Here is a 57,671-nt window from a genome sequence, read left to right on the forward strand (position 1 = left end):
TACTATTTATCCGAATCATATGAATAGACACGACACTCTATTTGGTGGACAGACATTGTATTGGTTAGATGATGTTCAAGGACTAGTTATCAGACGTTATACTCATCTACCATTCTTTACAGCTAGTATTGATACTTATCAATTTTTAGATGTTGTTCATCGTCACGAAGCACTAATCATTAATAGCTACATCTCCCGTGTTGGTACTCGCAGTGTCGAGATTTTCGCAGAACTTAGTGCATTTAACCACGAAACTAGAAAAACACGCCTAGTTGGAATATGTTTTTCTACCTTTGCCATTAATCGTGATACAGTTTTAGAAAATCCACTACCAAAAGTAGAGTATACAGATGAAATTTCTAAATTTGTTAGTGGTAGTTACCAAGATCGCCAAAGCGGAAAACTAACAGCTCGCAAGTTTTGTAAAGAGTATCTTAAATACTATAATAAATAAAGTAAAATATTATAATCTTAACAAAGAATAGATACGAAACATGAATAAATTAATCGTGTCTATTTGTTGTTGAATAAACTTTTCTCTATTTGAGTGTAATTTGAAATCAATTAATTTTTTATAAAATTTACGAAACTCCAACCTTTATTTTCATTCCTTAAGGAAAAACACTTACTAGTAGTACCCTTCAAACTTCCTTTTCCTAATAATTCTAAATGATATCAAAATTTAGAGTTTTAAAGAAGCAATGCTTAACTTTTATAAAAAATTAAGTAAGAAAATATTATGTCATCAACATTTAATTACAGTATTTTTTAGATGATATTTCCCCTTTGTAAACAAAATCACTAAGTTCCTGTAACTAAAAAATACAACTCTTAATAAAAAACATTATATAATATGAAAATATATATTATTCTGTTCCCGTTAAAAATCTCTTCTAAACTATCATTCCTGTTCAAATATATTATTCATTTAATTAGTAATTTCACCCCTTTTGGATAAACATTATTTTATGTTGTTATGTTTTATAAAATAAATCTAAAGATATTTATGATTTTTGAATATTAACACTTGCATATATCTCAAACTGAGTATTACAGCTTATCGTTAGCTTGTGATTTTGTAGAAATTAAAATTTATATATACCTTATCCAAACTATCTTTTATAAATTTCCTCTAGTCAATTGAATAAAGTAACTCTAATACCTTTTCCTCAAATTTAACCAATTTCTCTTCTGCTATTTTTCTATTAGTATCTTTTACATAAATATATAATTTAATTTTTGGTTCTGTTCCACTTGGACGCAATGTATACCATGATTCATCCGAATAACTAAATTTAACAGCATTTGTTTTTTCAATTTCAATATCTTTTTCTTCACCAGTTTTAACTGTCTTTTCTTTTTGAGTTAAATAATCAGTCACCGCTATTATTTCACTACCAGCAATTTCACGAGAAAAAATTTCACGATATTCCTTCATCATGCGACCAATACGTTTAGCTCCACTCGCACCTTCAAGAACAATAGAAATTGTTTTGTCTAGATAGTAACCATATTTATCGTAAAATCCATCCAATACATCAACCAATGATTTTCCTTGTTTTTTGTAAAAAGCTGCTGCTTCGACTAGTAACATTGCTATGGTAACACCATCTTTATCACGTAAAAATGTTCCTACATTATATCCTATGCTTTCTTCATATCCCATAACATAATTTTTCTCATGAGTTTTGTCCCATTCATTAGGCAATGCACAAATATTTTTAAATCCTGTTAAAACATCAACAACTTCTACCCCGTATTCTTTACACAACGGCTCCACCATTTTAGAAGTAACAATTGATTTTACTAAGACTGGATTTTCAGGAAGTTTATTTTGTTTTGCCAAATTTTCAATTACATATTGAACCAAAATTGCTCCAGTTTGATTACCATTGAATGGAACGATTTCTCCTTTATGAACCACTTCTACAGCTAATCGATCACAGTCTGGATCAGTTGCAATAAGTATATCTGCATTAACATCTTTTGCTAAACGTTCACTATACTCAAATGCTGCAGTATCTTCTGGATTCGGATATTCAATAGTTGGAAATGTTCCATCTGGATCTTTTTGTTCTTCTACTACATGAACATTCTCAAAACCACGACGTGCTAACACAGTCGTTACTGCCTTGTATCCAGCACCATTTAGTGGAGTATAAACCACTGAAATACTTTTGTCTATATTTTCATCATTAATAGCACAATTCAAAGATTCTTCATAGAATTTTTCATCTATTTCTTCTCCTATATATACTAAAAGTCCTTTTTCTATTGCTTCTTCTTCACTAATAGTAACATAGTTATCAAAAATATCCATTGAATTAATATATTCAAGAACTTTATCACTTATATCAGACTTAATCTGCGAACCTTCTTGCCAATATACTTTATAGCCATTGTACTCTTTTGGATTGTGACTTGCAGTAATATTAATTCCACTTGCAGTTTCTAAATAACGAATAGCAAATGATAATTCTGGTGTAGGACGAAGATCTTCAAAAAGATACGCCTTCACACCACTACTAGCCATTACCAATGCAGCTAATTTTGCAAATTCCTTAGAGAATAATCGCGGATCATGTGCAATTGCAATTCCTTTATCTTGCAATCCGTTATCTATAATTGTTCTTGCTAATGCTTTAGTAGCACGTGCAATAATAAAACGATTCATTCTGTTAGAACCCATTCCTACTTTTCCACGAAGTCCAGCAGTCCCAAACTCTAATTCTTTATAGAATCTATCCTCTTTTTCTTCCTCATTACCAGCAACATTTTTCAACTGAAGTTTTTCTTCTTCAGTAAGTGCTGAGCTATCTAACCATTTTTCATATAATTCTTGATAATTACTCAATATATATCACCTCTTTTACTAAAAATTAAGCTAAGTTTAATGCTATTTCCATCATTTTTGTAAATGCTGTTTGTCTTTCTTCGGGAGTAGTTTCTTCTCCTGTTACTAATGAATCACTAACAGTAAGAATTGTTAAAGCATTTACTCCAGCAGCTGTTGCATTTGCGTACAAGGCTGTACTTTCCATTTCAACTGCTAAAACTCCCATTTTTATCCAATTTTCCATAGCTTTTTCATCTGCATTATAAAAAATTTCACTACATAAAATATTCCCAACATGAACGGGTTGATTCATCTCACAAGCTTTATTATACGCTTTTAATAATAATTCAAATGAAGCTGTTAAACTATAATTTCCTGGGATATTATATTGATGCATGTAGTTTGAATTAGTTGAAGATCCCATCCCCAAAATTACATCATATAATTTAACATCTGGCTGTAATGCCCCACAAGTTCCAATTCTAATTAAATTTTTAACTCCAAAAGTATGAATTAATTCATATGAATAAATTCCAATACTAGCAGGTCCCATTCCAGTACCCATTACTGAAATTTTTTTCCCATTATATGTTCCAGTATATCCAAGCATTCCACGCACTTCATTAAAACAAACCGCATCCTCTAAAAAAGTTTCTGCAATAAATTTTGCTCTTAGCGGATCACCTGGTAGTAAAACTGTTTCTGCTATTTCTACTCCATTAGGTTTAATATGTGGTGTTTGTTTATTTGACATCGGTTAGTCCCCCTGTAAATATTTTAATAATAACATTATTATACCTTTTTTTTGTTTCCTTAACAAGAGATATTAAAAAAATAATTATCTTTACCTTATTTATACATTTAAAGTTTTTTTCTCTAAATTATTAAATTTTTATTCAGTCAAAATTTAATTTTTTTGTAAAAATTTTTTAGAGAAAAACTTCTACTATTATGTTTTTTATTTCTAAAAAATTAGCATTAACATTAAAGTATAAAATTATATTTTTTCTTTCTAATTTATATTTTATTATGAGCTTATGAGAAAATTAACTACAATTTTAATAGTATTTTCATAAGTTTTATTATATAATTAAACTTATGATTTAAAATTTATTAGAAAGAGGTTTTTTTATGTTACAATTAGCTGTCTTTTTCCCAGTAATTGCAATGTTTTTTGTTCCACTTCTTAGAAAGAATTTTAGAAATATTCACACTGGAAAGTTTGTTATAATTGTACCACTACTTTTATTTATATATTTTTTATCTAATCTAAAAAATATATATTCTGGCGGTATTATTTATAAATCATTTGCATTTGCATCTAATGTGGGACTTGATATAAATCTAAAACTTGATGGATTATCCCTACTTTTTGCTTTGCTTATAACCGGAATTGGTACTCTTGTAATTTTATATTCATGTTATTACATGAATATAAAGGATGAAAAATTACATAAATTCTATATATTCTTACTTATATTTATGTCAGCAATGTTGGGAGTTGTTCTCTCTGATAATCTATTAAGTATGTATATGTTTTGGGAAATGACTTCCGTTTCTTCATTTCTACTTATTAGCTATTGGCATGAGAATGATGCTTCAAGAAAAGGGGCATTAAAATCACTTATTATTACAGTATTTGGTGGAGTGCTTATGCTCTCTGGTATTTTTATTTTAAATAATATAACTGGAAGTTTTAATGTAAGTGAAATTATTTCCTATAGTCAAAATAATAATTATACTTCTAAATATTTAGTTGCTATGGTTTTGATTCTTTTTGGAGCATTCACAAAATCTGCACAATTTCCATTTCATATTTGGTTACCAGATGCAATGGCTGCTCCTACACCTATTAGTAGCTATCTGCATTCTGCGACAATGGTAAAAGCTGGAATTTATTTACTACTTAGAATAGGAGTAATCTTCTCTGCATTTACTTCATCTTTTGGAAACATACTTATTATTTTTGGAACTTTGACTATGCTTATAGGTTCTATTTCCGCCATTTTCCTAAAAGATTTAAAAGGAATTTTAGCATATTCTACTATAAGTCAACTTGGGATGATGACACTTATGATTGGTATTGCAAATTTAGGTTTATATAATAACAATAATTTTATATATACCTTTGCTTTTTATGCTGTTTGTTTCCACATCATAAATCATGCTGTATTCAAAGCAAGTTTATTTATGATTACAGGAATCATTGATCATACATTCCATACTCGTGATATTAATAAACTACGTGGTATTCAAAAATTCATGCCTCTAAGTTTTATTCTTAGTGTAATTGCTGCATTTTCTATGGCTGGAGTCCCTCCTCTTAGTGGATTTTACTCTAAAGAATATTTTTTAACGGCAGTATATAGTTTAACTAATTCTAGTTTCTTCTATGTTGTTGTGATTATACTTGTTATAATTGCTGCAATTGGTACTGCTATTTATTCATTTATTTTAGCATTCAAACCTTTCTTAGGAACGTTTGATAGCAAAATACTTGAAGACAAAAAAATTCACTTAGCCAATAATAAAATTTTTATTGCACCTACAATTCTAGTAGTTTTTGTAATAATAAATACTTTTATAAAAGATTACATTGTTATTCCAGCACAAATGTCAGCACTTGCCACCAATATTACTAACAGGCAAGTTATATCACACATCCAACATGACGGATTTATTTCAAGTGAATTAATAACTTCTATCTTTGTTATTGTTATTGCAGCTGTTATTTATAAATTATATGCTAACAAAAATATCATTTATAAATACAATCCTAGTTTAATTTCTGTTCATGGTATTTATAATAAATTAGGTAGTTCTTTGCATAAAGGAGCAGGTCTTTTACATGATACCTTCATAACTAATGAACTTAGAAGAAATATGAGCTATATTTTCCTAACTTTATCAGCTACTATTATTGGTGGTTATTTAGCAATTGGAAAACCACTTATTATAAATACATTTTCTAGGATCCATATTATGAACATTGCTATTGGATTTTGTATTGTGATATGTTGTATTGCTCTAGCTCATACATATAATCGTTTAGTTCTTATTATTCTATCATCAGGAATAGGATTTATGATGACTGCATTGTATGTAACATTTAGAGCACCCGATTTAGCAATGACTCAATTTGTTATAGAATCAATATCTACTATTATTTTCTTAATAGCATTTATTCTATTAACAAATAAAACAAAACATATTGAAAAACAAAAATTCAAGTTAACAAATGCAATGATTGCATTTTTAACTGGATTTAGTTTTATTGTTATTGGATTAGTTTCTTATGCTTATAAACATCCATCAGAAATTAGTAAATTTTACTTTGACAATGTCGTTGCTTCGGGTGGCGGTAATATCGTTAATGTTATCATTGTTGATTTTAGAGGATTTGATACATTATTTGAAATTACAGTTATGACTATGGTAGCACTAATTATTTATGCTATGTTTAAAATTATAAAGCGAGGAGGTACAAAAAATGAAAACTAATGATGTTATTTTAAAAACATTATCACTTATTATATCTAGCTGTATATTTTTATTATCTCTTAGTTTATATTTTGGAGGACATTTTCTTCCAGGTGGTGGCTTTGTAGGAGGATTACTTTGTACTATGGCATTGGCACTTTCTATGTTTACCTATGGAATTGATAAAGTAACTAGGCTGCTTCCTATAAATTATGTTTATGTTACTGCTATCGGACTTCTATTTTCTATAGGTACTGCTTTTAGTGGAGTAATTGTTGGAAAAAATTTCTTTAAACATCATTTTACTCATGTCCATATCCCAATAATGGGTGAAATGGAGCTTCATACTGCTGCTATTTTTGATTTAGGAGTTTACTTAGTAGTTGTTGGTGTCTTAATGTCAGTTATTTTGGCTTTTGGAAAGGATGGTAAATAATGGAACTTTTTATGATTATCTTATGCGGTATTCTCGTTGGATCTGGAGTTTACCTTATGCTTTCTAAGAGTATGATGCGTATAATTATTGGTGTTGGACTTTTTAGTCATGCTGCGAATTTAATTATACTTATTGCTGGCGGTTTAGAAGATGGAGACATTCCTATTATTTCTGAACTTGGAAAAAATTATATAGATCCTGTTCCAGCAGCATTAATTCTTACAGCTATTGTTATTGGTTTTGCAGTTACATGTTTGCTTATTTCCATTTACATAGCAAACTTTAAATTAAAAGGTAGTGATAATGTAATTGAATTAGAAGATGTCGAAAATATGAAGGAGGAAAAATAGATGCACAGTAATTTACCAGTTATACCAATTTTTATACCTCTTTTATTCGCTGCAATTACGATATTATTTAGAAAAAGAGTTGCTTTCCAACGCTTATTAACATTGATTGCTACTAGCCTTACACTAGGATTTTCTATTTATAACATTTTTATGGTAAATAAACATAAAATTCTAATTTTAGAAATGGGAAATTGGATTAGTCCTTTTGGTATAACCTTGACCTTAGATGGATTAAACAGCATCCTAGTAACAACTTCTGGTGTAGTTTTCTTAGCAACTTTGTTTTATTCGTTTAAAACTATTGATAAGATTAGAGAACTTAGTTTTTTCTATCCAGGATTTTTACTTATAATGGTAGGAATTAATGGAGCATTCACCACTGGAGATATATTTAATCTTTTTGTATTCTATGAAATTTTACTTATGTCTTCTTACTTACTTCTTTTGGTAGGTATTAATAAAGAGCAACTTAAATCATCTATTAGCTATGTTTTAATGAATGTTTTTGCTGGAAGTTTGTTTGTTATTAGTATTGGTTATCTATACACTATCGTTGGTAGTTTAAATATGGCTTATATTTCACAAACTATTTCAAATATGTCTGACAGACGAGGTTTATATCTTGTTGGTGCAGTAATGATCTTTGTTTTCTGCATGAAAGGTGCACTATTCCCGCTATTTACATGGATGAATAGATCTTATGCAGCACCACCAATTTCAGTTTCAGTTATTTTTGGGGCATTACTTACAAAAGTTGGACTATACTCAATAATTAGAACTTATGGTTTATTTTACTATGAATCTAGTTTTATAAAATCTTATCTTCTGATACTCGGCTTAGTTTCAATAATTGCTGGATGTATTGGAGCAATTTATCAAAAAAATCTAAAGCAAATAGTAATTTTTAACATAGTAATTTCACTCGGAGTTATGGTTTGTGGTACTGCTACCTTAAATTCATTTGGCCTAAAAGGTGCATTATTCTATGCAGTAAATGATATACTTTTAAAAGCAGCTCTATTTATTGTGGTTGGATTGATAATATATGTCAGTGGTGTCAAATATTTGAAAAAATGTGGTTTGATTAATCAATACCCTGCACTTCCATGGATATATTTTATTATCGTTTTATCATTAGCTGGCGTCCCTCCTTTTAGTGGATTTTACGGTAAGGCACTCATTATTAAAGGATTGGTTTTAGATAATAATATTTTTATAGCAAGTATTGTTGCATTATCAGGATTGGTAGTATTTTATTCATTAATAAAAATATTCCTTAATATTTTTTATGACAATATAAATAAAAATTTAATCTTAAGACCTCTTCCGAAAAATATCCTTATCCCTCTTATTTCATTGGTCGTTATCGCTTTAATTATTGGAATAAGCTCTAACATATTAGATGATCTCTTTAATAAAAGTATCCAAATGATATTAAATCCAAAAGAATATATTGATTTAATTTTGAGGAAAGGAGCGTAATTATGGCGCTACAATTTTTGATAAATATTTTTGTTGGTACACTGTGGATGTTCTTTGTAGGAAATTATAACTTAGAATATTTTTCTGTAGGATTTTTCTGGGGAATGATTCTTCTATTTATTTTTAGAAAAGTTTTTTCAAAAACTTTCTTAGGAAAACAACTTTATTACATTTATATTTACAAATGGATAAAACTTATCCTAATATTCTTATTAGAACTTTTAAAGGCAGATATAAATGTATTGAAAATGATGTTTAAAAAAGATTTAGACGTTAATCCTGTCATTTTTGAGTACGATCTTGATGTTAAAAAAAATTGGCAAATTACACTACTTTCAAATATGATTACTCTTACTCCAGGTACACTTACAGTCAATATTGGACATGATAATAAAAAGTTATATATTCATTGTCTTGATACTAATGACATTTCTTCTGAAATAGATGGAATTAAGAATAGCTTTGAAAAAGCAATATTGGAGGTAGATATAAATGGATAAAATATTAAACCTTGTTATCTTACTAGGAATTTTTGCTTGTATAACAATGATATTTTTCCTTTTAATATATATTGTTAAAAAACCTAGTATCTTTGATAAACTAATAGCAAGTGATTTACTTGCCATGCCATTAATTTCTCTAATTGTTTTAATAAGTATGTATTACAAAACATTTTCTTATATATCACTTATTTTAATTATTACAGTTATATGTTTGGTAGGTACAATAGTTACGGCTAAATTCTTAGCGAAAAAGGAGGTATTCAGTGATGATTCTAAATAGTATACTAGATATTATAATTATACTTCTTATACTCCTTGCTATTATTTCTATGTTAGCAACAGTACTTGGTTTTATCAGATTACCTGATGAATTAACTAAAATACACGCTGCTGGTGTTACTGGATCATTTGCAGTAGAACTTATTTTAATTTCTGGATTTATCTATTTCTACAGATATCTTCATGTATTCGAATTTAAATTCTTACTAGCAATTTTATTTTTATTTTTAGTATCACCTGTATCAGCTCACATGATTTCAATTAGTACCATTATATTTAACAAAAAAGTTTATTCTAAAAATAATAAAAATGAAGCTAAAAAAGTTCTTGACGATATAGAGAAATTAAATAAGTAAATTTTTAAAACTTGATAAAATTAATTTTAAAAAATTTTATCAAGTTTTTTATTATTTCATAATTATTCTTGAATCCAATCAAAATATATATATACTTTACGATTAAATTATATCTAAAACCCTAGAAACCTTGACTTATTTTATTTTATATAGTAATATTCATATAGATTACAAAATAAGGAGTTATTTTTATGAGGAAATATTTTGGGACAGACGGTATAAGAGGTATCGCTGGTGAATCTCTTACCGCTGATTTAAGTTTTAAGGTAGGTAAAGCCCTTGGAAAATTACTTACTGATAAAAAAGATCGTCCAAAAGTAATAATTGGTAGAGATACAAGAATATCTTGCGATATGATTGAATATTCACTTACTGCTGGATTAACTAGTATTGGAGTTGATGTAATGACTGTTGGTACAATTCCTACTCCAGCTATTGCCTACCTTACAAAAACAATAGAATCAGATGGAGGAATCATGATTTCTGCATCACACAATCCATATCAAGATAATGGAATAAAAATATTCGGACCGGATGGATTCAAACTTACTGACGAACAAGAATTAGAAATTGAATGTTTTATTGATGAAAATGAGAAAGTAAAAGAAGTTAGCCATGAAAATATTGGTAAAATATACTCAGGTAACGAACTTAGTCAAAAATATATTCAACATATAAAACAATCAATTACAGGTGACCTTTCAGGAATTAATATAGCACTAGATTGTGCTAATGGCGCTACTGCACAAGTTGCTCCATTTTTATTTGGTGATTTAGAAGCTGATATCGAAACTATTGGTTGTACACCAAATGGAATTAATATAAATGATAATGTAGGATCTACAAAAATTAATACTTTAGCTAATTTTGTTAAAGAAAATAATGTTGATGTTGGTTTCGCATTTGATGGTGATGGTGATAGAGTATTAGCCATTGATGAAAAAGGTAATATTGTTGATGGTGATAAAATTATGTTTATTTTAGCAAAATACCTTAAAGAAAATGGTGAATTAAAAGATAATATGGTAGTTTCTACGGTAATGAGTAATATTGGCTTTTACAAAGCGATTGAGCAAAATGGGCTTCGATCTGTTAAAACATCTGTAGGTGACAGGTATGTTGTAGAAGAAATGAGAAAAAATGATTACTCATTAGGTGGCGAACAATCAGGACATATTATTTTGATGAATTATGCTACCACAGGTGATGGGATTTTAACTGCTGTAAAATTAGCAAGTATACTTAAAAATTCTGGAAAATCCTTAGGAGAACTAGCAAACAAAGTTGATATCTATCCTCAAAAATTAGTTAATATTAGTGTTAGTGATAAAAAGTCAGCTATGGAAGATAAAGAAATTCTTGAAGAATGTTCTAAAGTAGAAAAAGAATTAAAAGGAAACGGACGAATACTCCTTCGTGCTTCAGGAACTGAAAATTTGATTCGTGTTATGGTTGAAGCAAGTAGTGATGAACTTACAGATAAGTACTGCAAACAAGTAGCTGATATTGTGAGAGAAAAATACGAAATAAAATAAATAATAATAACAAAACTGATAAAATTTTCCTATTACTCATGTTGAATTTTTTATTCAACTTTTAAATTTAGTAAAGATTATCAGTTTTTTTTATGTTTATAAATTAAAAAATTCAAGAAAAACTATTTGTTTTATAATTTTTCATCTGTTACTTTTACTAAAAAAATTTTTATTAATATATTATTAATAAGTTAGGTTGTATTATTATATGAATCTGTATTTCGAATATTTTAATTTTAAAAATTTTTATACATTATATACATTTTTTTGTATATTTTTTTTCTTAATATTATCTTAATAAATTTTTAATATATAATAATTTGTTTATTAAAAATTTATTTTTTCAAAGTTACTTTATATTTTTATTGTAAAAACTTTACTTTATTTTATTTACTGAAATAAAGGCATTTTTTATATTTAAAATACAAAAAAATAAAATTTATTCTCTAAATATTAATTTTTTTATCTAAAAAAACTTCTATTAATATTTTTCCAAAAAAAATTTAATATTTTTTAAAAAAAAATTTATTTTTCTCTTGTTTTTTGTATATACTTCTGTTATAATTACATATGAAGTAATTATTATATTACTTCATATGTTCTTTTATTATAAGTCTCCCTAGCTTATAATAAAGACTTTTCATATTTACTCCCTTATTTCTACCTTACAATATTTTTTGTAAGGTAGGTTTTTTTATAAGTTACTTTAATTCAAAATCTTTTTTTTTAAAATTTCATTATTTTTACATAATATTTCATAATTATTTTCTTTATTTCATTTTTTTCTCTAATGATAGATAAATTTTACTTGACTTATATTCTTTCCTAAGGTAAACTTTTATGTAGGTAGAAAAATGAAAGGATGTTTTAGAATGATCAATATAGAAAATTTAGTGGTTAGTTATAAAGATACAATCGCTATTGATAATATTACTTTAACTATGGAAGGTCCTAGCATATTAGGTATTATTGGCCCTAATGGTGCTGGAAAATCTACATTATTAAAAGCTATTTTAGGTATCATTCCTTCAAGCGGAAAAACATATATTGATGATAAAAGTTCTATAGATTCTTTGAATAATATTGCATATGTGGAACAAAAAATTAATATAGACTACCATTTCCCCATCAAGGTAAAAGAATGTGTATCTCTAGGATTATTCCCTAAGATAAAATTATTTCATAAACTAAAGAAAGAACATTGGGAAAAGGTGGATAATGCACTAAAAATTGTTGGATTAGAAGAATTTTCAAATCGTCAAATCAGTGAACTATCTGGTGGACAATTTCAACGTGTTTTAATTGCACGATGTTTAGTTCAGGAAGCAGAATATATCTTCCTTGATGAACCTTTTATAGGAATTGATTCTGTTAGCGAAGAAATTATTATGAATACACTTAGAGAATTGAAAGCTAAAGGACATACCATTCTTATAGTTCATCACGATTTAAGAAAGGTTTCATACTACTTCGATAAAGTTCTTCTTTTAAATAAAAAAGTTATCGCTTATGGTGATACTAAAAATACCTTTACAAAAGAGAATCTCACAAAAGCCTATGGTACAGATCTTTTAGTTACTGGAGGTGAAAAGAATGATTAAAGAATTCATAGATGGACTTTATGATTTTCATTTTTTACAAAATGCACTTATCACTGCTATCATTATTGGAATAGTTGCTGGTGCTGTAGGATGTTTTATCATTCTTAGAGGAATGTCCTTAATGGGAGATGCAATATCACATGCTGTCTTGCCAGGAGTAGCCATATCATATATTTTAGGAATTAATTTCTTTATTGGAGCTATAGTTTTTGGATTATTTGCCTCTGTTATTATTACGTACATTAGAGGAAATTCCATTATCAAGGGAGATACGGCTATTGGGATAACATTCAGTTCATTTCTTGCATTAGGAGTTATTCTTATTGGTGTTGCCAATAGTTCAACTGATCTTTTCCACATATTGTTTGGTAATATACTTGCTGTTCAAGATATAGATATGTACATTACCATTGGTGTTGGTGTATTCGTTCTTGTGATTATTAAATTGTTCTTTAAGGAACTATTGATTACTTCATTTGATCCACTGTTAGCAAAAGCCATGGGAATGAAAGTTAATTTTTATCATTATCTACTTATGATTCTTTTAACTTTAGTTTCTGTTACTGCTATGCAAAGCGTGGGGACTATTCTTATCGTTGCTATGCTTATTACTCCAGCAGCTACTGCATATTTATATGCAAATAGTCTTAAAACAATGATATTTTTATCTTCTACCATAGGGGCAACTTGTTCAGTATTGGGATTATTTATAGGATATTCGTTTAATATTGCTGCAGGTTCTAGCATAGTTTTAACTTCAGCTATTGTTTTTGCTATTAGTTTTTTTGTAGCACCAAAGCAAGGATTTGTTAAAACTAAACATAAATAAATTTAACTAAATATTACTAACCTATTTCATTTTTGAGTGTTAGTATAAAATTTAAAAATATTATTAAATAAAGGAGGACCTATATAATATGAAAAAATTAGGTTTTATATCACTTATACTTATGTTAGTTGTTGGGTTATTCGCCTGCTCTAATCAAAAGTCAAATACGTCAAATACAAATACAAACGAAGGAACTAAATTAAAAGTCGTTGCTACCAATTCTATTATCGCTGACATTACAAAAAATATTGCTGGTGATAAAGTTGATCTTCATAGTATTGTTCCTATTGGAAAAGATCCTCATGAATATGAGCCACTTCCTGATGATGTTAAAAAAACATCAGAAGCTAATTTAATTTTCTACAATGGAATTAATCTTGAAAATGGTGGTAATGCATGGTTCACTAAGTTGATAAAAAATGCTAAAAAAGAAGAAAATAAAGACTACTTTGCTGTAAGTGATGGTGTTGATGTAATTTATCTTGAAGGAAAAAATGAGAAAGGTAAAGAAGATCCACACGCTTGGCTTAATCTTGAAAATGGTATGATTTATGCCAAAAATATTGCTAAACAATTAATTGAAAAAGATCCTAAAAATAAAGATTTCTATGAAAAAAATCTTAAATCGTATTTAGAAAAATTAACTAAACTTGATAAAGAAGCTAAAGAAAAATTCAATAACATACCTGCTGAGAAAAAAATGATTGTTACTAGTGAAGGATGTTTTAAATATTTCTCTAAAGCATACAATGTACCTTCTGCATATATTTGGGAAATAAATACTGAAGAAGAAGGAACACCAGAACAAATTAAAACTTTAGTTGAAAAACTTCGTAAAACAAAAGTACCTTCACTTTTCGTTGAAAGTAGTGTAGATGAACGCCCAATGCAAACTGTATCTAAAGATACTAAAATTCCTATTCACTCTAAAATCTTTACAGACTCTGTTGCTGAAAAAGGTCAAGATGGTGATAGTTACTATAACATGATGAAATGGAATTTAGATAAGATTGCTGAAGGACTTTCTAAATAATTATATTTTAAGTAAAAAATTGTATACCTCTTTCTATATTTAAAGAGGTATATTTTTGTTATATGTAATATAATTACTTTTTATAGATGATTTACTATTTTTTAAATTGAATTATCAATCATATTGAAATTTTTTTTATTATCATATAAAATAGCTATAAGATTAAAAAATAAGGAGCTTATATGAATTTAATTAAAAATATTCCTACTCCTATAGCTGGACTTGCTCTTGGATCCGTTGCTTTGGGAAATTTACTACAAATATACAGTTCTGTACTTCAAATAATTTTTAGTATTTTTTCGCTAGTTATTATTGTATTACTCACCTTGAAATTTATTTCATCTCCTAATAAGTTAAAAATAGAATTAAAAAATCCTATTATTACAACAGTTTTAGCAACTTATCCTATGAGCATAATGCTACTTAGTGTTTTTCTTAAAAAGCACTTTAATTATTGGGGAAGTCTTCTACTTTGGTTAATCGGTATGTTGCTTGATATTTTTGTTGTCTGCTTTGTTACTGTTAATTTTATTTTAAAAAAACACCATATCAAGTATATTTACCCTACTTGGTTTATTTCATTTGTTGGGCCAGCAGTTATAACAGTAACAGCAGTTTCTTATAATCTGGAAATACTTGGGAAAATTTTTTTCTTCTTCTCATTTATTAATTATATAGTTCTTATTCCTTTGGTACTATACCGAGTTTATATTTATGGAAGATTAACACCAGGTGATTTACCTACATTAACTGTATTCGCTGCACCAGGTGGACTACTTTTAGCAAGTTATATGATTGGAATAACTGACAAAAGCATTTTAATTATAAATATTCTGTTGATATTAGCTTGTATATTTTATATTTTTGTCTTAATTCAGCTACCGTTTTTGCTTAATAGAAGATTTTATCCTAGCTTCTCTGCATTCACCTTTCCTTTGGTCATATGTGCTATAGCATTTCAAAAAGTAAGCATTTTCTATCAATTAGATACCTTTCCTATCTTAAAAATAAGTATTTATCTTAACGAAAGTCTCGCTGTTATTATTGTTATTTATATTTATTTTTGCTATCTAAAAGATATAATAATAAAAGCAAGAGCTTAAAATATAGCTCTTGCTTTTATTACATTAAGTGCAGTAGAATTTGCATGTAGAATGGGAACTTCAAATAAATAGGTTATGTTTTGTGGGAATTAAAATTCACATAAAATCTTTATTTTATATATGCTTTACTCCACGAAAGTTTAAAGCTAATTTATATTATCAAAGTTTTCTATGATATCTTTTAATTCCAATTCTAAGACATAACTTATTCCTTTTTCCTGCATCGTAATACCGTAAAGCGTGTCCATAGCTTCCATAGTTCCTCTACGGTGTGTTATGACTAAAAACTGATTATCTTTTGAATAAACTCTTAAAAATTTAGAAAATCTATTTACATTTTCTTCATCAAGTGCAGCTTCCACCTCGTCAAGTACAACAAATGGTGGTTTTTTTACTTTCAATATTGCAAATAACAAACTGATTGCTGTTAAAGATTTTTCTCCACCTGATAACAAAGTTAAGTTTTGAAGTTTCTTCCCTGGTGGTGAGGCTTCGATAATAATTCCTGTATTCAAAATGTCATTTGGAGATTCCAAAGTCATATCTGCATATCCACCCTTAAATAATTGTTTAAATATTTGATTGAAGTTTTCAGCCACCTGAACAAAAGTTTCTAAAAATCTTTCTTTAACTTCTTTATCTATCTCTGAAATAGTTTGTTCTAACTTCACTTTAGCTTCTATTAAATCTGTAATTTGTTCGTTATAAAAATTATATCTCTCTTCTGTTTCTAAAAACTCTTCAACAGCATTTAAATTTACATTCCCTAGATCTAATATTTGTTTACGCAAAGCTACCACTTCAGTTTTATAGCGAGAAATATTTTTTCTTTCTTCCTCTGTTAATTTATGCTCTACACTTTCGTATGTTACACTATAATCAGTAATTAAATTCTCTAAATACTCATCAATCTTAACTTCAACTTTTGTTTGAGAAATTGCTAATTTTTCAAAATCAGAAATTTTTTGTCGTAAATTCTCATTATTACTTTGCTGTTCTTTTGTTATTTCCTTTTCTTTTTTAAATAAACCTGTTTTTTCAAAATCTAAATCTGACAGTAAAGTTTTTAATGTTTGTAATCTTTTACTGTGTTCTGCTATTAGTTTAATATTATTTGTAAGAATTTGTTTTTCATCTTCTCCACTTAATTCTTCCATATTTTTGGATGTTTGTAATTTCTCTAATTGAATATTCACGTCATTCAAATCTGTTTCTAGGTTAGAAATAGTTTCTTCTGTATGTTTTATTATCTCTTCTAATTTTGATTTTTCTATTTTTAAATCTGCAATTTTTTCTAAAAATATTTCCTCTTTTGACTGTGCAGTTTGTTTTTTATTACTTTCCTCTTTTATTTGCTTATCTAAATCACTCAATTCTGCACGAACTTTTTCTAAATTATTAACTAGTTTATCAATATCCTCAAAATTATTATCTACATTTTGATATTCTTCTAATCTTTTTTCATTTTGCGATATATTCAATTTTAAATTTTCTAACTCTGTATTTTGATGTGTTTCTTCTAATTCCAACTCTTTAATTCGTAATGACAAATTCTCTTTACTTAGTTTTTCGTCTTCTACTTGTTCAACAATTTCTTTATTTTGATAATTTATTTTTTCTTGTTCATCTAGTAAAGTATTTATTTTATCATTTACTTTTTCCAAATTAATAATTAATTCATCTAGTTCTGCTTTATGTTTTATAGAAGAATTATTATTTTTGTTAATAGCTCCACCAGTAATAGAACCACCACTATTAATAACTTGTCCATCTAATGTTATAATACGATTTCTAAAATTAATATTTTTGGCAATGCGATTAGCATTATCCACATTATCAACAACAATAATTAATCCTAAGAGATGAGAAACAATATTTCTATAGGCATCGTCCACTTTTACCAAATTTTCTGCAATATTAATAAATCCTTTTTCTTTCATTAATATATTGTAAATATCACTTGCAATTACCCTAGGTTTTATATTATTTAATGGTAAAAACGTCACTCGGCCTTTATTAGTTTTCTTTAAATGCTCAATACAATTTTTAGCAACTTTTTCATTTTCTACAATAATATTTTGTTGTGCTTGACCAAGTGCAATATCTAAAGAAACAGCATATTCATTACTAAACGAAATAATGTTAGCAACACTGTTGTGAACTCCTACTAATGTTTGTTTATTCGCCAAAATTTCCTTTACACCTACATTATAAAAACTAAGATTGTTTATTTGATCGTCTAAAAATTTTTTTCGGTTTTCTAAATTATTTTGAAAATTATATCCTGTTCTAAGCTGTTCTTCTATATTTTTTTCTTGTGATATCAATGTAATATTTTTTTCTAATAACTTAGAAATTTTTTCTTCACTAGTACTTAAATACGTTATTAAATCTTTTTTTTCTTTATCTAATTTCCCTAAATCAGATTTTCTATTATTAAATAGATTTTTTTGTTTTTCAATACTTTCTAACAACTGTTTGTAATTATTATCTGCATTTTTAAAATTCTTTCGTGCAAATTCAATACTATTTTCTAGCTTTGTTTCTTCATTTATTAGATTATAGTATTTATCTTTTAAATCTTCTATGTTTTCTTCTATTATTTCAAGATTATAAGATTCATCTTTTTCTAACAAATTTATTTCTTTTATTATATTTTGAATCTTTTCTTTTTGTTCTCTAAAAGATTTTTCTCTCTCTTTTATTTTTTCTAATAAATTATTTTTTCTTATGAGTTGATATTCTGTATCTTCTTGTAATTTTTCACTACGAAGTGTTCTGTTATTCTTTCTTTCTTCTATTACATTTAACTCAGATTGCAACCCTTCTTTTTTCTGAACTAATTCTAATTCTTCGTCATGATATTTTAAATATGTTCTATCTAAAGCTATTAAATTATTTTTTATAATTTCTAATTCTTTTATTAATCCTTCTTGTTTTAGTTCAAGATTCTCCTTTTCTTGTTGTTTTATTTTTTTTTCAGCTAGTAGAACTTCCAAATTCTTTTGATATTCAGAAATGTTATAAACACTGATTAAAATATCCTTTTCTTCAAGTTCTTTAGTATAATCAAGATATTTTAACGTCTTATTTTTTTGCTCTTCCAAAGCTTCATATCTTGCAGAAATTTCTGAAAATATATCATTTAGACGAGTTAGATTGTCATTAGTTTTTTCTAATTTTGCATTAGTTTCTTTCTTTTTATTTTTATATTTTAAAACACCTGATGCTTCTTCAATAATTGCTCGTCTATCCACAGGTTTTGAAGAAATTATATCTTCAACTTTCCCTTGTGTAATAATACTGTAGCTTTCTTTGTTGATGCCAAAATCCAAATATAAATTTGTTATATCTTTCAACTTTGCTCTTTTATTATCTATAAAATATTCACTATCTCCATTTCTATAAAGACGACGTTTTACTTCGCAATTTTCTTCTCCACTAGTAAAAGTAACTGCCACCTCAGCAAAATTTTTCTTCTTTGCATCTTCAGTCCCTGAAAAGATAACATCTTTCATGCTACTACCACGCAGATTTTTGGCAGACTGTTCCCCTAATACCCACCTAATAGCATCAATTATATTACTTTTTCCCGAACCATTTGGTCCTACTACACCTATTAAATTATTCTTAAACTCGAAAGTGGTCTTTTTTTGAAAAGATTTAAAACCCGTAACTTCAACTTTTGATAATTTCATTATGATGCTCCTTTCTGAAATTTATTTTTAATCTTTCCTAATACTTTCTATAAAATATTCATACATACTTATAAATAATTATTAATCTTTATATCCTAGCTTCTCCAGTGCTTCTTTAGCTGAAAGTTGTTCTGATTCTTTTTTGGTAGTGGCACTACCGCTTCCGTATAGTTTACCATCAATTACGACTCCACTAGTAAAAGTTTTTAAGTGTGACGGACCTGTCGAATCTAAAACTTGATATTCAATATTCCCGAGCTTTATTTTTGAAACAAATTCTTGAAGTATAGTTTTATAATCCACAAAAGTGTGATATTCTAAATCTTTTACTTCTGTAAATAGTGTATTATTTAAAAATATTTTCACAGTTTCTAGATTTGTTTCTAGGTACAGTGCTCCTGTAAATGATTCAAAAATATCCGCAAGAAGTGCTGCACGACTTCGTCCTCCCATTTTCTCCTCACCTTTTCCTAAGAAAATACATTTATCCAACTTTAGCAGCAAAGCATATTTCACTAGAGTTTTTTCACAAACTATAGAAGCACGAAGTTTAGTAAGTTCTCCTTCTGATAATTCAGAAAATTTTTTAAATAAAAACTCACTTGTAGTAAGTTCGACTACAGCATCTCCTAAAAATTCTAGACGTTCATAATTCAAATGTTTCGCTATCCTTTTTTCATTTGCATATGAAGAATGACAAAAAGCCATTTTAAAATTATCACTATATTTTAAATTAAAGCCAAAATCATTATTTAATTTATTTAATAATTTCTCAATATTTTTCTTTTCCATAGCTGTCTCCTCCTTTCATAATCACATATATTGTCTTCCTAGATTTATCAAATATCTACTTTCAATTTTTTTAAAATTAAACTTATATTTTTAAATATAAATAGAAAAGAGAGAACTATTTTTTCAGATAGTACTCTCCGACTACATCGTATCAACAAATTAAGTCATCTATCTTAATAAAAATATTTTTCAAACTAGTCTAATAAAAATTCTGAAAAGACCTCATTTCCATAAAATAATCCTTTTTTAGTTAATCGTAGTTTATTATCTACTATTTCCAAATAACCTTCTTCTAGGTTTTTAGCCATAACAGCACTAAAAATTTCTTCAATTTTTCTTCCATATTTCTTTTCAAACTCTATTAAATCAATTCCCTCTAATAGACGTAACCCTAAAAACATTTCTTCTTCAATTTGCTCTTTTTCAGTAACTTTATTTTTTTCTCTCACAGCATGCCCATGTTCTATCATACTATCTATATAAAATTTTAATGCACCCTGATTAGCATAGCGAATTCCCTCTACATAACCATGTGCTCCAGCTCCGAGTCCATAATATTCCATATTTCGCCAATAATTACTATTATGTATGCTTTCATGTCCTATTTTTGAAAAATTACTAATCTCATATTGATTATAACCATTTTTTGTTAAATATGTGATAACCTGATTGTACATTTTCTCTTCCATTTCATTAGAAGGTAAAATAACTTTTTTATCACGAACCTGATTGTATAGCTTTGTTTTCTGTTCTAAGATTAAAGAATAACACGATACATGACTTATATCATAATTGATTATTTTTTTCATACTATCGTAAAGATCTTCCATGGTTTGTTTTGGTAGAGAAAACATTAAATCTACATTTATATTTTCAATTCCAAATCTCTTACAATTATTAATTGCCATATCAACATCATCTGCCACATGACCTCGTCCTAATATCTTTAGTAGTTCATTGTTAAAAGTTTGAACTCCCATACTGACTCGGTCAACACCATATTGTTTAATCAAAGCAACCCGAGAAGGAGTAAGATCTTCTGGGTTTGCTTCAAAAGTAAATTCATTCAATTTATGCGGAATCTTTTTTCTAAGTGCGGTAAGTAGTCTATGCAGTTGTTCATCATTTAATGCACTTGGTGTCCCTCCACCTATGTAAATAGTTTCTATATTTTTTACATTCGGCATATTATTAATTTCACAAGTTAAGCAATCAATATATTTATCAACTGGCTGTCTTTGAATAAAAAATTTATTGAAATCACAATATGAACATATATACTTACAGAATGGAATATGAATATATACTCCTTTAGGTGATGGACTCATTATTCTTCATCCATTTTCAAAACAGCCATAAAGGCATCTTGAGGTACTTCTACACTTCCGACTGCTTTCATTCTTTCTTTACCTTTTTTCTGTTTCTCTAAAAGTTTACGTTTTCTACTAATGTCTCCACCATAACATTTAGCAAGTACATTTTTTCTCATGGCTTTAATAGTTTCCCTAGAAATGATTTTATTTCCAATCGCTGCTTGAATAGGAATTTCGAATTGCTGTTTTGGTATAAGTTTTTTTAATTTTTCAACGATAACTTTTCCGCGTTGATAAGCAAATTCTCTATGGACAATAAAACTTAATGCATCTACCTGTTCTCCATTAAGAAGAATATCCATTTTAACAAGATTACTATCTTTATAACCTGTTAATTCGTAGTCAAATGATGCATAACCTTTTGTATTAGATTTAAGTTGATCAAAGAAATCAAATACTATTTCTGATAATGGGATATCGTAAGTAATGTTTACCCTTGTATCATCAATATATTCCATATTTAAAAATATTCCTCGTTTTTTTTGGCAAAGATCCATCACTGCACCAACATAATCATTTGGCACCATAATACTAGCCTTAACAAATGGTTCCGTAATTTTATTAATTTTTTGTGGATCTGGCATTTCTGATGGATTTGAGACGTCTATCATTATACCATCTGTTTTTTCTACTTTATAGATAACTGATGGTGCTGTTGCAATAATGTCAATATTAAATTCACGCTCAATGCGCTCTTGAATAATCTCCATATGCAACATCCCTAAAAATCCACATCTAAATCCAAAACCTAGTGCTTGAGAAGTTTCAGCTTCATATTGGAGTGCTGAATCATTTAGTTCTAATTTTTCTAATGCTTCTCTCAAGTCATTGTACTTAGATGAATCAATTGGATATAATCCACAAAATACCATTGGATTTAATTTTCTATAACCTGGTAATGCTTCCTTAGCAGGATTATTTGCTAATGTTATCGTATCCCCTACACGAGTTTCGCTTACATTTTTAATGGATGCACAAATAAATCCTACATCTCCAGCAGTAAGTTCATCAACTATCTTCTCTTTTGGATTATGAATACCAACTTCCGTAACTTCAAATACTCCACCAGTCGCCATCATTTTAATTTTATCCCCAGCTTTTACTGTACCATTTTTAATACGTACAGAAACGATAACTCCTCGATATGCATCATATAGCGAGTCAAAGATTAGTGCTTGTAACGGTTCATTAGCATCTCCTTTGGGAGCAGGAATATATTCGACTATTTGTTCAAGAATTTCATCAATTCCAATTCCCGCTTTTGCTGATGCTAAAACTATATCGTCAGTAGGTAGTCCAATAACTTCTTCAATTTCAGTCTTCACTTTTTCAGGATCTGCAGCTGGCAAATCTATCTTATTTATAATTGGTATAATTTCCAAATTGTTGTCTAGCGCTAAATATACATTAGCCAAGGTTTGTGCTTCTATACCTTGAGCAGCATCAACTACTAAAATAGCCCCTTCACATGCTGCAAGAGAACGTGATACCTCATAAGTAAAATCTACGTGTCCCGGTGTATCTATCAAATGAAAAATATACTCTTCTCCATTTTTTGCTGTGTATTGAAGTTGTACAGCATTAAGTTTTATCGTAATACCTCTTTCTCTTTCTATATCCATTGAATCAAGAAGCTGTGCTTTCATTTCACGCTGTTCTAGTGCTTTTGTTTTCTCCAAAATTCTATCTGCAAGAGTTGACTTCCCATGATCAATATGTGCGATTATAGAAAAGTTTCTGATTTTCTTTTGCCTTTCGTTTCTTTTATCCATTTTATTCTTCCTTTACAAATCTTGTGTTTCTAAAAAATCTTTTATAGTATAATAAGAAAAACCATCTCTAACTAGTTTTTCTATAATTTTTTGTCTAAGTGTATAACCTTCGTATCTTCTACTATAATTTCGATAAGCTTTATTAAAATATTCTTCTAAAATATCATCTTCACTTTCTTCTTCATAGTTCTCAAAAAATACGTCAAACACTTTTCTTATTATATCAGAAGAAAAGCCATTTGTATAAAGTTTTTGTGTGATTTTTTGAACTTTTTTATTTTTTGACTCACGTCTTACAGAAAATTCACGTTCTATTATTTTATAAAGCATTTCTATCATCTTTTCTTCTGTACATATCTTAGTAATATTTTCTTCAATAAGCTTTTTATCTAAATCTTTTTCTAACAATTTTCTTTTTATCCAATATGGACCTTTTTGATTAAGATTAAAATAGTCGATAACTGCCGCTTCTATATAGTGTTCATCATTTAAATATCCTATCTGAGTTAACTTTTCTATTACTTCGTTTATAATAGCAGATACAATTTCTTTTTTTTCAAGATAATCTCTTATATCTTGCTTTGTTCTAAGTCCATACTGCAAATAATGAACAGCTTTATTATATGCACTTTCAATACTTTCATGAGAAATTATTTCTTTAAGTTGTTCATTGCTTAATTCAATTTTTTTTATAAGTCCATATTTTAAGATCGTATCTTCTGATACATAAAAATGTTTCCCATTATCTAGCTCAATTTTATATTTTACTTTTAATTTTGTAATGTTTGTAACTTGCACACAATCACCCACTTTCATAATAAAACTACTTGTTTAATAATAATTCATCTATAATTATTTTCACCATGACATTCATCCAAATTCTTTTCTAATTTTAGCAAAAAATAAGCAAAAAGTGAATACTTAAGAGAAAACAAAACAAAAATTCCAAGCCTCTTGCTTAGAATTTTTATTTTGTTTGATGGTTTATTAAAATTTTTATACTCAATTATTTAAATAATAATTAAGGAAACTCTACTAAACCCACAACTTCGATTCAGCATATAATACAACTTTTCCACCTAAAATAATTCTATCTTCTTTTACCTTACAATAAAGTACTCCACCACGTTCTGATGCTTGATAAGCGATAATTTCTTTTTTTTCATTTCTCTTTGCCCAATAGGGTGCGATATGACAGTGACCTGAACCACAAACTGGATCCTCTGGAACATTTAACTTTGGAGCAAAAGTTCTTGATACACAATCATATTCTTTACTCTTTGCTGTTATGTGAAGAAGAAGCCCTTCTAATTTTTTTACTTTATCAAGATCAGGAGTTATCTTCCATATATCCTCTTCATTATCAAACACACAAACAAGATCTCTTCCTAAAAGTGCATAAGCAGGTTCAATTCCAATTGCTTCTATCATTTCGTTGGTAACTTTAACTTCTTTAAGTTCGTACATTGGAAAATTCATTTCATATAAGTTATCTTTTTTTACTACAACGAGTTCTCCGCTCATTGTTTTAAATTTTACTTTTGTTAATTTTGGTTCATAATAATTCATAATTACATATGCTGCCCCGAGTGTTGCATGACCACAAAGATCTATTTCTCCACCTGGAGTAAACCACCTTAAATCATATTTTTCTTCACCAATCTTTACTGCAAAAGCAGTTTCCGATAAATTGTTTTCTCTTGTAATTTTCATCATAAGATCTTCCGAAATATCTTCATCCAAAACGCAAACCGCTGCCGGATTACCTGAAAATATCTTATCTGCAAAAGCATCAACAATATATTGCCTCATAAATATCAATCACCCTCCTATATTTTTTTAATCATGAAAAATTATATACATTAAAACCATTATGTAAATAGTAATTGGGCTGACCAATAAATTTTCATTTAGGTTTGTATCTTACTGCATGGTATACCCTTTCATATGCTGTGCGTAATGATTCTAATAACCTACACTCTTCTTTGCAAGTTAACCTACAATGCAAGTGATTTATTGATTACAAAATTCTTTTTACTAAATCTTTCTTGATATCTGGTAAACTATATAGGGAAGATCTACAAAAGTGATAGGTAATAAAAACTAAGATTTTTTTCTCATGATATTCGTTAAAAATTAAGTTTTTATTGAATACGCTATCCGTAACTTTTCTCTTCAGTATAACTATTATCAACAATTTATGATTTTTGAATCGCTCCCAAAACCACTATGATTTAATAATACTATCCCCTAAATTCTTTTTTATATCATTTTCTACTTTACTTAAAAAATTTTCATCTTGCACATCATACCAAACTCCATTCATTTTATTTCTAAACCATGTTAATTGACGTTTAGCATATCTCCTTGAATTTTGTGATATTTTTTCTATTGTACTCTTCTTTGTTACTTCACCTGTTAAATATGGTAACATTTCTTTATATCCTATTGCACCTAAGGCTTGAAGATTGGTTCCGTATTCAGAAATTATATTCCTTACCTCCCCTTCAAGACCTTGTTCAAACATAAGTTTTACTCGTTTATTAATCCGACTATATAAAACTTCTCTATCTGTATTTAATACAATTAAATATGGATTATATTTTTCCAATATTTTATCTCCGTTATTATTTTCCATAATTGATTTTTTCTCATTAATTACATAATTATATGCATTAATAACTCGGCGACGATTTTCTAAATCAATATTATTATATGTATCTAAATAATTTTCTCTTAAATAATTTTTTGCCATATCTACATCTACATCATAAATTTTTTCTTCTAAGTCGCTAAATTTATAATTGTTCAAGACCGCATTCATATAAAATCCAGTTCCTCCTATTAACAAAGGAATTTTCCCTCTAGAATAAATATCCTCTATTTTGTTACGTGCCATTTTCTGAAAATCATAAACTGAACAATTATCATCAGGTTCTAATTCATCAATCAAATGATGAACTACTCCACCCATTTCTTCTTTTTTTATTTTTGCTGAACCTACGTCAAATTTTTTGTAAATTTGAACACTATCTATTGAAATAATTTCACAATTAAATTTTTTAGCAAGTTCTATGCTTAAATTTGTTTTTCCAACTGCAGTTGGTCCTACTATTACTATTAGAGGAATTTTTTTCATATACCACACCTATACAATTCTCTTAAACATTTTTTCTAGATCTTTTTTATCCATCTTTGTTATAATTGGGCGTCCATGTGGACAAGTAAATGGATTTTCACATTTATATAAATCGCTAATCACTTTATTCATCTCTACTTCATTTAAAATTTGATTAGCTTTTATTGACATTTTACAACTAGCCATAGCTATTGCATCATTACGAAGTTCGACAAGAGTTATCTTTTTATTATCTAAAACTTTGTTAACAATAGTTTTTATTATCTCCTCACTATCATCACTCGCCCAAAGAGGAAATTCTCGAACTACATACGAATTACCTCCAAATTCTTCAAACACAATTCCTAATTCTAAAAATTTTTCTAAATTATTTTTTATTTCTGCCGCTTCCTCTACTGAAAAGTCAAACATTAATGGTACAAGAAGTTGCTGTTTATAATTAACTTTTTCATTAAATTCTCTTTTAAGTTTTTCATAATTATATCGCTCTGCTGCTGCATGTTGATCTATTAGAAATAGTTTATTATCTGCCTCTGAGAGTATGTATGTTTTAAATACTTGTGCAAGAACTTTCAAATCTGGTAATATTTTTACTTTTGTGCTATCTTCAAAATTTTTTATACTATTTTCCAATTCTATACCTAAACCATCTTCTATGTGAATTGCATCTTCTCTTTTAGAAAAATTCATAAAATTTTCAATCTCTCGCTTATTTATTTTTTCTCCATAAGCAAACTTATTTCGCATCTCTTTTGGATTAGTAGAAAATTTTAAATTCGGTAAATCACTTTTTGAAGTATTTAAATTATTGTTTATAAATTTTGAAGTTTCACCTTGATTACCATCATAGTCTTGTATTTTTTTCTCATCTGAAAAATATGATTTTTCAGCTTTTTGCAAAGTGTTTTTTAATATTGAATCTGTTCTATAATTATTTTCTACAACACTTCTCTTATTATCTCCAAATACAAAATCGTCTTCTCTAATTACAAATTTACTATCCAAATCATCTAAGAAGTTTAGTTTTTCTACTCTTTCTTTTTCTTTTTTAGTAAGAACATTATTCATTCCTTGCGGAATATAAGTGTAATTTGTCAAACGTTCAGTTATAACCTTTTTTATCAATGAAACTAACTCTGCTTCCTTAGATAACCTTACCTCTTGTTTTGTCGGATGAACATTAACATCAAGAAGTATTGGATTCATTTCTATATTAATAATACAAAGTGGATATCGATTTTTCATTAAAAATGTTCCATACGCATCAACTACCGAATTTTGAATAATATAGTTTTTAATGTAGCGGCCGTTAATAAAAATATTTATGTAATTTTTGCTAGCACGAGTTTCTTCTGGAACAGACATATAGCCACGAATATTATAGTCATCATTACTACCAGAAAATTCTATCATATTTTTAGCAACACCCATATTATATATTTTAGAGATTATTTTATGCACATCTCCATCACCATATGTTTTTAAAACTATTTTTCCATCAACGTGAACTTCAAACGCTACAAACGGATAAGACAAAGCAAATTTATTAATCACATTCATTATATTTGCTTGCTCTGTATGTGGATTTCTCAAATATTTCAACCTAGCAGGGGTATTATAAAATAAATTCTCTACACTTATATCTGTTCCTTTTATTGGTGCATAGAACTCATCTTTTATCACTTTTCCAGCTTCTAATGTTAACATTTTCCCTTGTTTTTCTCCGCTGCAACTTTTTATTATAACTCGACTAACAGAAGAAATACTCGCCAAAGCCTCACCTCTAAAGCCGAGTGTTTCTATATGAAATAAATCATAATCTGTATTAATTTTACTAGTTGCATGTCTCAAAAATGCCTTTTCTAAATCATCATTAGATATGCCACTTCCATTATCTATTATTCTAATTTGTTTAATACCAAATTCTTTAATTATAATTTTTATATTTGTACTTCCAGCATCAATAGAATTTTCCAACAATTCTTTTACAACAGAAGATGGTCTTTCGACAACCTCTCCTGCTGCTATCTTATTTGATAATTCAGCAGATAGTATATTTATTTTTCCCATATTTCTACTCCCCCTCCTCATTTAATTTTTTCTGAAGTTCGTATAGAAGATTAAATGCTTCAAAAGGTGTTGTTTCCAAAAAGTTTATATTCTCTAACTTTTCTTTTATGTACTTAAATTTTTCATTATTTCCTTCTAAATCTAATTGAAGTTTTGCATATACCTTTTTACTATCTTGTAATTTCTCTGTAATTGTATTGTTAGTTTTCTTTTCTTCAATATTTTTTAGTTTTGTTTTTTCTGTTGCATTGTTATTTATTTTCTGAATATTAACTTTATTACTATCTTTAAGATTTAATTGTTTTTCTTTAATTCTAATTAAGTCTTCTTTTCCTATGATACCATTTTCTAATTCCTTTAATATATCGCTAGCACCTGTTATCACTTCTTCAGGAAGATGAGCAAGTTTAGCAACATGTATACCATAACTTTTTTCTATAGGGCCTTCATTAATTTTATAAAGAAAAATTAATTCTCCATGATCTTCTTTTGCAGAAACATGGATATTTTTTATACCTTGAGTCTTATTTTCTAATTTTGTTAACTCATGATAATGCGTTGAAAATAAAGTTTTACATTTAATTGTATTATTTATGTACTCAAGTATTGATTGAGCAAGAGCGATTCCATCATAAGTTGACGTACCACGACCTATTTCATCAAAAATTAAAAGAGAGTTTGAGGTAGATTCAACCAACGCATTTTTCGCCTCTATCATCTCAACCATAAATGTTGATTTTCCACCAGCAAGATCATCACTAGCACCTATTCGAGTGAAAATTTTATCAAATATTGGAAGATTAGCAGATGTTGCTGGTACAAATGATCCGATTTGTGCCAAAATTACTATCAATGCAAGTTGTCTCATATAGGTTGATTTTCCCGACATATTCGGTCCTGTTATTAACAAAATATTATCTTTACTTTCTACTTTGCAATCATTACTTATATAACTATCGGCACTAACATTCCTTTCTACTATAGGATGCCTTCCTTCTATTATGTTTATAATATTATTATCATTAAACTCAGGTTTTACATATCCATACTCTTCTGCCACATCTGAAAGTGAAACAAAGACATCAATATCACTTAGTGTGCTTGCAACTTTTTGAAGTCGTGGAATAAAATTATAAATTTTTGCTTTTACATCTTGGAATAATTTTAGTTCTAATTCTTCTATTTTTGCCTTTGAATTAACTATATGCTCTTCTACTTCTTTCAACTCTTCTGAGATAAATCTCTCACAATTTGATAAAGTCTGTTTCCTGTGATAACCAAACTCTGTTGGATCTATATTTTTTAGTCCAACTTTAGTAATTTCAATAAAATAACCAAAAATTTTGTTATAACCTATTTTTAAGTTTTTTATACCTGTTCTATTTTTTTCACGCTCTTCTATTTCTAGAAGGATTTTGTTACCATTTTTACTAGCATTTTTATAACCATCTAACTCTTCATTAAATCCTTGCTTGATAACATCTCCTTCTTTTACAGTTTGCCCAGCTTCTTCATGAATAGTTAATTCTAAATATTCATAGAGGTCTGTTAATTCATCTATATTTTTTGCAATTTCCACTAGTTTCTTAGAATCAAAGCTAAGCAATAAATTTTTTATATTTGGAATTTGTTCCAAAGTCTTTTTCAAATTAAGCAATTCTTTAGGACTTACTATGTTATAAGAAACTTTAGTTGCTATTCTTTCTAAATCATAAACTTCTTTTAAATAAGTTTTTACATCTGCTTTTTCAAAATAATGCTTAACAAAATCTTCCACTATCTCCTGACGAGTTTTTATCGCTGATATATTCAATAATGGATTTTCTAACCAGTTTTTTAATTTTCTAGAACCTGCCGCTGTAGAAGTCTTATCTATTATACTAAGTAAAGAACCCTTTTTACCTCCATTAGACATATTTTGTGTTACTTCTAAATTCCTTATAGAATAATTCGTCATATAAACAAATTTATCTTTAAAATATATTTCAAAATCCTTTAAACTTGATATATCTTTATTTTGTGTTTTTTCTATGTAGTCTAATAAAATATTACAACATAATTTCAAATTTTTATCATTTAAATTATCAGTTTTTTCTTTTTCTATATTTTCATCAAGTTCTACTTCTGTTACATAGGCTGAAACATCTAACTTTTGGCTATTGATACTTATAACTTCTTTTATATTATTTTTCAAAATTTCATCTTGCAAATCTTCCATTGTTTTCAAAATTGTACAACGACTATCTCCAGTCATAATATCACAAAATGAAAAATAAATATTATTATCCTTTACATATGCACTTCCCAAAAAATTATTTTCATCATAATTTTTATAATTCATATAGGTACCTGGAGTTATTACCTGAACAACTTTTCGTTCAACTATCTTTCCTTGACCAGGTTCTGATACTTGTTCACAGATTGCTACTTTGTATCCATTATTAACTAAGGTATCAATATACCCTGCTGAAGAGTGGAATGGAACACCACACATTGGAATTTTCTCTGCTCCTCCATCTCTTCCAGTTAGCGTTATTTCCAAAATTTTTGACGCACGAATCGCATCATCAAAAAATAATTCATAAAAATCCCCAAGACGATAAAATAAAAACATGTCTTGATAATCTTTTTTTATTTTTAAATATTGTTCCACCATTGGTGTGTATTTCATTCAATCAAACCTTTCTTTTTTATTTTATACATTTCTACTTATAAAAGTACTTCTTTTATTTCCAATTTAATAATGTGTAGCTAAGAGGATCTAACTCACCTTAAGTAAATGTATTTAGTTTATTCCTCTCCACAATAAATATTAACAACTTAATACTTAAAAAATTATTATTTATTATTTTAATTGCTTATCTTTTTTTCTTATTGTATAATTACAACAAAGGAGTTGTATTATGCTAGATTTTATAAAAAATAAAATTAATTTATCAATACTAATTTTTTATTTTATATTCGCTTTTTCTAGCCTTATTTTTATATTGCTAGCTGAATATAACAATAACCATACACCTACATTATTCCTTAAACAATTTATATTTTATATAATAGGTTTAGTAATAATTTATTTACTACAAAAAATTCCTATTAACTATATAGAAAAATTTTCTTTAGCATTTTACTTGTTTTCTCTGATACTTTTGGTTGGAATATTCTTAGTTTCTACTAATTTAGCACCAGTTGTTAACGGAGCAAGAAGTTGGTATAACTTTAGAATATTTACACTACAACCATCAGAATTTGCAAAAATAGCTACAGTAGGAATGATTAGCTTGTTAATAAAAGAAAAAAATTTCAAGGAAAATAGTGATCCTATTAAACTATTAAAAATATTATTAATAGTTGCACTTCCTTTTGTTTTGATTCTTAAAGAAAACGACTTAGGAAATGGATTATTCTTTATATTTTTATTCTTAGGTTTAGTATTTTTAGTTAGTACCCATAAAAAAACTTTATTCAATATTTATTCTGTGGTACTAGCTGGATTAGCTATTATTATTTTGGCGGCACTATACTTTCCAAAACTATTATCACTTGTTGGAATAAAAAGCTATCAACTAAATAGAATATTATCTTGGTTAAATCCTGAGGCCTATAAATTAGACTATTCTTACCAAATTACTCAAGTTTTAAATGAAATTAAACTTGGTGGTCTAACTGGAACTTTTGTTAAAAATAAAAACTATATTGATGAACAATTTAATGATTTTATTTTTTCTATAGTTGCTAAAAATTTTGGATTTATAGGTGCGTTTTTCTTCCTAATATTATTTTTTATTTTCATATTGAGATTATTCAATATTGTTAAAAAATGTGAACAAGGTAATTATAGTTACTATTTTATCTTACTATCAATATGTAGTTTTTGTTTCTCATTTTTTACTAATATTTTCTCAACACTTAGTATTATTCCAGTTATTGGAATTAGTATGCCATTTATTAGTTATGGTGGTAGTTCTCTTATAGCTAACAGCATACTTTTAGGAATAATTATAAAAATAAATGCTACAATACACGAAGAATATCTAGAAGATGAATATTATTATGAAAGCTACGATAATAGCCATGATGATAGTTATAATGAAGAACCACAAGAACGTCCATATAGTCGTAGTAAACGTAAAAATAATAATAATAGATATTACAATGATTATAGTAATGAATAATTATAAAACTTTATTTACGAGGAGCAGAAAAACTCTGCCCTCGTTCTTTTCTTATTTTCTTACATCTTCAATAAATTTTTCATCAATACTTTCTATCAATTTTTCTAAAATACTCTTGGCTGCATAATAATCTCGCATATCAAAAATAGAATTATGTGTATGAATGTATCTGGCACAAATACCAATTACTGCTGTAGGTATACCCACTAATGATTGATGAATATTTCCACCATCAGTTCCTCCAGGTGATGTGAAATATTGATATTTAATATTATTTTCTTCCGCTATTTTTACTAATTTTTCACGCATATTAGGACGAAGAACCATAGTTCTATCTACTAATCTTACCAAAAAGCCTTCACCTAAGCGACCATTACTCATAGCAGAACCATCCATATCATTCGCTGGACTACAGTCAACAACAAAACAAATATCAGGTTTAATCATGTTAGCAGCTATTCGTGCTCCCCTTAAACCTACTTCTTCTTGCACTGTTGCACAAACTACTAGATTAATATCCAATTCTCTACCTGAAAATTCTTCTAGTATTTCTGTGATAATGACACATCCGTACCTATTATCGACTGCCTTAGTCATAATTCTATTTTCTGTTAATTTTTCAAAAGTAGTTTTAGGAGTTACAAAAGCTCCCTCTCTGATTCCCATGGCAATAACTTCTTCTCTTGAACTTGCTCCAAGATCAATAGTCATTTCACTAATTTTTACATTTTGTGCCACACCTGCTGTAAAATGTTTAGGTATTGAACCAATAACTCCTGTAAATTTTTTCCCTTCATATGAAGTTACTGTAAAAGTTTGTGCAAGTAAGACATCCTCCCTAAAACCACCTAATGGTTCAAATTTTAAAAATCCATTTGGTAAGATTTTTGTAACAATAAAACCTACTTCATCCATATGTGCCGCTATCATGACAGTTTTTGCATTTTCTTTTTTTGATTTTTTAATTGCGTAAATACCACCAAGGTTATCATACTTAATTTCATCAGCATACTTAGATAAATTTTCTTCTAAATATTTAGAAATTTCATTTTCAAATCCTGATGCTCCATCTAGCATAGTCAACTCTTCAAATCTTTTCATTGATTTACTCATTTTTATACCTCTTTTATATATTCTATCTGTTGATTATTTTTATCAAATTTCACTTCATAACTTATCCCTTTATTATCAAAGTAGAACATTAAATATGTATTTTCCTTTAAATTTAATGTATAACTATCTTTTACATCATACCCAAGTGCAATAAGATTGTTTCTACATTTATCTATATGACTATTATCATATTCTATTTCTTCACTTTTTTTATAGCAATAATAAACCGCACTCATTACTGCTAGTGGTATCAAAATTTTTCTAACTTTCATAATTCAACCTCTTTACCTAAATTCATCACATAGGCTATTAAACATTTCTTGATTAAATGTTAAGTCTTGATGTGCTAATGGTTTTTCTATGTCGTAATTTTTTAATATAGTTTCATACTTTGGCTTCTTATCATTTTTGTAAATAATCCCTGTAACCAAATCATTATATTCTTCTAAAATCCTAAATGCTTCTAATTTATTAGTGTTGTCATAGCCCTCTATATCTTCTATTTTTGTTAAATTTTCCTTATACCACTCTGGTGTATTTTTATAGTTATAAGTTTTACATGGGCTAAAAACATTTACCAATGAGAAACCTTCATGTTGGATTGCTTCTTCAAAAATATTCATTAATTGTTTTATATCACCAGTAAATGCTTGTGCTAGGAAGGTAACTTCACACGAAAGTGCAATTTTCATAGCTGATAATGGCTTTTCCATAACTCCATCCACTGTTGTTGTAGTTATCAAACCTTCATCAGATTTTGGTGACATTTGACCTTTTGTCAAAGCATAAAGTTGATTATCCATTACTACATAAGTCATGTTAACATTACGTTTCATTGCATGAACTGCATGACCTATACCAATTGCATAACCATCACCATCTCCACCCATAGCAAAAACAGTTAAATCTTGATTTGCTAGTTTTATTCCTTGGGCAACTGGTAAACTTCTTCCATGAAGTCCTTGAACTCCATATGCTTTTGTGTATCCACTAATTTTTCCTGAACAACCTATTCCAGCAGAGATAACAACATTTTCTGGTGCTATACCCAAATTAACCACAGCTCTTTGAATTCCTGCTAATACAGAATAATCTCCACAGCCTGCACACCAGTCAGGTTTAACATCGTTTCTATAATCTTTCAATGTTACCTTCATATTATTTCTCCTCCTCTAACAGTTGTTCTATAAGTTGATGTGTATAATATATATCACCATCATATTTCAATAAACTACTGATTTTATCAGAATTATGGTATTTACTAGCTATCACAGTGCGTAGCTGTTTATTATGATTATGCTCCACTATATAAACTTTTCTATATTTATCAAATTGATCTTTTATTTCCTGAACCACCGGATAAATTTGTCTTAAGTGCATAGTGTCAATTTTCATACCTTGTTCTTTTAATTCTTTTGCAGCCTTATTTAAACTACCATATGTTGAGTTTACACCAACTAAAAGAATATCTTTCTCATCATTGTATTCATTCAGAATAAATGGTTTTTTTATAAATGCTGTTTCAATTTTTTCCGATCTTTTTTCTTTTTGTTTTTTTGTATTTGTTTTAACTTCAGAAGGTAATCCTATTATCGAATGCTCATAACTATTGGCATTATGTATTCCTCCCTTTTGCCCTGGAATGGTTCTTTCTGATACTAAAGATTCTACACCATATCGTTTAAAATAAATTATATTTTCCTCTGTTATTTCTTCTTGAGTTAATAGTTTTCCTCTATCAATCTCCACCTTCTCAAAATCAAAATTTGGAACTGTCTGCTTATTCATACCTAGTTGTAAGTCCATAAGAACGATCACTGGAGTTTGATATTTTTCCGCCATATTAAACGCATCTATCATAATATAAAAACAATCTTCCACCGTTGTTGGTGCTAAAACAATTCTTGAAGCATCTCCCGTTCCTCCATAAACCGCATGAAAAATATCAGATTGTTCAATTTTTGTTGGAAGACCAGATGATGGACCTCCACGTTGAACATCCACTAAAACAACAGGCTGTTCAGCCATAACTCCCATCCCTAAAAACTCTGTCATGAGAGAAATCCCTGGTCCAGACGTTGCTGTCATTGCTCTTACTCCTGCAAAATTTGCTCCAATAGCAACACCTAAGGCTGCGATTTCATCTTCTGTTTGGATATAAGCCCCTTTAACCAAAGGAAGTTTATCAAATAAATATTCCATTATCTCAGTGGCTGGTGTTATTGGATATCCCGCATACAAACGACAACCTGCAGCAAGTGCTCCAAGTCCTACAGCATGATTTCCTATAAGCCACATATTATTATTTTTCACTTCTAATTTTTTTAAATAATATTTGTCTCCGATATTATTTTCTGTCATAAATTCCTTCATTATCTCATGACCTTTATCAAAAGCTTGAATATTTGTTTTCACAATTTCTTCTCCTTTTGATGAGAATTTTGCTGCTATCATGTTATAAAATAATTCTTTTTCAATATTTAATAGTGCCGAACAAATCCCCAATGTTATAATATTTTTTATAATTGGAGCAGCAATCTGTTTAGCAAGATTTGTAATAGGAAAAATTGCTACAAGTCCTTTAATATTTTCTGACACATTAGGCTTTATTTTTTCGTCAACAATTATTATACTACCTTCATCTAATTCTTCTAGGTAACTATCAAGTGTAACTTGATCAAACGCAATAAGAATATCCGTTTTATAATCAATAACATCTATTCTTTCCTCTGAAATACAAATTTTACTGTTACTATGCCCACCTTTTATCCTACTTGCAAAATCTCTTGTAGAATACATATGATATCCAAGTGTATTAATAACAGTTGAGAAAACTTCTGTCGTTGCCTCTAAGCCTTCTCCTTGTTCTCCACCTATTTTCCATCCTAATTTATTTAACATACAATCTCCTTCAATCTCTTTCATTAGAAATTTTTTGTTGATTTCTTAATACTCTATTTTATCATATTTTATAAATTTTTTCTATTGTTCATAATGTTTCTATTCTAACCATAAATTAATTTATTTCAATAATTATTTTTTCACAATACCCGTGCTTGTACTAACTATATTCTAAACATAAATCATTTTCACTTCTGTTCTATTCATAACCGACTTAAATTTAGAATCAATTTCATAATAAAAAACCCCTTACTGAATCGCTCAGTAAAGAGTTAATTAACTTATTATCTTACTATTTTGTATAAATAGAAATTCTTTCTTTTATGTAATCACCACTATCAATTACATCAACCATAGCACTAGCATAATCTGCATAACTAACAAAACTTTCTCCATTATCATTAGTTGTAAAAACTTCTCCAGCAATAACATAATTACCTGTTTTTTCCCCATTTTCAATAAAATTAGCTGCTGGACTTACAAAAGTCCAATTTAAATTTTCTTTTGTTCGTAGAAGCGTTAATTCATCAGCTTGTGCAGTAGCTAGGGGTTTAAATTCCTCTGGAAATTCTGGTGTATCCAATAATTTCACAGTATGTGTATTATCAATATACAAGCTACCAGCACCACCTACAACCAAAAATCTAACTTCACTATTTTCCAATAAATCAGCAAAATGTTCTATTGATTTTGAATGTAATGGTAGAGTTTCAGGAGTAAAAGCACCAAAAGCACTAACTACAACATCAAAATCTTTTAAATCTTCTTTAGTTAAATCAAATAAATCTTTTTTTATAACCTCACTTGCTTCCGAAATATTTTCCGAACGAACAACTGCTGCTACTTCATGTCCTCTTAATTTTGCTTCTTTAACTATAAGTCTTCCAGCTTTCCCATTAGCACCAATCACTACTATTTTCATTTTAATATCCTCCAAAAATTGTTATCTTACTATAGTTATATGGTACTATAACACAAAATAGTTATCAAGTATGCACTTTAATGTGGTATAGTTACTCAAAAGAAACCATTAAACACAATAAAAAAAGAGTAGTAAAGTATAATAAACATCTACTACTTTTATAATAATCTAATTAATAATAATCAACCTAAGATCTATTCAGCACTCTTTTTATTTTTCTTCAGTTTGCCAATTAAAAAACCCACACCTTGACCACACAAACTAAAGAATACATACCCAAGACCATAAATAAGAATATCAAAATTCAATATAATTAAACAAGATATCAAATAAAATACGCCTATTATAATAGAGAACAGATAACTAAAATCGTCTTTATTATATGCATATAAGAATGATATAAAAAAGCTAATAACCGGATACATAAAAATAAGTAATAAAATTATCATTCCAGATTTATTGGATATAAAATAAGAGCAAAGAGGTAGTATTATAAATAAAAAGAAAGAAAAAATTAAGTATGGTACTTTTTCTAAAAACTTCTTCATGTTAATCCTCCTAAATATAGTGTTATTCTACCATATATTTCAATAAAAAACAAATGGTCAGTAAATAATTTTATTTTTTCTTTTTCAACCCTTAAATTTAATATAAACATACTATTATCTAAACGTATTATTTCTCTTAATAATTAAATCTTACAAAAGTTTGAAATAGTTTTCATAGTATGATATTATAATTCTAGTAGTAAATGAAAGGGGATAACGAAATGAAATTTTTTATAGATACTGCTAATGTTGAGGATATTCGTTTAGCTAATGATCTTGGAGTGATTTGTGGAGTTACTACGAATCCATCTTTAATCGCAAAAGAAGGGAGAAACTTTGAAGATGTAATTAAAGAGATTACCGAAATTGTAGACGGTCCAATTAGTGGAGAAGTTAAAGCTACAACTGAAAAATGGGAAGATATGGTAGAAGAAGCACGCGAAATAGCAAAAATTCATCCAAATATGGTTGTAAAAATTCCTATGACTGAAGATGGATTACGTGCTGTGAAAGTCTTAAAAGAGGAGGGTATTAAAACTAATGTTACTTTAATATTTAGTGCAACTCAAGCATTACTTGCCGCTAGGGCAGGAGCTACTTATGTTTCACCATTTTTAGGTAGATTAGATGATATCTCACACAATGGGTTACTACTAATAGAAGAAATAGTTGAAATTTTTTCTAATAATAATTTTGATACACAAATTATTGCAGCTAGTGTTAGAAATCCTATTCATGTAGCTGAATGTGCAAAAATGGGTTGTGATATAGCTACCGTTCCTTATGGAGTTATAAAACAAATGATAAAGCATCCACTTACAGATATAGGGATTGAAAAATTCAAACAAGATTATTATAAAGTTTTCGGAGAATAACAACAAATAAAGAACTAACTATAAAATTAGTGTAAATAAAAAATAATTTTTAAAAAATAACATTTTATACTGGAAATAATTTGAAACAGGTGGTATAATATATTTTGTTGTATGAAAAAGTTGTTAAGATTAAATTTTATAGGAGGTTATATTAATGCGCGTAAATGTAACATTAGCTTGTACAGAATGTGGTGACAGAAACTACATTACTAAAAAGAATAAAAGAAATAATCCAGACCGTATTGAACTAAAAAAATATTGTCCAAGATTAAAAAAAGTGACTTTACACAGAGAAACTAAATAATAAAGTTATAAAAGCCTTAAATTATCAGTGTTTAAGGCTTTTTATTTTATACTAGAATGATATTGAATATTATCATATCAAACTTAATCATAAATTTAGCAAATTTATCAGCTATCATGTTGTTTTTTTATTACGTAGCACAGTTTTTCATTTTAGTTTTTAATCTAAATGACCTAACCTATCTTGTAATTTTTAGAATAACAAATCCACTTTCAAATAGGAGACTACAATGTGTATGACTGAAATCATGGATCTTTATTTTTTAAAATTTTGTTTTTTTTAGTTTATCATTCGTGAAATTAAGGTATAGATAATTATTAGTTATTTCATCCGTAACGTTTAAATAATAATTCTTTTTATTTAATTTCCCATTATTTCCATACTAAATGTTTGGAGTGTGTGGATAAATTATATTACGAAAGTTCACTTATAGATCAGGAGATATGGAGTTTATTTTTTAGACAAGGTAAAAGTTATGAACAAGTGGGATTTGAAGTTGGATATGGTAGGACTTCTGTATATAACAAAACTAAGAGGATTAAAGAAAACTTACTTACAATGGTACGTGAGGTTGAAAAAGAAGTCTACAATATTGAAAATTAGTTTTTGTCACCTTATTTTATTAATTTTATTTTTTATTATGATATATATTGTGGTGTTTACACAAAAATAAAGAAGAGATAACTTATATTTTAAGTCTATCTCTTCTTTTTTTGTTTTAATAACAAACAAAATTTATGATTAACACTTATGGTTGGCAACCACAAAAGATTTTTATTTTTTTATTATTTTTTTGATCATATATACCCCAGAATTTAAGAGATTTTTCTCCTGATGGGAATATAGGTGTGTTTTTTTATGAAGTAGTATTTTTTTATCTTCGTAATTTATAAAAAAATATTCTAATTAATTAAGTAATTGTTTTTAGGATTTATTTTTTAAAAAAACGTTTATTTTTAAATTATATAGAAGAAAAAAATCAAAAGCTTTTAAAAACATTGACACTACACTCTTTATAATAATTTTAAAATAATTTGAAAAAAAAGCAAATAAACACTTGACGTTTAAACGTGGATGTAATACAATAAATTTGTAAGTTAGTAAAATACTTACAGCCCGATAAGGAACGCCGCCAAATTAAAGGCAGCGAGAGGGTGGAAATATGCGAGAATTAACTTTTATTTTATTAATAATTAATATTTTAAAAGGCTTAATCGACCTTTACAAATTTATTGATGAAAAAATAAAAAACGCCAAGGGCTGCAACCCAAAGCGTAAAAAGTAATTTTTAAATATTTTCTAAAAGATGGGCGACCCTGTATCGTTCATCTTCCTTTTGATATATTATATCATAATAAATAAAAAAAAGAAAGGGGCAATCTAAGAAATGAGTCAAGAGAAAAAACTTACTCAATACGCTAAAAGACAGGCACGCCTAACAGAGGAGGAAAAAGCGAAAGAAAAAGAAATAAGAAATGCTAAAGACCGTCAGCGTTTTTCTGAAAATTTAGAAGCAAAAGAGAAAAAAAAATATAGAACATACAAAAGTACGGCGTTTAAATTTGTAGAAATGGCACAACAAGAGCATTTACAAGAGTTAAAAAAAAAATAAAAAAATATCAAAAATAAAAAAAACATTGACAAACGTTTAAACGTTTAGTATAATATAAATATAAGATAAAGAAATAAAAAAAGTGATTGAGTAAGTCGGCAAACTTAAACACTCAATCACTAGAAAGAAATTAAATAAATATCCTGTATTAATCACGGATTTAATTAATTTACTATTCCTTTATTTTACCAAAATTCTTTAAAAAAATCAATAAAAAAAGGTATTTTTCTCATTTTAGAATCCTTCCCTTTTAAGTTCTAACAATATAAACTCGTGTGAATATAATTTAACAAAATTTGAAATAAAACTTTATTGAACTGCTCTTTTTTATTAAAATATTATTTATATTTTACTAACTTTTTTTCGCAAATTAACATAATACATTAAGACGCCTATTGCGTAGAATGATAAACCAACTATCCAACCAATCCACAATCCATCTATACCTACATCTAATTTAAATACTAGATAATATGCTACAGGAATCCCAATCAAATAATATCCTACACCCATTGCTACACAGATTGGAATTACCTTTTTATATCCTCTAAGAACTCCAGCTAAACATGAAGCAAATGAGTCACAAACTGCAAACCCTATCGCATACAATAATAAATGGGAAGTTAAATTAATTACATCACTATCGTTACTATATAAATATGGAATTTTACTATCAAATACCCATACTCCCAATCCTATTATAACTGAAAAAATCATTCCCATTATAGTTCCTAATAAAGTATATCTTTGTGCCATTTTATAATTTTTTGCTCCCACATGATATGCGACTATAATTGTGACGGTATTTGCAACACTCACAGGTAAACTATATAAAAAACCAGAAAAGTTAAGTGCAGCTTGATGTGAAGCAATAATGGTTGTATCAAATCTAGAAACCATCAAGGATAACGTAGAAAAAACTACAGTTTCTAATGCTGTTGCAAATGCAATGGGAATTCCCAATTTGAAAATTTCTCTCCAATGTGCAATTTTAATTCCCTCTTTTTTAAATATTTTATATTTATTTAACTTAGGATGTTTTAAAGTTAAAGCAAGTGCTACAAAAAATAAAACTGTATATGTTAATGAAACCGCTACTGCATTTCCTGCTCCCCCTAACTCTGGCATACCAAATTTTCCAAAAATGAATCCATAAGCAAAAACTACATTTATAGGAACCGAAATTACCATCATTATCATAGATAATCTAGTTAAACCTAAACTATCCATAAAAGCACGTAATACAATGTATAAAAATATTGACAATACCCCAAAACTTTCGTAGAATAAGTAATTTTTTGTTATTTCTGAAATTTTCAAATCTAAGCCTAAACTATCTACTATTGGACTTGCCAACGTATTTAAAACTACTACTAAAATAATACTTATGAATACTGCTATATATAAAAATTGCCTAACTTTTGTAGGTATCTCTTCTTCACGACCTTTTCCTATCAATTGTGATACTATGGGAATTATTGCAAGAACTATAGCGTTTAATGTATACATGACAGGATTCCAAATGTTTACTCCCATACTTACCCCTGCCAAATCTGTTGGACTATAGTGTCCTGCCATAAAAGTTCCAATCATTCCAGACGAATAAGATATAATTTGATAAATCAAAACTGGAAACAATAACTTCACAAATATTAAAGATTGTTCTTTTATAGTTTTTCCTTGATACATAATTTCTCCTTTTTTAGTAATAATAAAACTTATTTTAAATAAAATATAAATTAAAATTACAAAACATTAAAAAAAATCCAAAAGCCAGAACTTTCAGATAATCATCGATTTATAAAAATGCAACCGAGACTTGAATAGAGTAAAAAACCGTTAGTTCAATCGCCAACTCAACCTTGACAAAAACTCACACCCACAATAAACTTACTTAATGCTGCTTCCTTCCGGACCTGACATGGTTCATAAGCATTGCGTCGTAAGGTGCCTTAGTCTCAACATTACGTGTTAAACTCGACATTCCCTAATCTACCCGCATCTCGGTATTCGGTCTTGCTAAAGCGGATTGCAAGTACAGGGCACCGCTAACTCCCCACCTAGCATTTCTTTATTATAGCAAATTTAAATATAAAAAGCAAGACCTTATGTCTTATAAAAACACTGAATTCAACCTTATTTTTTTATAATATTAATTGAGTAGCTCTCTATTTTCTATTTATTATTTTTAAACATATTTAATAAGATTATATCTCCAATGCTAGGAAATAACTGATTTATTTTTGTACCTAATACCAATTTTAATGGAAGATTTACTTCTCTTTTATTTTTTTCAATTCCTTTAATTATTTTTGAAGCAACTATCTTAGGAGTCAGTGGTTTACCTCCTATTGTTTTTAAGTATTTTTTATTATCATCTGATGCGTTGAAAAAATTTGTAGCAACAGGCCCCAAATTAACAGTCATTACATGAATATTATAATTTTTTAACTCTAAACGTAGAGAATTAAAGTATCCTAACAATGCAAACTTTGTTCCTGAATAAACAGATGTTTTAGGTGTTGCAATTTTCCCAGATAAAGAAGCTACAGTCACTATGTTTCCTGACTTCTTCTCTTTCATTTTTTTGGCTAACTCACTAGTTAATTGAATCGTTCCTATAACATTAGTATCGAACATCTTTACAACTTCATAATCTGTAAATTCATCAAAACCTTTCATTATTCCATATCCAGCCGCATTGATTAAGATATCTACATCATCAACATCTCGTACTAATTCATCAACTTCACCTTGTAATCCTATATCTACAGAATATATTTTCGTACTGACTCCTTCATTACTTTCACATTTTTTAGCAACTTTTTCTAATGCTTCTGTTCTTCTGGCAACTAAAATTAAATCTACATTTTTTTTACTAGCTATTTGGTATGCAAGTTCACGCCCTATCCCACTAGAAGCACCTGTTATTAAAATTTTTTTCTTAGTTATTTCCATAATGACACCTCTCTTTTTTATTTATATTATATTTTTATACGAAATAACTATTTTTTACACGTACATTGTCCCTTGATACAATTACAAGACACCCTATCTTCTGCAACTTTTCTTTTTTCTAATAATAATTTGATAATGCTATCAATATCGCTTTTACTTAAATTATTTTCTTCTATTATATAATTGGTAATTAGTTTAGTTTTTTTTGTACAAAATTTTTTTAAAAAAGTTTGTGTTAAATTTTCTAGACAATCACTTTCAGTATAGATTGAATTATAAAAAAATTTGTTCCCTATTTTCTCCGTTGATAAAATATTTTTACAAACTAATCTCGACAATAAAGTTTTAACAGTTGAAGCTGACCACTCTTTTTTTTTACTGAGTGTATCCATTACTAATTTACTAGTAACCACATCATTGCTCCAAACCACTCTCATTACTTCCCATTCTGCTTCTGAAATATTAATATTCATATACTTTAACTTCCTTTTTTATTCTTTATAAAACCTTATACCAATTATAAACAAAAAACTAGAACTATTTTTTAAGTTTAGCTTCTAGTTGATAGATATTATTCATCATCTACATCTGTAATTATAATACTATTTTATACAATTAAAGTCAATTATTTATGTATTTAAAAATCTAAGAGAATCTTAAATTTAAATTATTGTATAACAAAAAGAATAAAAAGTATTATTACTTTTTATTCTTCTCTCTTTACTACTTTTCTAAAACAAAAATTATTCTTTCTGAATTTTCATAATTTTGATTTTCTAAATCAAAATCGCAAAAATATTTATTAATTTTAAAACCTATATTCCTAATTTCCTCTAATATACTTTCTATCGAATATGTTCTTTGTTTTTGATATTGTTCTAATTTTTTGTACAAATTATCTTTTTCTTTTACAAAAAATGTTAATTCACTTTCTACTTCCAAACTATTCTTCGTTCCATACGTGAACCAAATATAACTAATGTCATCTTCTTCATATGCGAAAATTTTATTTTCTAGCATAAAATTAATTTTGTAAGGAGTGTGTATATCAAAAACAAATTTCCCTCCTTTTCTTAAAGAAAAATAAACTTCCGACAAACCTTCCTTAAACTCATTAAAGTTCTCTAAATAATTAAAGACATCAAAAGCACTTAAAATAAAATCAAATTTTTCTCCTAAAGAAGTTATCTCCAATATATCCATCTTAAAAAAATTACAATTTGGTGCTTTTTCACTGGCAATAGCTAACATCTGTTCACTATTGTCTATTGCAAATACTTTCCCGTATTTTTCAAGTTCCGGCAACATCGTACCACTTCCACAACCTAAATCAAGAACTAGAAGATTTTTTTTACCTTCTAATTCTTGGCTTATAATATTGATATAAGTATCGTAATCTGCATCCATTAACCTATCATAAACAAGACTTAAATTTTCGTACATATTAAACCTCTTTTAGAGGATGTTTTTCAAAAAGTGCGTCTAGTTCATAATATTCTCTATCATCTCTTGTTAAAATATTTACAATAACATCACCTAAATCCATAAGAATCCATTTTGCTTCTCTTAAACCTTCTGTGCTATAAATATTTACGTTGTTCTCCAAAACTTTCTCACGAACTTCAGCAGCAATAGCTTCTACCTGTCTTGAAGTTGGGGCGTGACAAATTACTGAATAGTCATACAAAACTCCTGCATTTGTTAAATCATAAGCTACTATATCATATCCGTGCTTATCATCACAAGCATCTACGACAATTTTTAATAAATTTTCTACTTCCATTTTCATCCTCTTTCTTATTTTTTTGTTGTGTGGAACATCACCACGTACAATACATCATCTTCTGGATATCTGTTTGCTAATTTTTCAATAAGCTCCTCACGAGTTACACCATAATGTTTTGCATAACGCTCTGTTAGAGTATCACGAGTTACTGGTTTTACTAAATCAACTTCTAAAGTTGCAAAAACAGTATCAGGATCTTCATATGTAGTTGCTTCTAGTAAATCACCCTTTTTAAAATGTGCTTCACTTTTATTTCTAATAGTGATAGTCTTTTCTTCATTAAGAATTTTTTCTTTATTCTTTTCTTTAAAACCTACTCTATAATTTTTTATATTGTAGTAATTATAGCACTCTAATAATGGTGGATAAATCCTTTCATCGTTATCTATTAAATAAACTAAAGTATACTTTGCAGCTAGTCTCACAGCTTCATCTAAATCATAATCTGATACTTCGGTAACTTCTTTAAGATGCGGATGCTTTCTTTGCGGTTCTATATAATCTGATATAAAGATTATTTTTTCTAACAAAGTCATATGCTTTCTTCCAAATGTGTGATTTGCTACAGCAAGCTTCACCTCTTCATCTTCGATGCCGAACTCTTCTTCTATATATGCACTTCCTACTGGACCATGCAAAACTTCTACAGGATAATCTAAAAGATTAACATCAAGATTATGAAGAATTACATATTTTTTCATAACAACCTCGTCCATTGGTTTGCATACATCATGCACTAATGCAGCAAGTGCAGCACGCTCCTCGTTTGCACCATAAACTTTTGCCAAATGTTTTGCTACTTCCACTACTCTAAGTGTATGTTCATATCTTTTTTGTGGTAATATTTCTTTTACTTTATTTTGAATTTCTTGGAATTCCATATAAACTCAACTCCTCTATATATGACTTACATTCTTCAGTAACCATATAATTTATACTTTTGTTTTGTTTAATATTATTTCTTATTAAACTAGAACTTAATTCTATAACCGGAGAAAACATTATCTCATAATCAATACTTTTATAAAAATTATCCTCTTTTACAATCTTCTCCAAACTTTCTTTATCACGAGCAACAAAAATAAATGTTACCATTTTAGAAAGCTCATTTATATTATACCATTTTTTTAAATCTTTCGCTCTATCTGTGCCAACAATAAAGTAAATCTTTTTACCTTTATATTTTTCACTAAAATATTTTACGGTATGATAACTATAACTTACTTCATCCTTTTCAATTTCATAGCTGCTTACCTCAAATTTTGTATTTTTCTCTATACTAATCCTTATCATCTCATATCTATTTTTGTCAGCAGCTTCTAAACTTCTCCCCTTAAGCGGAGTAATATGTGATGGAACAAAAATAATTTTTTCTAATTCATAATTTTCTAGCACGTTATTAGCTGTAATCAGGTGTCCAATGTGTATTGGATCAAAACTTCCACCATAAAGAGCTATCGCCATTTTATTTCACCAACTCAATTTTTCTATATTTTTCTTTTGAACTTTGCTTGTATAAAACTATTGTGTGACCTATTAGTTGAACTAACTCTGAAGAAGTTCTTTCTGATAAGATTCTTGCTATTTCGTCTTTATCTTCTTCACAATTTTGTAAAATACTAATTTTTATTAATTCTCGTCGTTCAAGAACATCTCTTAAACCTTTTATCATTTCACTATTTACACCAAATTTCCCTACCTGAAAAACTGGTGTAAGATGATGAGCTAAAGCTCTTAATTGTCTTTTTTGTTTTCCTTTTAACATCTTTTCCTCATTTCTTGTTTTATTTAATTCATATATATTATACTTTTTTACAATATATGTTATCTATATTATAGACTCTCTTACAAATACCTCTACTTCCTCTGGTACCCAAATATTTATTTCACAGCCTCTATCACTGTTTACTGTTACCCATCCAAGTCCAGAAATAACAATATCGGTTTTCTTACTATCAATTTTAAAATTTTTCCTAACTTGGTTCTTGAAAATTGATAAACTATCTTCAAATGGAGGTGCTAAAAGTGTGCCTAAGTGCTTTTCGAATAAAGAATTTGCATTACTTAATTTTGTTCTATGAATTTCTACTAAATTAGAAACATAAAGGGTAAAGCTCTGGCGCTCTCCTTTAACAAAATCCATTCGTGCCATTCCTCCAAAAAATAGAGTTTGTTCTTCATTAAGTTGAAATACTTTTGCTTTAATTTCCTTTTTTGGCATAACAAATTTCAAACTTCTCGCATCCAAATAGTGTGCAATGTCATAATTTAGAATAATACCCGGTGTATCATAAATACTTGTAGCTTTATCTAAAGGTATTTCTATCATACCTAAAGTTGTTCCAGGAAAATGCGATGTTGTTATAACATTTTTGTCACCTGTAGTAAGTTCAATAAGTTTATTTATGAAAGTAGATTTACCTACATTCGTTGCACCTATTATATAAATATCTTTTCCATTTCGAAGAATATCTAGCTTCTGTGCAGCCTCTTCTATTCCATGATTTTTTATTGCACTTATTAGTAAAATATCTTTAACTTTTACACCCTTAGATTTCATCATTTTGAACAGCCATTGCTTTATTTTATTTTCTTTCACAGACTTTGGCAACAAATCTAATTTATTCGCTACTAAAACTATATCTTTATTATTTCCAACTATATCTACTACATCTTCTATCCAACTTCCAGAAAAATCAAAAATATCAACAACCTTGACTATTAGTGCGTCCTTTTTAGATAAAGTTTTAATAAGTTTATAAAAATCATCAGCACCTAACTCAACATCAGATACTTCATTATAATTCTTCAAACGAAAGCATCTTTTACATACTAGTTGGTTATCTTCATCTTTCTCAACAACACTTCTAGGTAAATATCCTTGCTTTTTAGAATTCTCACTTTGAATTTCTATCCCACAACCTATGCAATAAATTTTATTATCCAATATAGCCTCCACTATTTTCTTTCACTTTTTTTCGATTTAACTTATACTTCACTTTTTTCATTTTAGGAAATGCTTTTCTTCTCGTTAAAATTTTTATTATTAATCCTTCAAAAAATCTATTAACACGTGTTTTAAAAGCATCTGTTTTTGAGATTGGTTTTACTAAAACACTCATTACTCCAAAATTTTTAGCACCAAAAACATCTGTAAGTACTTGATCACCCAAAATAATGGCTTCTTCAGGTTTTCTATTTAGTTTTCTTAATGCTTTTTTAAATCCTGTAGTAAATGGCTTTTTCGCACTAGCTACATATTGAAGATTTAACTTTTTACAAAATTCTTCAACTCGTTCTTCAGTATTATTAGATACAACAATAATATCAAATCCAGCTTTTCTCATTTTTTTTAGCCAACGATTTAATTCTTTTGTATCTTTTTTACTATCCCATGAAATCAAAGTATTATCTAAATCTGAAATAATAACTTTTTTGTTGTGCATATTCATGTACTCAACATCTATAAATTCATATTTTTCTATAAAATCATCTGGTAAAAAAAATTTTTTTAAAATCACAAATATCACTAAATAACTTACAAAATTGTAGCTATTTTCTCTCCCATCCTAATTTCTTTATTTTCTAAATCATTCTCAAGAATAACATTATCTTTTTCAAAAAGTAAAACAACAGTGGATCCAAATTCAAAGTAACCTAATTCGTCACCTTTTTTCACATAAATATTATCATAAGTCGGAATAATTGAATTTACATTTTGTGCACCAACAGGTATTAACGTATAGTTTATTTTCCCAGAAAGTTTATAAACCTGGCGATAATTATAACTTAATATATTATCCCCTAATTCAAGCCCTAAATTATTAACAGGATAAGAATATTTTCCTAGGCTATAAGCATCTTTAACTTGACAATTCATTGGGAAATGTATTCTGTGATAATTTTTTGGACTTAAATAAATAATCATATATGTACCATCTTTATATTTATCAGCAAGCTCACTGTCTCCTACTAAAGTCTGTACATTATAAGTCTGATTTTTCACAATAAAAGTCCTTGATTTGCTAATAGTTCCTATCTCAGAAATAACTCCATCAGTCGGACTTACAAAACTATTTTCATCCTTATCAATAGGTCGTGCGTTAGGTTGAAGTTTTCTTATAAAAAATTCATTTAAATTCTTGAAATCATCAAGTTCATCAAGTACTTCCTCAGTATTTATGTCATAAATTTTTGCAAAGGGTTGAATCAGAAGTCTACTTAAATTGGATTTCGTCAATTTTTTTAAAGTACGAGAGCTTAAATCTCCATTAGTTAATTCAACACAAAGTTGAAACATTTTCTTTTTTAGCATAGCATTCTCCTTTTAAACATCATGTTATATTTTACTATAAAAACTGTATTTATTCAACATTGAGAGGTCAAACTAACCTAAATTTATTTTATCAATTTTTTACAATATCCTGTTTCAAATAAAAATTTTTACTTTATGAATTTTCATACTTAATATTTTATAAAAATATTTTTAATTAATACGTTATCATTATTAATTTAAGCAAACTTATATTAAGTAAATTTTCTTGAAAAATTGTTATACATTATTGATTTTTTGTGTATAAATATTGTATAATAAGTGTACGAGATATATGTAAGGGAGTGAATGACATGACACTTAATAATAAAGTTAAAGAAAACATTATATTAACTACTGTCCAAAACGTTTGAACTAAGGGGTATTCTCTGACAAGTGTTCAGGATATAATAAAAAAAGCAAAAGCCCCTAAAGGTAGCGTTTATTACTACTTTCCAAAAGGAAAAGATGAAATTTATCTAGAAGCATTAGACAGAATTAGTTATAATGTGAAAAAAGAATTCAAAACCATTTCTCCTAAAATAGGGACTTTAGAAGAATATTTGACAGCTGTTTTTGATCTTTTTATTTCTAAAGGAAAAGCATGCAAACGAAGTGGTTTTTCCCTTACTTTACTAGCGATGGAAACTGCCGAACTTTCTCCTATGATTGCTGAAAAATGCAGTGATATATTAGAAAATTGGCGCTTACTTCTTGCAGACGGTCTTTTTGACAGAAATTTACCAGAAGATTTGTGCAATCCTATTAGCGAATGGCTTTTCACCAGTATTCAAGGTGCTATTTCTGCTCACAGAATTCACAAAGATGAAGCATTTTTATATAATATAAAATCATCAATAAAATTTATTTCAACAGCTAGTCCTGAAGTACTTGAAGAGGTATTTACCAAAGTGGACGAAGAAGAAGACGTTGCATAAAGAAACTGGAATTTAGAATTCTCTAAATTCCAGTTTCTCTTTACTATGGCATTGTTATCAAATATAAATGCTAACTTTATTTAACCGTATTAATCATTTGAACAGTTAATGAATTTATTTTTTGACTAAGAAATTTTTTTATCGCTGGATCAATATCAAGTCTCGCTAAAGCTAATTCAAAATCTTCAAACCAATACTTTGCCTCTTTTATTGAAATAGGTAATTTCATATGTTTTTTTCTTAAATCTGGTGTCACAAAAACAGAATGACCTGGTTGTCCTAAAAATAATCTGAAAAATTTTTTTTGCTCTACTTTAATTTTCTCAAAACCATCAGAAAATAAAATATTTATTCTATCATCATTTGGAATTATGTCATCATACATATAACTAACAAGTAAGTCTATATTTTCTTCTCCTATTTGATCAAATAAATTCATAACATCCTCCACAAAATGTCCATATTTTTTTTCACTATTTACACTTATTTATATTAAACTACATTATTGTGCATTTTGCAATTAATTTGTCCATAAAAAAATTTAGTATGAATTTTTTATCCATACTAATTTTTTTAAAATTTTTGCAAAAATTATTTTTATTATTTCAATAATTTTTTAAATTTCTCTATTTTATCTAATCTTTCCCATGTAAAATCTTGATCTTCTCTTCCAAAATGTCCATAGGCTGCTGTCTTTTTGAAGATTGGTTTTCTAAGATCTAAAGTTTCTATAATTCCGTTTGGAGTAAGTCTAAACTCCTCTTTTATCGTTTTTACAATTTCTCCTTCATCTACTTTTGAAGTTCCAAAAGTTTCTACAAAAATTGATACTGGATTTGCTACTCCAATGGCATACGCAAGTTGTACTTCTACTTTATCACAAATACCACTGGCTACTATATTTTTGGCAATATATCTTGCCATATACGCTCCGGATCTATCTACTTTCGTTGCATCCTTTCCACTAAATGCTCCACCACCATGTCGTGAAAATCCACCATATGTATCAACAATTATCTTTCTTCCAGTTAAACCTGCATCACCCACTGGTCCACCAATAACAAATCTTCCTGTTGGATTTATAAAGTATTTAGTATTTTCATCTAACAATTCTTTGTCTAAGCATGGTTCTATTACGTATTTTTTAATATCACTATGAATTTGTTTTTGTGATACTTCTGCCGCATGCTGTGTCGAAACCACTATCGTATCTATTCTTTTTATTCTATGATTTATATCATATTCAACTGTTACTTGTACTTTTCCATCAGGCTTTAGATAAGTAAGCGTTCCATTTTTTCTTACATCTGCAAGTTGTTTTGAAAGTTTATGACTTAAATAAATTGGTAACGGCATATAAGAAGATGTTTCATTTGTTGCGAATCCAAACATCAGACCTTGATCACCTGCTCCGACTTCTTTTTCTTCCATTGATTCTTTTGTTTCTAGTGAATTGTCTACTCCTAAAGCGATATCTGGTGATTGTTTATCCAACCCTACAAGAACCGAAATATGATCCCCAGAATATCCTACAGTTGGATCATTATATCCAATTTCATTTATTGTCTCTCTTACTATTTTTTGAAAATCAACATTCGCTGTTGTCGATACTTCACCAACTAAAATTGCTAATCCAGTATTAACACAAGTTTCACAAGCTACTCGCCCATATGGATCTTGTTTTAAAATTTCATCCAAAATCGCATCTGAAATCTGATCTGCAATTTTATCTGGATGCCCTTCTGTAACCGACTCTGATGTAAATAAATATGTTTTACCCATTTTTCTCTCCTAATTATCTTATTTGTCTGATATTAATATAAAACTATCTCATTAACCTTTACTCATTATTTGAATATATAAAAACCTACTCTTACTTATAAGTATATACCATAATCATATAAAAAACAAAAAAGACCTCATCAATTTGACAAGGTCCATTTATATTACCTCATCGCTCAAAGTAAACTTTGCTAAGGAAAGCACCTTAATCCATCGATTAGGTTGCTGGAGTTCAACGGGCCTCATCCCTCACTCACTCTTGATAAGTATTTATATTCTTCTATCAACACAATAAATTCTAATACACTTTTATTCTTTTGTCAATAAAAATGACTAAACTTTATCTTGTTATCTAACTTAAATATCCTAAAAGTTTTTCTAAAATTAAACATTTTTAAAAAATTTTTTCATTAATACTAAAAAATAAAGATAAATGCAAAACTCTTCAGTAACTTATTTAAACGTTGAAAATAATATTTTTTGGTAAAACCATATTTTCAATGCTCACTATCCTAAATCTTAATACCCAATCAAATTAAGATCCCGTTCTCTTTCAATAGTGGTACTATCACCATGACCTGGATAAACTATTTTCGTCCCCTCCAATTTAAATAAAACATTTCTAATTGAGTTTTTTAATGCTGCGAAATCTGAACCATAAAGATCATAACGTCCATATCCACCTCTAAATAATGCATCACCTACTACAATAAATTTACCGAAATCAAATGACACTCCACCCGGTGAATGACCTGGCGTCGGAAGTACTGTAAAAGTCATCCCTGCTAATTCATATTTTTTATTTTCTTCAAATTCAAACTCAGCCTCATTTGTCATCGGAGGTTTTCTTAACCTAAAAGCTGTTGAGCCATTAAAATCAGGGTTTGATAACCAATCTTTCTCATGATCCGATATATATACTGGAATATCATAATATTTTCTACACTCATCTAATGACATAATATGATCAAAATGTGCATGCGTTAAAAGGATTGCCTCTATTTTTACACCTAATTCCTCTACTGATTTCTTTATTTTCTCAAAACCTGCTCCTGGATCAACAATAATACCACGTCTATCTTTGTAAATTATGTAGCAATTTTCATCTACCATGTCCATCACTATTCTTTTAATCTCTGTTTTTGCCATTTTATAAAAACCTCTCCAAATTTATTACTAATTATATTTTATCTTATTCCAAGCACTATATCAAGAATTCCTAAATTAAAATATAATCACTACTCAAATTTTTTACCCTTTTTGTTAATCACTTTCTCTTTTAATTTTTTATTTTCGAAATAATAAATTTTACTAGCTATTTTTTCTATAAAATCTCTATCATGACAAACTGCAATAATAGTCCCCGAAAATTCAGCAAGCTGTTTTGCTAGAACTTTCAAACTCATAACTGAAAGATTTCTTGTTGGCTCATCCAATATTAGAATTTCACTTTTTTGTAAAATTAATTTTGTTAAAAATACCTTCGCTTTCTGTCCACCAGACAACGTTTTAATATCACGGATCATCTCCTCATGAGTCAAATTAACCGAGCCTAAATATGTAAAAATTTTATTTTTATCACTCAATCCCTCTCCCAGAAATTCTGATGGCGTTTTATAATTTTTTAAAATTTCTTCATAATTTTGTGGCATATAACCGTATTCTATTTTTTCTTCTTTTAAACTATTTGTTATATACTTTAACAACGTTGTTTTCCCACAGCCATTATCTCCCACAATAAAAATTTTTTCTCCAGATTTAATTTGGAAAAATGAATTTTCCAACAAGACTTTATTATTACTTAGATTATTTATTTTTACACTTAAAATATTTTTTCCTTTTATAACTTCTAACTTTGGAAATTTTATAAAAATTTCACCCTCATAATCAGGAAGTGTCGTTAATCCTTCTTTTTCTTTCTCTAATCTTTTTTCTTGAGATTTTAATGATTTCATCTTATCCTTTAAATTTTTAGCAACGGTAGGATTCCTTACCTCTTGATTTAGTGCATGATGAACTTTTTGATAAACATTTCGATAATTTTCTTCTTTTTTATTAAAAAGTTGTTTCTCTTTTTTTGCTTTTTTAGTTTTCGAAACAATTCTTTCTGCTCTCAGTTCAGAATATTCACTATAATTCATTCTTTCCACATTGTAACTAAATTCCGTTTTCTTCTTCAACTGTTCAAAATGAACAATAACATTTGCACAATTCGATATTAACCTTTCATCATGAGAAACGAATATAATCGCAACTTTAGAAGCTTTTATAAATTTTTCCAACCACTCTATTGATTTTACATCCAAATTATTACTTGGTTCATCCAATAAAAGTAAATCTGGCTCTTTTAATAAAATACAGATAAGAAAAAATTTTATTTTTTCTCCACCTGACATTTCGCCAATAGTAATATCCTTTTCGAAAAAATAATCCTCTAAGTTAAAATTTTCTAATAAAGAATATAGTAAACTATAATTAATATCATCTTCAAACTCACTTTTAAAATATTCAAAACTGGAAATCCTTAAAGTTTCACTATCTACTTCTTGTGGTAGATAACCTATAACATTTTCTAAAAATGAAATTTCTCCCCGTACTTTCGCATAATTTTCAATCTTTTTTTTTATCTACAAGACATTTTAATAAAGTAGACTTTCCATTACCTTCTTCTCCAATTAATACAACTTTATCCCCTTTATAAAAAGTTAAATTAAAATTTACTATTAACTTTCTCAAATCTTTTTCTAAATAAACACTCAGATTTTTTATGTTAAACATAGTAACCTCCTAACATAGAGCGTACTAGAATAAATATTGATTTGTATTTTTACTATTTAATAATATAATAATTATTAATACTGTATTACAATCGGAATGCTCCTATATAAATAAAAATCACTTTAGATACATACTCAAAAGTGATTAAGGTTTATTTCAATATAATATTTATATCCAAGAAAACACACCACAATCAACACATAATACGCCCTTATACATAAACTTGATATTATTAGTTTAAAAATATAACATAGCATATTATTTTTATTTCAATGGCTTATCCTCTCTTTCATTACTTTCACGTTAAGTATATCATTTACTATTTAACAGTGTCAAGAATAAAAAATTTATCAAATATACTTTACACATAAAATTCAGTCAATACTAGTTCCTATTTATATTAACAAACTATTTACTTGACCAAAATATTTATTTTTCATATAATCTTGTAATATACTAAATTTTTAGGAGAATAAAATGAAATTAAACTCTTTAGCTAAGTTTTCTTTACTTAGCATTTCTATATTGTTAATGTCGCATTTAGCTATCTCTCCTGTCATACCTAACTTATATAATTTTTACCACAATCAAAATCCTAACATAGGTTTGGCATCTGTAGAAACTTTGGCGACAATCCCGGCAATGATGATAACAATTTTTGTTTTAATTAGCAATTTTGTTATTAAATTTATTGGGAAAAAAAATACCGTTTTACTTGGACTTATATTAATATTTATTTTTGGATTAGTCCCTATCTTTACAACAAATTTTAAATTAGTTTTAATCAGTAGACTTTTCCTTGGGGCTGGTATAGGACTTTTTAACTCATTATCAATAAGTTTAATCAGCGATTTTTTTGACGGTGAAAGTCGTGGAACTATGATTGGAATGCGTACTGCTTTTTTAAATATTGGTAAAGCACTAACGACATTTATATCTGGATACTTACTTATCTATGGTGTTAAATATGTATTTTTAGTCTATGCATTAGCACTTCCAATATTTTTATTATTTTTATTTTTTGTTCCAAAAGTAGAAAATCAAAATGATAAAAAAATTAGCATCAAATTCCATAAAGAAACCATTATTTTAACTCTTCTTACTTTTTTTGTAGGAATTTCTTATATGGGGGCAACGATAAAAATCCCAACACTTATTGTTGAAAAATATTTGTATCAGGCGGACATGTCAAGAAATTTACTTACAGTATTAGCAATTAGTGGAACTTTTTCAGGATTTTTATTTGGTCTATTAGTCAAAAAATTTAAAGATTTAACTTTAACTATTATGCTTAGTTTTATGGCAATAGGAAGTTTTATTTTTGCTATTACAAACAATATTTTATTATTTTTTATAGGAGCAATTCTTATTGGAATCAGTTTTGTTGGAACAATGTCCTTTAATTTTTTCTATATTTCTAAAAAATTAGAAAATAAATTTATTAATTTTGCAACCAGCATATTGTTAGTTGGCGGAAATATAGGTGTTATTTTAACACCAGTTATTTTAACAAAACTTCCTGAAACATTAAGTTTGGAAAAATATATCACACCATTTTATATAACTAGCATATTGATGTTTATTTGCACTTTACTTAGTTATTTCAGTTTAAGAAACAATAAATAGATTATATTGTTCATTAAAATAATGAGTAAATAAAAAGAAGAAAGCTATAATTATAGTTTTCTTCTTTTTTGTTATTTCCAGTAATAAGTTATTATAAATAATTTAAGAGAAATAATATATATTAACTTTTAAAATTTCCCACACTCAATTTTTAAAATGATTTCCCTAAAAAGCTACCAAGAATTTCTACACTTACTGGAGAACGATAATCTTCGAATAAGGTTGTATCTGTATTTAAAGCTGAAATTTTGTCCATATCTTTGTCATTTAATTCAAAATCAAATATATCAAAATTTTGTTTTATGCGTGTTGGTGTAACTGATTTAGCAAGTGACACAAGTCCACGTTGTAAATGCCAACGCAGCATTACTTGTGAT

At 27.9% G+C, this 57,671-nt stretch carries 54 protein-coding genes, 1 other RNA gene, 1 pseudogene and 1 riboswitch (2 of these 57 running past the window's edge); of the genes and pseudogenes, 21 read left to right on the forward strand and 35 right to left on the reverse strand.

The features are described 5' to 3' along the window. A protein-coding gene (locus H612_RS0106755) for an acyl-CoA thioesterase (protein ID WP_027130750.1) crosses the window boundary here: on the forward strand, positions 1-454 show its 3' portion. 47 nt of this gene lie to the left of the window's left edge; only the last 454 of its 501 coding nucleotides appear in the window; its start codon lies off the left edge, out of view; it ends in the stop codon at positions 452-454. A 678-nt stretch (positions 455-1,132) separates the two neighbouring features. Here the strand turns inward: H612_RS0106755 and H612_RS0106760 are convergent. Both H612_RS0106760 and deoD read right to left on the reverse strand, forming a co-directional pair. Further along, positions 1,133-2,854 carry a phospho-sugar mutase gene (locus tag H612_RS0106760; protein WP_027130751.1) on the reverse strand — a complete coding sequence of 574 codons (1,722 nt, stop codon included), beginning with the start codon at positions 2,852-2,854 and terminating at the stop codon, positions 1,133-1,135. 25 nt (positions 2,855-2,879) lie between these two features. Then, a complete protein-coding gene (gene deoD, locus H612_RS0106765) occupies positions 2,880-3,590 on the reverse strand; it encodes a purine-nucleoside phosphorylase (protein ID WP_027130752.1) in 711 nt (236 codons plus the stop codon). A 377-nt stretch (positions 3,591-3,967) separates the two neighbouring features. On the opposite strand from deoD, the gene mbhE reads away from it, so the two are divergent. The 12 genes from mbhE to H612_RS0106825 all read left to right on the forward strand — a co-directional run bounded on the left by mbhE (position 3,968) and on the right by H612_RS0106825 (position 15,823). Next, entirely contained in the window at positions 3,968-6,337 is a 2,370-nt protein-coding gene (gene mbhE, locus H612_RS0106770) for a hydrogen gas-evolving membrane-bound hydrogenase subunit E (protein ID WP_027130753.1), read from the forward strand. Then, positions 6,327-6,752 carry an MnhB domain-containing protein gene (locus H612_RS0106775; protein ID WP_027130754.1) on the forward strand — a complete coding sequence of 142 codons (426 nt, stop codon included), beginning with the start codon at positions 6,327-6,329 and terminating at the stop codon, positions 6,750-6,752. The genes mbhE and H612_RS0106775 overlap by 11 nt, the downstream gene beginning before the upstream one ends. Next, positions 6,752-7,102, forward strand: a complete 351-nt coding sequence (locus H612_RS0106780; RefSeq protein WP_027130755.1) for a sodium:proton antiporter — start codon at positions 6,752-6,754, stop codon at positions 7,100-7,102. Before H612_RS0106775 ends, H612_RS0106780 begins: the two co-directional genes overlap by 1 nt. Next, the gene (locus H612_RS0106785) at positions 7,103-8,584 is read left to right on the forward strand and encodes a proton-conducting transporter transmembrane domain-containing protein (protein WP_027130756.1); all 1,482 of its coding nucleotides are present in this window, start codon (positions 7,103-7,105) and stop codon (positions 8,582-8,584) included. Between the two features lie 2 nt (positions 8,585-8,586). Beyond that, positions 8,587-9,084: a Na+/H+ antiporter subunit E gene (locus tag H612_RS0106790; protein ID WP_027130757.1), complete on the forward strand. Its 498-nt coding sequence runs from the start codon at positions 8,587-8,589 to the stop codon at positions 9,082-9,084. After that, complete coding sequence (locus tag H612_RS0106795) at positions 9,077-9,367, forward strand: monovalent cation/H+ antiporter complex subunit F (RefSeq protein WP_027130758.1); 291 nt, start codon at positions 9,077-9,079, stop codon at positions 9,365-9,367. The genes H612_RS0106790 and H612_RS0106795 overlap by 8 nt, the downstream gene beginning before the upstream one ends. Next, positions 9,354-9,722, forward strand: a complete 369-nt coding sequence (locus H612_RS0106800; RefSeq protein ID WP_027130759.1) for a monovalent cation/H(+) antiporter subunit G — start codon at positions 9,354-9,356, stop codon at positions 9,720-9,722. The genes H612_RS0106795 and H612_RS0106800 overlap by 14 nt, the downstream gene beginning before the upstream one ends. Positions 9,723-9,913: 191 nt before the next feature. After that, positions 9,914-11,257, forward strand: coding sequence for a phosphoglucosamine mutase (glmM, locus tag H612_RS0106805; protein WP_027130760.1), 1,344 nt, complete (start codon positions 9,914-9,916; stop codon positions 11,255-11,257). A gap of 872 nt (positions 11,258-12,129) precedes the next feature. Beyond that, positions 12,130-12,858 (forward strand): metal ABC transporter ATP-binding protein, encoded by a 729-nt coding sequence (locus tag H612_RS0106810; protein WP_035500440.1) that lies wholly within the window; start codon positions 12,130-12,132, stop codon positions 12,856-12,858. After that, positions 12,851-13,687, forward strand: a complete 837-nt coding sequence (locus H612_RS0106815; protein WP_035500442.1) for a metal ABC transporter permease — start codon at positions 12,851-12,853, stop codon at positions 13,685-13,687. The genes H612_RS0106810 and H612_RS0106815 overlap by 8 nt, the downstream gene beginning before the upstream one ends. Positions 13,688-13,775: 88 nt before the next feature. Further along, positions 13,776-14,720 (forward strand): metal ABC transporter substrate-binding protein, encoded by a 945-nt coding sequence (locus H612_RS0106820; protein ID WP_027130763.1) that lies wholly within the window; start codon positions 13,776-13,778, stop codon positions 14,718-14,720. A gap of 182 nt (positions 14,721-14,902) precedes the next feature. Further along, complete coding sequence (locus tag H612_RS0106825; RefSeq protein WP_027130764.1) at positions 14,903-15,823, forward strand: TDT family transporter; 921 nt, start codon at positions 14,903-14,905, stop codon at positions 15,821-15,823. 146 nt (positions 15,824-15,969) lie between these two features. Here the strand turns inward: H612_RS0106825 and smc are convergent, their stop codons facing one another. From smc to mutS, 9 genes are all read right to left on the reverse strand, one after another. Continuing rightward, positions 15,970-19,521, reverse strand: coding sequence for a chromosome segregation protein SMC (smc, locus tag H612_RS0106830; RefSeq protein ID WP_027130765.1), 3,552 nt, complete (start codon positions 19,519-19,521; stop codon positions 15,970-15,972). Positions 19,522-19,602: 81 nt separating this feature from the next. Beyond that, a complete protein-coding gene (gene rnc / locus H612_RS0106835) occupies positions 19,603-20,313 on the reverse strand; it encodes a ribonuclease III (protein ID WP_027130766.1) in 711 nt (236 codons plus the stop codon). Between the two features lie 194 nt (positions 20,314-20,507). Next, a complete protein-coding gene (hemW, locus tag H612_RS0106840) occupies positions 20,508-21,641 on the reverse strand; it encodes a radical SAM family heme chaperone HemW (RefSeq protein WP_027130767.1) in 1,134 nt (377 codons plus the stop codon). Continuing rightward, a complete protein-coding gene (gene lepA, locus H612_RS0106845) occupies positions 21,641-23,458 on the reverse strand; it encodes a translation elongation factor 4 (protein ID WP_027130768.1) in 1,818 nt (605 codons plus the stop codon). The genes hemW and lepA overlap by 1 nt, the downstream gene beginning before the upstream one ends. 12 nt (positions 23,459-23,470) lie before the next feature. Continuing rightward, entirely contained in the window at positions 23,471-24,274 is an 804-nt protein-coding gene (locus H612_RS0106850) for a regulatory protein RecX (RefSeq protein ID WP_245570462.1), read from the reverse strand. A gap of 219 nt (positions 24,275-24,493) precedes the next feature. Then, a complete protein-coding gene (locus tag H612_RS0106855) occupies positions 24,494-25,270 on the reverse strand; it encodes a PhzF family phenazine biosynthesis protein (RefSeq protein ID WP_027130770.1) in 777 nt (258 codons plus the stop codon). Between the two features lie 415 nt (positions 25,271-25,685). Further along, on the reverse strand, positions 25,686-26,597 hold the full coding sequence (gene miaA, locus H612_RS0106860) for a tRNA (adenosine(37)-N6)-dimethylallyltransferase MiaA (protein ID WP_027130771.1): 912 nt from the start codon (positions 26,595-26,597) through the stop codon (positions 25,686-25,688). A gap of 9 nt (positions 26,598-26,606) precedes the next feature. Further along, entirely contained in the window at positions 26,607-28,667 is a 2,061-nt protein-coding gene (mutL, locus tag H612_RS0106865; protein WP_027130772.1) for a DNA mismatch repair endonuclease MutL, read from the reverse strand. A gap of 4 nt (positions 28,668-28,671) precedes the next feature. Further along, positions 28,672-31,338 carry a DNA mismatch repair protein MutS gene (mutS, locus tag H612_RS0106870; RefSeq protein ID WP_027130773.1) on the reverse strand — a complete coding sequence of 889 codons (2,667 nt, stop codon included), beginning with the start codon at positions 31,336-31,338 and terminating at the stop codon, positions 28,672-28,674. Between the two features lie 232 nt (positions 31,339-31,570). Here mutS and H612_RS0106875 point away from each other — a divergent pair, with 232 nt between their 5' ends. Beyond that, complete coding sequence (locus H612_RS0106875; protein WP_027130774.1) at positions 31,571-32,839, forward strand: FtsW/RodA/SpoVE family cell cycle protein; 1,269 nt, start codon at positions 31,571-31,573, stop codon at positions 32,837-32,839. 51 nt (positions 32,840-32,890) lie between these two features. On the opposite strand, the gene H612_RS0106880 is transcribed toward H612_RS0106875, so the two are convergent. From H612_RS0106880 to H612_RS0106905, 6 genes are all read right to left on the reverse strand, one after another. Continuing rightward, positions 32,891-33,952 carry a M42 family metallopeptidase gene (locus H612_RS0106880; RefSeq protein WP_027130775.1) on the reverse strand — a complete coding sequence of 354 codons (1,062 nt, stop codon included), beginning with the start codon at positions 33,950-33,952 and terminating at the stop codon, positions 32,891-32,893. Positions 33,953-33,954: 2 nt separating this feature from the next. Continuing rightward, a complete protein-coding gene (locus H612_RS0106885) occupies positions 33,955-34,224 on the reverse strand; it encodes a hypothetical protein (protein WP_027130776.1) in 270 nt (89 codons plus the stop codon). 12 nt (positions 34,225-34,236) lie between these two features. Then, on the reverse strand, positions 34,237-35,109 hold the full coding sequence (locus H612_RS0106890) for a 2-oxoacid:ferredoxin oxidoreductase subunit beta (protein WP_027130777.1): 873 nt from the start codon (positions 35,107-35,109) through the stop codon (positions 34,237-34,239). A 1-nt stretch (position 35,110) separates the two neighbouring features. Next, the gene (locus H612_RS0106895) at positions 35,111-36,853 is read right to left on the reverse strand and encodes a 2-oxoacid:acceptor oxidoreductase subunit alpha (RefSeq protein WP_027130778.1); all 1,743 of its coding nucleotides are present in this window, start codon (positions 36,851-36,853) and stop codon (positions 35,111-35,113) included. A gap of 292 nt (positions 36,854-37,145) precedes the next feature. Beyond that, positions 37,146-37,775: an NAD(P)-dependent oxidoreductase gene (locus H612_RS0106900; protein ID WP_027130779.1), complete on the reverse strand. Its 630-nt coding sequence runs from the start codon at positions 37,773-37,775 to the stop codon at positions 37,146-37,148. Between the two features lie 194 nt (positions 37,776-37,969). Beyond that, the gene (locus tag H612_RS0106905) at positions 37,970-38,323 is read right to left on the reverse strand and encodes a hypothetical protein (RefSeq protein ID WP_027130780.1); all 354 of its coding nucleotides are present in this window, start codon (positions 38,321-38,323) and stop codon (positions 37,970-37,972) included. Positions 38,324-38,544: 221 nt separating this feature from the next. On the opposite strand from H612_RS0106905, the gene fsa reads away from it, so the two are divergent. The 4 genes from fsa (at position 38,545) to H612_RS0106930 (ending at position 41,114) form a co-directional block, all read left to right on the forward strand. Beyond that, complete coding sequence (gene fsa / locus H612_RS0106915; RefSeq protein ID WP_027130781.1) at positions 38,545-39,198, forward strand: fructose-6-phosphate aldolase; 654 nt, start codon at positions 38,545-38,547, stop codon at positions 39,196-39,198. A 154-nt stretch (positions 39,199-39,352) separates the two neighbouring features. Then, positions 39,353-39,502 (forward strand): 50S ribosomal protein L33, encoded by a 150-nt coding sequence (gene rpmG, locus H612_RS0106920; protein WP_003145675.1) that lies wholly within the window; start codon positions 39,353-39,355, stop codon positions 39,500-39,502. Between the two features lie 399 nt (positions 39,503-39,901). Further along, complete coding sequence (locus H612_RS0106925) at positions 39,902-40,105, forward strand: hypothetical protein (protein ID WP_027130782.1); 204 nt, start codon at positions 39,902-39,904, stop codon at positions 40,103-40,105. Between the two features lie 784 nt (positions 40,106-40,889). Further along, positions 40,890-41,114: a hypothetical protein gene (locus tag H612_RS0106930; protein ID WP_027130783.1), complete on the forward strand. Its 225-nt coding sequence runs from the start codon at positions 40,890-40,892 to the stop codon at positions 41,112-41,114. 342 nt (positions 41,115-41,456) lie between these two features. On the opposite strand, the gene H612_RS0106935 is transcribed toward H612_RS0106930, so the two are convergent. The 12 genes from H612_RS0106935 to H612_RS0106985 all read right to left on the reverse strand — a co-directional run bounded on the left by H612_RS0106935 (position 41,457) and on the right by H612_RS0106985 (position 50,173). Beyond that, entirely contained in the window at positions 41,457-42,803 is a 1,347-nt protein-coding gene (locus H612_RS0106935; protein ID WP_027130784.1) for an MATE family efflux transporter, read from the reverse strand. A 115-nt stretch (positions 42,804-42,918) separates the two neighbouring features. Then, positions 42,919-43,183: signal recognition particle sRNA large type (ffs, locus tag H612_RS09755), an RNA gene on the reverse strand. Positions 43,184-43,289: 106 nt separating this feature from the next. Beyond that, positions 43,290-44,072 (reverse strand): SDR family NAD(P)-dependent oxidoreductase, encoded by a 783-nt coding sequence (locus H612_RS0106940; protein ID WP_027130785.1) that lies wholly within the window; start codon positions 44,070-44,072, stop codon positions 43,290-43,292. Positions 44,073-44,119: 47 nt separating this feature from the next. Further along, entirely contained in the window at positions 44,120-44,545 is a 426-nt protein-coding gene (locus H612_RS0106945; protein ID WP_027130786.1) for a CopY/TcrY family copper transport repressor, read from the reverse strand. A 250-nt stretch (positions 44,546-44,795) separates the two neighbouring features. Then, on the reverse strand, positions 44,796-45,515 hold the full coding sequence (locus H612_RS0106950) for a class I SAM-dependent DNA methyltransferase (RefSeq protein WP_027130787.1): 720 nt from the start codon (positions 45,513-45,515) through the stop codon (positions 44,796-44,798). Position 45,516: 1 nt separating this feature from the next. After that, positions 45,517-45,855, reverse strand: a complete 339-nt coding sequence (gene rsfS, locus H612_RS0106955) for a ribosome silencing factor (protein ID WP_027130788.1) — start codon at positions 45,853-45,855, stop codon at positions 45,517-45,519. Between the two features lie 14 nt (positions 45,856-45,869). After that, complete coding sequence (yqeK, locus tag H612_RS0106960; RefSeq protein ID WP_027130789.1) at positions 45,870-46,739, reverse strand: bis(5'-nucleosyl)-tetraphosphatase (symmetrical) YqeK; 870 nt, start codon at positions 46,737-46,739, stop codon at positions 45,870-45,872. Continuing rightward, positions 46,714-47,322, reverse strand: a complete 609-nt coding sequence (nadD, locus tag H612_RS0106965; protein WP_027130790.1) for a nicotinate (nicotinamide) nucleotide adenylyltransferase — start codon at positions 47,320-47,322, stop codon at positions 46,714-46,716. The genes yqeK and nadD overlap by 26 nt, the downstream gene beginning before the upstream one ends. Position 47,323: 1 nt before the next feature. Next, a complete protein-coding gene (gene yhbY, locus H612_RS0106970) occupies positions 47,324-47,623 on the reverse strand; it encodes a ribosome assembly RNA-binding protein YhbY (RefSeq protein WP_027130791.1) in 300 nt (99 codons plus the stop codon). A gap of 63 nt (positions 47,624-47,686) precedes the next feature. Further along, on the reverse strand, positions 47,687-48,805 hold the full coding sequence (gene yqeH / locus H612_RS0106975; RefSeq protein ID WP_084167253.1) for a ribosome biogenesis GTPase YqeH: 1,119 nt from the start codon (positions 48,803-48,805) through the stop codon (positions 47,687-47,689). Beyond that, positions 48,798-49,388 (reverse strand): YqeG family HAD IIIA-type phosphatase, encoded by a 591-nt coding sequence (locus tag H612_RS0106980; RefSeq protein ID WP_245570463.1) that lies wholly within the window; start codon positions 49,386-49,388, stop codon positions 48,798-48,800. The genes yqeH and H612_RS0106980 overlap by 8 nt, the downstream gene beginning before the upstream one ends. Positions 49,389-49,396: 8 nt before the next feature. Beyond that, positions 49,397-50,173: a phosphatidylserine decarboxylase gene (locus H612_RS0106985; RefSeq protein ID WP_027130794.1), complete on the reverse strand. Its 777-nt coding sequence runs from the start codon at positions 50,171-50,173 to the stop codon at positions 49,397-49,399. 386 nt (positions 50,174-50,559) lie between these two features. Between H612_RS0106985 and H612_RS10510 the strand changes: the two are divergent. Both H612_RS10510 and H612_RS0106990 read left to right on the forward strand, forming a co-directional pair. Then, positions 50,560-50,646, forward strand: a pseudogene (locus H612_RS10510) (TetR family transcriptional regulator); the annotation flags it as partial. Positions 50,647-50,679: 33 nt separating this feature from the next. Then, complete coding sequence (locus H612_RS0106990) at positions 50,680-51,108, forward strand: LmrA/YxaF family transcription factor (protein WP_245570464.1); 429 nt, start codon at positions 50,680-50,682, stop codon at positions 51,106-51,108. Positions 51,109-51,184: 76 nt separating this feature from the next. On the opposite strand, the gene H612_RS0106995 is transcribed toward H612_RS0106990, so the two are convergent. The 5 genes from H612_RS0106995 to H612_RS10405 all read right to left on the reverse strand — a co-directional run bounded on the left by H612_RS0106995 (position 51,185) and on the right by H612_RS10405 (position 55,668). Further along, positions 51,185-51,547, reverse strand: a complete 363-nt coding sequence (locus tag H612_RS0106995) for a truncated hemoglobin (RefSeq protein ID WP_027130796.1) — start codon at positions 51,545-51,547, stop codon at positions 51,185-51,187. Between the two features lie 161 nt (positions 51,548-51,708). Next, positions 51,709-52,890: a methionine adenosyltransferase gene (gene metK, locus H612_RS0107000; RefSeq protein ID WP_027130797.1), complete on the reverse strand. Its 1,182-nt coding sequence runs from the start codon at positions 52,888-52,890 to the stop codon at positions 51,709-51,711. A gap of 166 nt (positions 52,891-53,056) precedes the next feature. After that, positions 53,057-53,159, reverse strand: a riboswitch (SAM riboswitch). 250 nt (positions 53,160-53,409) lie between these two features. Next, positions 53,410-54,039: an MBL fold metallo-hydrolase gene (locus H612_RS0107005; RefSeq protein ID WP_027130798.1), complete on the reverse strand. Its 630-nt coding sequence runs from the start codon at positions 54,037-54,039 to the stop codon at positions 53,410-53,412. 89 nt (positions 54,040-54,128) lie between these two features. After that, on the reverse strand, positions 54,129-55,517 hold the full coding sequence (locus H612_RS10400; protein ID WP_342663382.1) for an ATP-binding cassette domain-containing protein: 1,389 nt from the start codon (positions 55,515-55,517) through the stop codon (positions 54,129-54,131). Next, entirely contained in the window at positions 55,501-55,668 is a 168-nt protein-coding gene (locus H612_RS10405) for an ATP-binding cassette domain-containing protein (protein WP_084167254.1), read from the reverse strand. Before H612_RS10405 ends, H612_RS10400 begins: the two co-directional genes overlap by 17 nt. A gap of 477 nt (positions 55,669-56,145) precedes the next feature. On the opposite strand from H612_RS10405, the gene H612_RS0107015 reads away from it, so the two are divergent. Further along, a complete protein-coding gene (locus H612_RS0107015; RefSeq protein ID WP_027130799.1) occupies positions 56,146-57,294 on the forward strand; it encodes an MFS transporter in 1,149 nt (382 codons plus the stop codon). A 151-nt stretch (positions 57,295-57,445) separates the two neighbouring features. Here the strand turns inward: H612_RS0107015 and H612_RS0107020 are convergent, their stop codons facing one another. After that, on the reverse strand, positions 57,446-57,671 hold the 3' end of the coding sequence (locus H612_RS0107020; RefSeq protein ID WP_027130800.1) for an aldo/keto reductase. 629 nt of this gene lie beyond the right edge of the window; 226 of the gene's 855 nt are visible here — the last part of the coding sequence; its start codon lies beyond the right edge, outside the window; its stop codon occupies positions 57,446-57,448.

The sequence above is a fragment of the Gemella cuniculi DSM 15828 genome, assembly GCF_000425665.1.
Taxonomy (GTDB): Bacteria; Bacillota; Bacilli; order Staphylococcales; family Gemellaceae; genus Gemella; species Gemella cuniculi.

What these genes read in the sequence shown, in the direction of transcription:
- hemW (WP_027130767.1), bottom strand. Translation starts at nt 21,641, where the DNA reads ATGAGTCCATCACCTAAAGGAGTATATATTCATATTCCATTCTGTAAG.
- H612_RS0106885 (WP_027130776.1), bottom strand. Translation starts at nt 34,224, where the DNA reads ATGAAAGTTAGAAAAATTTTGATACCACTAGCAGTAATGAGTGCGGTT.
- miaA (WP_027130771.1), bottom strand. Translation starts at nt 26,597, where the DNA reads ATGAAAAAAATTCCTCTAATAGTAATAGTAGGACCAACTGCAGTTGGA.
- H612_RS0106880 (WP_027130775.1), bottom strand. Translation starts at nt 33,952, where the DNA reads ATGAGTAAATCAATGAAAAGATTTGAAGAGTTGACTATGCTAGATGGA.
- H612_RS0106930 (WP_027130783.1), top strand. Translation starts at nt 40,890, where the DNA reads ATGAGTCAAGAGAAAAAACTTACTCAATACGCTAAAAGACAGGCACGC.
- H612_RS0106775 (WP_027130754.1), top strand. Translation starts at nt 6,327, where the DNA reads ATGAAAACTAATGATGTTATTTTAAAAACATTATCACTTATTATATCT.
- H612_RS0106780 (WP_027130755.1), top strand. Translation starts at nt 6,752, where the DNA reads ATGGAACTTTTTATGATTATCTTATGCGGTATTCTCGTTGGATCTGGA.
- H612_RS0106945 (WP_027130786.1), bottom strand. Translation starts at nt 44,545, where the DNA reads ATGAATATTAATATTTCAGAAGCAGAATGGGAAGTAATGAGAGTGGTT.
- H612_RS0106820 (WP_027130763.1), top strand. Translation starts at nt 13,776, where the DNA reads ATGAAAAAATTAGGTTTTATATCACTTATACTTATGTTAGTTGTTGGG.
- yqeK (WP_027130789.1), bottom strand. Translation starts at nt 46,739, where the DNA reads ATGGAATTCCAAGAAATTCAAAATAAAGTAAAAGAAATATTACCACAA.
- lepA (WP_027130768.1), bottom strand. Translation starts at nt 23,458, where the DNA reads ATGGATAAAAGAAACGAAAGGCAAAAGAAAATCAGAAACTTTTCTATA.
- H612_RS0106995 (WP_027130796.1), bottom strand. Translation starts at nt 51,547, where the DNA reads ATGAATTTATTTGATCAAATAGGAGAAGAAAATATAGACTTACTTGTT.
- H612_RS0106855 (WP_027130770.1), bottom strand. Translation starts at nt 25,270, where the DNA reads ATGAGGCAATATATTGTTGATGCTTTTGCAGATAAGATATTTTCAGGT.
- H612_RS0107015 (WP_027130799.1), top strand. Translation starts at nt 56,146, where the DNA reads ATGAAATTAAACTCTTTAGCTAAGTTTTCTTTACTTAGCATTTCTATA.
- H612_RS0106900 (WP_027130779.1), bottom strand. Translation starts at nt 37,775, where the DNA reads ATGAAAATAGTAGTGATTGGTGCTAATGGGAAAGCTGGAAGACTTATA.
- mutS (WP_027130773.1), bottom strand. Translation starts at nt 31,338, where the DNA reads ATGAAATACACACCAATGGTGGAACAATATTTAAAAATAAAAAAAGAT.
- H612_RS0106875 (WP_027130774.1), top strand. Translation starts at nt 31,571, where the DNA reads ATGCTAGATTTTATAAAAAATAAAATTAATTTATCAATACTAATTTTT.
- H612_RS0106935 (WP_027130784.1), bottom strand. Translation starts at nt 42,803, where the DNA reads ATGTATCAAGGAAAAACTATAAAAGAACAATCTTTAATATTTGTGAAG.
- mbhE (WP_027130753.1), top strand. Translation starts at nt 3,968, where the DNA reads ATGTTACAATTAGCTGTCTTTTTCCCAGTAATTGCAATGTTTTTTGTT.
- rpmG (WP_003145675.1), top strand. Translation starts at nt 39,353, where the DNA reads ATGCGCGTAAATGTAACATTAGCTTGTACAGAATGTGGTGACAGAAAC.
- H612_RS0106800 (WP_027130759.1), top strand. Translation starts at nt 9,354, where the DNA reads ATGATTCTAAATAGTATACTAGATATTATAATTATACTTCTTATACTC.
- nadD (WP_027130790.1), bottom strand. Translation starts at nt 47,322, where the DNA reads ATGGCGATAGCTCTTTATGGTGGAAGTTTTGATCCAATACACATTGGA.
- H612_RS10405 (WP_084167254.1), bottom strand. Translation starts at nt 55,668, where the DNA reads ATGTTTAACATAAAAAATCTGAGTGTTTATTTAGAAAAAGATTTGAGA.
- H612_RS0106810 (WP_035500440.1), top strand. Translation starts at nt 12,130, where the DNA reads ATGATCAATATAGAAAATTTAGTGGTTAGTTATAAAGATACAATCGCT.
- glmM (WP_027130760.1), top strand. Translation starts at nt 9,914, where the DNA reads ATGAGGAAATATTTTGGGACAGACGGTATAAGAGGTATCGCTGGTGAA.
- H612_RS0106795 (WP_027130758.1), top strand. Translation starts at nt 9,077, where the DNA reads ATGGATAAAATATTAAACCTTGTTATCTTACTAGGAATTTTTGCTTGT.
- H612_RS0106940 (WP_027130785.1), bottom strand. Translation starts at nt 44,072, where the DNA reads ATGGAAATAACTAAGAAAAAAATTTTAATAACAGGTGCTTCTAGTGGG.
- H612_RS0106890 (WP_027130777.1), bottom strand. Translation starts at nt 35,109, where the DNA reads ATGAAGGTAACATTGAAAGATTATAGAAACGATGTTAAACCTGACTGG.
- H612_RS0106985 (WP_027130794.1), bottom strand. Translation starts at nt 50,173, where the DNA reads ATGCTAAAAAAGAAAATGTTTCAACTTTGTGTTGAATTAACTAATGGA.
- H612_RS0106790 (WP_027130757.1), top strand. Translation starts at nt 8,587, where the DNA reads ATGGCGCTACAATTTTTGATAAATATTTTTGTTGGTACACTGTGGATG.
- metK (WP_027130797.1), bottom strand. Translation starts at nt 52,890, where the DNA reads ATGGGTAAAACATATTTATTTACATCAGAGTCGGTTACAGAAGGGCAT.
- H612_RS0106850 (WP_245570462.1), bottom strand. Translation starts at nt 24,274, where the DNA reads ATGAAAGTGGGTGATTGTGTGCAAGTTACAAACATTACAAAATTAAAA.
- H612_RS0106825 (WP_027130764.1), top strand. Translation starts at nt 14,903, where the DNA reads ATGAATTTAATTAAAAATATTCCTACTCCTATAGCTGGACTTGCTCTT.
- yhbY (WP_027130791.1), bottom strand. Translation starts at nt 47,623, where the DNA reads ATGTTAAAAGGAAAACAAAAAAGACAATTAAGAGCTTTAGCTCATCAT.
- H612_RS0107005 (WP_027130798.1), bottom strand. Translation starts at nt 54,039, where the DNA reads ATGGCAAAAACAGAGATTAAAAGAATAGTGATGGACATGGTAGATGAA.
- H612_RS0106895 (WP_027130778.1), bottom strand. Translation starts at nt 36,853, where the DNA reads ATGTTAAATAAATTAGGATGGAAAATAGGTGGAGAACAAGGAGAAGGC.
- fsa (WP_027130781.1), top strand. Translation starts at nt 38,545, where the DNA reads ATGAAATTTTTTATAGATACTGCTAATGTTGAGGATATTCGTTTAGCT.
- H612_RS0106785 (WP_027130756.1), top strand. Translation starts at nt 7,103, where the DNA reads ATGCACAGTAATTTACCAGTTATACCAATTTTTATACCTCTTTTATTC.
- mutL (WP_027130772.1), bottom strand. Translation starts at nt 28,667, where the DNA reads ATGGGAAAAATAAATATACTATCTGCTGAATTATCAAATAAGATAGCA.
- rnc (WP_027130766.1), bottom strand. Translation starts at nt 20,313, where the DNA reads ATGGAAAAGAAAAATATTGAGAAATTATTAAATAAATTAAATAATGAT.
- deoD (WP_027130752.1), bottom strand. Translation starts at nt 3,590, where the DNA reads ATGTCAAATAAACAAACACCACATATTAAACCTAATGGAGTAGAAATA.
- H612_RS0106815 (WP_035500442.1), top strand. Translation starts at nt 12,851, where the DNA reads ATGATTAAAGAATTCATAGATGGACTTTATGATTTTCATTTTTTACAA.
- rsfS (WP_027130788.1), bottom strand. Translation starts at nt 45,855, where the DNA reads ATGGAAGTAGAAAATTTATTAAAAATTGTCGTAGATGCTTGTGATGAT.
- smc (WP_027130765.1), bottom strand. Translation starts at nt 19,521, where the DNA reads ATGAAATTATCAAAAGTTGAAGTTACGGGTTTTAAATCTTTTCAAAAA.
- H612_RS0106905 (WP_027130780.1), bottom strand. Translation starts at nt 38,323, where the DNA reads ATGAAGAAGTTTTTAGAAAAAGTACCATACTTAATTTTTTCTTTCTTT.
- H612_RS0106950 (WP_027130787.1), bottom strand. Translation starts at nt 45,515, where the DNA reads ATGTACGAAAATTTAAGTCTTGTTTATGATAGGTTAATGGATGCAGAT.